The sequence below is a fragment of the Pseudomonas sp. NFACC51 genome (assembly GCF_900103575.1).
Classification (GTDB): Bacteria; Pseudomonadota; Gammaproteobacteria; order Pseudomonadales; family Pseudomonadaceae; genus Aquipseudomonas; species Aquipseudomonas fluorescens_Q.
This window is the reverse complement of record NZ_FMXH01000005.1, coordinates 254,049-311,329: the sequence shown is the minus strand read 5'-3', so window position 1 is coordinate 311,329 and position 57,281 is coordinate 254,049. Positions and strand designations below refer to the sequence as shown.

Here is a 57,281-nt window from a genome sequence, read left to right as displayed (position 1 = left end):
CCGGCGCTCGGGCCGTCCTTGGGCGTGGCGCCTTCCGGTACGTGCAGGTGAACGAAGGCCTCGTCAAAGAACTTCGGATCGCCGCCAAATTGCTTCAGGTGCGAACTGACGTAGCTGTGGGCGATTTCCGCCGACTCCTTCATCACGTCCCCCAGTTGCCCGGTCAGCTTGAAGCCGCGATTGAGGGTGTGGATGCGCGTCGCTTCGATCGGCAAGGTCGCGCCGCCCATGCTGGTCCAGGCCAGGCCGGTGATTACGCCGATGCCGGACAACACCTGCTCGTTGCGGAATACCGGTTTGCCCAGGGAGGCCTCGAGGTCCTTTGGCCCGAGCTTGATCACGGCCTTGGGGTCGTCGATCAGCTTCATCACCGCCTTGCGCACCAGTTTGCCCAGCTGTTTCTCCAACTGTCGCACCCCGGCTTCACGGGCATAGCCATCGATCAGGGCCTTGAGGGCGCTGTCGTTGATACTCAGGCTGCCCTTGGACACGCCAGCCTTGGCCAGTTGCTTGGGCCACAAGTGACGCTTGGCGATGGCGACTTTTTCTTCGGTGATGTAACCCGACAGGCGGATCACTTCCATTCGGTCCAGCAGCGGGCCGGGGATCGAGTCCAGGGTGTTGGCGGTGCAGACGAAGAGTACTTTCGACAGGTCCAGGCGCAGGTCCAGGTAGTGGTCGAGGAATTCGACGTTCTGCTCCGGGTCGAGGGTCTCCAGCAGGGCCGAGGCCGGGTCGCCCTGGTAGCTCTGGCCCATCTTGTCGATTTCGTCGAGCATGATCACCGGGTTCATCACTTCGACATCTTTCAGCGCCTGCACCAGCTTGCCCGGTTGGGCGCCGATGTAGGTGCGCCGATGGCCCTTGATCTCCGCCTCGTCGCGCATGCCGCCGACGCTGAAACGGTAGAACGGCCGCCCCAGGGATTCGGCGATGGATTTGCCGACGCTGGTCTTGCCCACGCCCGGCGGGCCGACCAACAGCACGATGGAGCCGCTGATCTCGCCTTTATAGGCGCCGACGGCGAGGAACTCCAGGATGCGGTCCTTGATGTCGTCCAGGCCGGCGTGGTGCTGGTCGAGCACCTTGCGCGCGTGCTTGAGGTCAAGCTTGTCCTGGCCATACACGCCCCACGGCACCGAGGTCGCCCAATCCAGGTAATTGCGGGTGACGGCATATTCCGGCGAGCCGGTTTCCAGGATCGAGAGTTTGTTCATTTCCTCTTCGATGCGCTTCTGCGCCTGGGCCGGCAGCACCTTGCCTTCGAGCCGCTGCTCGAACTGCTCGATATCGGCGCTGCGGTCGTCCTTGGTCAGCCCCAGCTCCTGCTGGATGACCTTGAGCTGCTCCTTGAGGAAGAACTCGCGCTGATGTTCGCCGATCTTGTTGTTGACCTCGGCGGAGATCTCTTTCTGCAGCCGCGCCACTTCGACTTCCTTGCGCAGCATCGGCAGGACTTTTTCCATGCGCTTGAGCATGGGCACGCAGTCGAGCACTTCCTGCAGCTCATTGCCGGTGGCGGAGGTGAGCGCAGCGGCAAAATCGGTCAGCGGCGAAGGGTCGTTGGGGCTGAAGCGGTTGAGATAGTTCTTCAGCTCTTCGCTGTACAGCGGGTTGAGCGGCAGCAGTTCCTTGATCGCGTTGATCAGCGCCATGCCGTAGGCCTTGACCTCATCGGTCGGCTCGCTCGGCTGGTGCGGGTATTCGACTTCCACCAGGTACGGTGGGCGATGGTGCTTGAGCCAGGTGCGGATACGCACGCGGGTCAGGCCCTGGGCGACGAATTGCAGTTTGCCGCCTTCCCGGCTGGCATGGTGCACCTTCACCAGCGTGCCGTATAGCGGCAGTTTCGAGGTGTCGAAATGGCGCGGGTCTTCCTGGGGCGAGTCCATGAAGAACAGCGCCAGGGAGTGATGGTCGGACTTGGCCACCAGCTCCAGGGTTTCGGCCCACGGTTCTTCGTTGACGATGACCGGCAGCACCTGGGCCGGGAAGAACGGACGATTGTGGATCGGGATGATGTAGACCTTGTCCGGCAAATTCTGGCCAGGCAGCGCCAGGCCGGTGCCGGAGGAGGTGTGTTCGATGTGGTCGGAATCGGCGTAATCGTGAGTGGCTTCGGTAGAGTGCTGGTCGCTCATGGGGCACCTGCGCAATGGGGTATGGGTCTTAGATGGGGCAGGTGGGGGGTGGTTTCAATGGTGGGTGAATGTTAGCGGGTATTTCATTGAGCGTTGTTCAGGCGTCCGACAGGTCTGGAGCCGGGCCTGTTGCCAGGCCCGGCTCCCTGTTCAGGCGACCCTGTTCAAATCGTTGTGGCGTGTCTCTTTCAGGCACAACACGGCGATCACACTGAGCACCGCAGCCCCTGATACGTAACCGCCGACGTAGCTCAGGCCGCCCATCGCCACCAGTTTCTGGGCGAAGAACGGCGCGGCCGAGGCGCCGACGATGCCGCCCAGGTTGTAGGCCGCCGAGGCGCCGGTGTAGCGCACGTGGGTGGGAAACAGTTCCGGCAGCAAGGCGCCCATGGGGGCAAAGGTCACCCCCATCAGGAACAGCTCGATGCACAGGAACAGCGCCACGCCGCTGGTCGAGCCGTGGGTCAGCAAGGGTTCCATGAGGAAACCCGAGGCAATCGCCAATACGCCGCCGCCGATCAGCACCGGCTTGCGCCCGTAGCGGTCGCTGGCCCAGGCCGACAAGGGCGTGGCGGCGGCCATGAACAGCACCGCAAAGCACAGCAGGCCCAGGAAGGTCTCGCGGCTGTAGCCGAGGGTGGATACGCCGTAGCTCAGGGAAAACACCGTCGAGATGTAGAACAGCGCGTAGCACACCACCATCGCCGCCGCGCCCAGCAACGTTGGCGCCCAGTACTGGCTGAACAGCTCGACCAACGGCACCTTTACCCGCTCCTGTCGGGCCATGGCATTGGCGAATACCGGGGTTTCGTGGAGCTTGAGCCGTACATAGAGGCCGACGATCACCAGCACGGCACTGAGCAGGAACGGAATCCGCCAACCCCAGGCGCGGAATTGCTCATCATCCAGGCCCATGGCCAGGGTCAGGAACAGCCCGTTGGCCGCCAGGAAACCGATGGAGGGCCCCAGTTGGGGAAACATGCCGAACCAGGCGCGCTTGCCTTTGGGCGCGTTCTCGGTGGCAAGCAGCGCCGCGCCGCCCCATTCACCGCCCAACCCCAGGCCCTGGCCGAAACGCAGCACGCACAGCAGGATCGGCGCCCAGGCGCCAATACTGGCGTAGCCGGGCAGCACACCGATGAGGGTGGTGCACACACCCATCAACAACAGGGATGCCACCAGCGTGGACTTGCGCCCGATCCGGTCACCGAAGTGGCCGAACAGCGCAGAGCCCAACGGGCGGGCAAGGAAGGCGATGCCGAACGTCAGGAAGGACGACAGCATCTGTGCCGTGCCTGAGGTTTGCGGGAAGAACACCGGCCCGATCACCAGGGCCGCAGCCGTGGCGTAGACGTAGAAATCGTAGAACTCGATGGCGGTGCCGATGAAACTCGCGGTGGCCACGCGGGTGGTCGAGTTTGTCGGCTGGGCAGACACAGCCTCGTTGCAGGTAGCGGTCGTCATGCGGTTATCCCTGACAGTCATGTGCTCCATTGGAGCGAATTATTATGGTCGAACACCCAGGGATGTGGGCGGGTATCCTTTCGCTGTTTCGGGTGGGAACAGTCGAAGGACTGATGCGGATTTTGCCGATGGTCTGGCCGGAACCGGCTGGGTGCGGGGTAGGCACGGGGTTCGGGCGGGGCTGGGTAAGCGGATGGAGTATAGGAAGGAGGCTAACGAATCAACAAGTGAGCCTGCGCACGTTCGTGACGCTTGCGCAGAACTCTGTGGCGAGGGAGCAAGCTCCCTCGCCACAAGGGCTACCCTGCGCCCGGTCCAGGCAGGAGTTTCAGGAAGCGGCAGGCACCAAACTGTTATGCCACGCCAGCACCTGGCTGACACGGTTGTCCACGGTCTCGATGATTTCCAGTCGATAACGGCCGATCTTCAGGCACACCGGGCTTTCGGGGATGGTTTCCAGGGCTTCGGTCACCAGCCCGTTGAGGGTCTTGGGGCCGTCGCAAGGCAGATGCCAGCCCAGGGTCCTGTTCAATTCGCGGATCGACGCCGCGCCATCGATCATCAGGCGACCATCGGGCTGGGGGTGGACGTGGGGGTTGTCGAGGCTGTGCTCGCTTTCGAATTCGCCGACGATTTCTTCCAGGATGTCTTCCAGGGTGACGATGCCCAGCACTTCGCCGTACTCGTCCACCACCATGCCCAAGCGCCGTTGCTGCTTGTGGAAATTCAGCAATTGCAGTTGCAATGGCGTGCTTTCAGGGACGAAGTAAGGCTCGTGGGAGGCGGCCAGCAGCGCTTCTTGGGTCAGGCTCGCATCCGCCAGCAAATGACGGATCTGGCGCGTGTTGAGCACCGCTTCGACCTGGTTGATGTCGCTGTGGAACACCGGCAGGCGGGTGCGACGGTTCAGGCGCAGCTGTTCGATGATCTCGCCGATGGGGTCGTCGAGGTTGATCCCATCGACCTCGCTGCGGGGCACGAGGATATCGTTGACGGTGATGTTGTCCAGGGCGTGGATGCCGGAAATCGGGTGCAGTCGGCTGCTGCCGTGCTCAGGTTCGTGTTCGCTGCGCGGTGGCGCGGGCATCTCGTCGTCGCTCTGCTGCACGATGCTGGCCTTGCGCGCAAAGGGGCGCAGCAACAATTGGCTGGCACTATTCAACAGCCAGGCAAACGGATAGAGGATCTTCAACGGTATGCCAAGCAACGTGTTGCCCAGCGCCAGCACCGCTTCGGGCTGGCGGGTGGCCAAGGCGCGCGGCAGGTAGTCGGCAAGCACCAGCAGGGCGGCGCTGGTGCCGAGCCAGGCGACCCAGGGGCCGTTTTCCAGCCAGGTAAAAATCGCCAGCAAGGTGCCGATGACCACGGCCAGGGTGCGACAGAGGGTATTGCACAGGATCAGGCTGGCCAGTGGGAATGTCAGCGTTGCCAGCGGTTTGTCACTGGCGCGCGAGGCCGTGCGCTGGGCCAACAGATGCTGCTGGGCGGCTTCGATGGCGGTGAACAGGGCCGACCAGAGGATCAGCACCACCAGCACGGCAAACAGCGGCGCCACGGGCAATGTATCCATCAGGGCCGTCCGTCAGACATGCAGGATGTATTCGCGAACCAGCTTGCTGCCGAAGTACGCGAGCATCAGCAGGCAGAAACCGGCCAGGGTCCAGCGAATCGCCTTGTGGCCGCGCCAGCCGAGGCGGTTGCGGCCCCACAGCAGCACGCTGAAGACGATCCACGCCAGGCAGGCCAGCAGGGTCTTGTGCACCAGGTGCTGGGCGAACAGGTTCTCGACGAACAGCCAACCGGAGATCAGCGACAGCGACAGCAGGCTCCAGCCGGCCCAGAGGAAGCCGAACAGCAGGCTTTCCATGGTTTGCAATGGCGGGAAGTTGCGGATCAGCCCGGACGGGTGTTTGTTTTTGAGCTGGTGGTCCTGCACCAGCAGCAGCAAGGCCTGGAACACTGCGATGGTGAACAGGCCGTAGGCGAGGATCGACAGCAGGATGTGGGCAAGGATGCCCGGCTCTTCGTCGATGATCTGCACCGTACCTGACGGCGCGAACTGCGCCAGCAGCACCGTCGCCAGCCCCAGCGGGAACAGCAGCACCAGCAGGTTCTCCACCGGGATGCGCGAGCAGGCGATCAGCGTCAAGGCGATCACAGCCACGGCGATCAGGCTGGCGGCGTTGAAAAAATCCAGGCCCAGGCCGATCGGCGTCATCAAGTGGGTATAAAGGCTGGCCGCGTGGCCGAGCACCGCCAGCACGCCGAGCGTGACCAGCAGGCGTTTGTTCGCCTTGGCGCCGGTGGCCAGGCGGGTGCCTTGATAGAGGGTCGCAGCGGCATAAAGGCAGGCGGCGGCGAGCGTGGCAAGCAAGCTGGGTGACAAGGGGAGCATAAATCCTGTTAGGCAAGCCCGAAAGGCGCTGAGTTTGGCATAGAACCGCCTCCGCACGAAAGACCACAGCAACTGACAGCAAGGTGTACGTTGCCCGCTTCTTCGCTATAATCCGCGACCTGCCCACGCCGCAGGCTCGCCGAGCACATTTTTCACGGTCTGGGCCGCCATTATCCCGGTCTCATCTGGGCCTGAAAGGATCGCGCATGTTTGAAAACCTAACCGACCGTCTCTCGCAGACGCTGCGCCATGTCACCGGCAAGGCGAAACTGACCGAGGACAACATCAAAGACACCCTGCGCGAAGTGCGCATGGCGTTGCTCGAAGCCGACGTCGCCCTGCCGGTGGTCAAGGACTTCGTCAATTCGGTCAAGGAACGCGCCGTCGGCACCGAAGTGTCGCGCAGCCTGACACCGGGCCAGGCGTTCGTGAAGATCGTCCAGGCCGAACTCGAAAGCCTGATGGGCGCCGCCAACGAAGACCTGAACCTGAGTGCCGTACCGCCAGCGGTGGTGCTGATGGCTGGTCTGCAGGGCGCGGGCAAGACCACGACAGCCGGCAAGCTGGCGCGCTTCCTTAAAGAGCGCAAGAAGAAGTCGGTGATGGTGGTGTCGGCGGACATCTACCGTCCGGCGGCGATCAAGCAACTGGAAACCCTGGCCAACGACATCGGCGTGACGTTCTTTCCGTCCGACCTGAGCCAGAAACCGGTGGACATCGCCCAGGCGGCTATTAAAGAAGCCAAGCTGAAATTCATCGACGTGGTCATCGTCGATACCGCCGGTCGCCTGCACATCGATGAAGAGATGATGGGCGAGATCAAAGCGCTGCATGCTGCGATCAACCCGGTGGAAACCCTGTTCGTGGTCGATGCCATGACCGGCCAGGACGCGGCCAACACCGCCAAGGCATTCGGCGATGCGCTGCCGTTGACTGGCGTGATCCTGACCAAGGTCGACGGTGACGCCCGTGGCGGTGCCGCGCTGTCGGTAAGGGCCATTACCGGCAAGCCGATCAAGTTCATCGGTATGGGCGAGAAGAGCGAAGCGCTCGAGCCGTTCCACCCCGAGCGTATCGCTTCGCGCATCCTCGGCATGGGCGACGTGCTCAGCCTGATCGAGCAGGCTGAACAGACCCTCGACAAGGACAAGGCCGACAAACTGGCCAAGAAGCTGAAGAAGGGCAAGGGCTTCGACCTCGAAGACTTCCGCGACCAGCTGCAACAAATGAAGAACATGGGCGGCCTCGGCGGGCTCATGGACAAACTGCCGAACATCGGCGGCGTGAACCTGGCGCAGATGGGCAACGCCCAAGGCGCGGCTGAAAAGCAGTTCAAGCAGATGGAAGCCATCATCAACTCCATGACCCCGGCCGAGCGCCGCGACCCTGAGTTGATCAGCGGTTCGCGCAAACGCCGTATCGCCATGGGTTCCGGCACCCAGGTGCAGGACATCGGTCGCTTGATCAAGCAGCACAAGCAGATGCAGAAGATGATGAAGAAATTCTCCGCCAAGGGCGGAATGGCCAAGATGATGCGCGGCATGGGCGGTATGTTGCCCGGCGGCGGCATGCCGAAAATGTAAAAAATCTGCGCCGGCTGTCATGTCGGCGTTGCCCCGCACGGATGCGGGGATCTCCAGCAAACCCGCGCTACGCGGGAGCTGACTTGCCGTTTTTCATGACGGCTCTATGGCAAATCTTGATCGCATGGCGCCAGGCGCCGGAAAAAGACATTTGCAAAAGGCCGGATATTCCTTAGAATATGCGGCCTTTCGGGCACCTATGCCCGCTGTGCATTTAGATTTGCAGCACCGACTACAGGAACGATGTTCACATGCTAACAATCCGTCTTGCCCTTGGCGGCTCCAAAAAGCGCCCGTTTTACCACCTGACCGTAACCGACAGCCGCAACCCGCGTGACGGTTCCCACAAGGAGCAGGTTGGTTTCTTCAACCCTGTTGCCCGTGGTCAGGAAGTTCGTCTGTCCGTGAACCAAGAGCGCGTAGCCTACTGGCTGAGCGTTGGTGCACAACCTTCTGAGCGCGTTGCTCAGTTGTTGAAGGAATCGGCTAAGGCTGCGGCCTGAGCAATATGAACGCGACGCCAAAAGATGCTGATGATTTGATCGTTGTCGGCAAAATCTACTCTGTACATGGCGTTCGCGGCGAAGTGAAGGTGTATTCCTTTACTGATCCGATCAAGAACCTGTTGGACTACAAAACCTGGACGCTCAAGCGCGAAGGTAGCGTGAAACAGGTGGAGCTGGTCAGCGGACGCGGGAACGACAAGTTCCTGGTCGCAAAGCTCAAGGGTCTCGATGATCGTGAAGAAGCGCGTCTTCTGGCCGGTTATGAGATCTGCGTGCCGCGCAACCTGTTCCCTGAACTGACCGACGGCGAGTACTACTGGTACCAGCTGGTGGGTCTGAAGGTCATCGACCACCTCGGGCAATTGCTCGGGAAAATCGATCACCTGCTCGAGACCGGTTCGAACGATGTCATGGTGGTCAAGCCTTGCGTCGGCAGCCTGGATGATCGCGAACGCCTGTTGCCCTATACCGAGCAATGCGTGTTGGCCGTCGACCTTGCCGCAGGCGAGATGAAGGTGGAATGGGATGCGGATTTCTAAACGTGGCTAACTTGCGCGTTGAAGTCATCACATTGTTTCCCGAGATGTTTTCCGCCATCAGCGAGTACGGCATAACCAGCCGCGCGGTGAAACAGGAGCTGTTACAGCTCACTTGTTGGAATCCGCGGGACTACACCACGGATCGGCATCACACTGTGGACGATCGCCCGTTTGGCGGTGGTCCGGGCATGGTGATGAAGATCAAGCCCCTGGAAGATGCGCTGGTTCAGGCCAGGACGGCAGCCGGGGAGGGTGCGAAGGTAATTTACCTGTCGCCCCAAGGCCGCCAGCTGACTCAGTCGGCGGTACGCGAGCTGGCGAATTCGGATGCATTGATCCTGATTGCCGGCCGTTATGAAGGCATTGACGAGCGTTTCATTGAAGCTCATGTCGATGAAGAGTGGTCGATTGGCGACTATGTACTGTCTGGCGGCGAGCTGCCGGCGATGGTCCTGATCGATGCGGTTACACGACTGCTGCCTGGAGCTTTAGGGCATGCAGATTCCGCTGAGGAAGATTCCTTTACGGATGGTCTGCTGGATTGCCCGCACTACACCCGACCGGAGGTGTATGCGGATCAGCGTGTTCCCGACGTGTTGCTAAGTGGCAACCACGCGCACATCCGGCGTTGGCGTTTACAGCAGTCCCTTGGTCGGACCTATGAACGACGCGCCGATCTTCTGGAAAGCCGCTCGCTTTCTGGAGAAGAGAAGAAGCTGCTCGAGGAATACATCCGCGAGCGGGACGATAGTTAACAACGTATCGATGGTGAGTCCGACGACTTGCCTTAGGAGCACAGCATGACTAACAAAATCATCCTTGCACTCGAAGCAGAGCAGATGACCAAAGAAATCCCTACCTTTGCCCCAGGCGACACCATTGTCGTTCAGGTGAAAGTGAAGGAAGGCGACCGTTCCCGTCTGCAAGCGTTCGAAGGCGTCGTTATCGCCAAGCGTAACCGCGGCGTGAACAGTGCATTCACCGTTCGTAAAATCTCCAACGGTGTTGGCGTAGAGCGTACTTTCCAGACCTACAGCCCGCAAATCGACAGCATGGCTGTCAAGCGTCGCGGTGACGTACGTAAAGCCAAGCTGTACTACCTGCGTGACCTGTCGGGTAAAGCAGCTCGCATCAAGGAAAAACTGGCTTAAGTCCAGCTTCCGATGCAAAAAAAGCAGCCTGCGGGCTGCTTTTTTGTTGCCTGCGATTTGCGCTTTGAGCACCCTGCATAGCTTCATTTGCCATTTTGATGCTGTGTGTGCCCGCATCCTTCAAGAGTTCTTATGCCCGCCATCGATCATCCGCTGATAGACCAGTTTCTCGACGCCCTGTGGCTGGAAAAGGGGTTGTCCGATAACACCCGTGATGCTTATCGCAGTGACCTGGCGCTGTTCAATGGTTGGTTGCAGGAAAACCACCTGGAACTGATCAATGCCGGTCGGGAATTAATCCTCGATCACTTGGCGTGGCGCCTGGAGCAGAACTACAAACCACGCTCGACGGCGCGGTTTCTCTCTGGCTTGCGTGGTTTTTATCGCTATTTGCTGCGGGAAAAATTGATTGCGGTGGACCCGACCTTGCGCGTGGAGATGCCGCAATTGGGGCGTCCATTGCCCAAGTCCCTCTCGGAAGCCGATGTGGAAGCGCTGCTGGCGGCCCCCGACCTCAGCGAAGCCATTGGTCAGCGCGACCGGGCCATGCTGGAGGTCTTGTACGCCTGCGGCCTGCGGGTCACCGAGTTGATCAGCTTGACGCTGGAGCAGGTCAACCTGCGCCAGGGCGTGCTGCGGGTGATGGGCAAAGGCAGCAAGGAACGCCTGGTGCCGATGGGTGAGGAAGCGATCGTCTGGGTCGAGCGCTACATGCGCGATGCCCGCCACGAACTGCTGGCCGGGCGCCCCAGCGACGTGCTGTTCCCCAGCCTGCGCGGCGAGCAGATGACCCGCCAGACGTTCTGGCACCGCATCAAGCACCAGGCCAAGGTGGCCGGGATCAATAAATCCCTCTCGCCCCACACCTTGCGCCATGCCTTCGCCACGCACCTGCTCAACCACGGCGCCGACCTGCGGGTGGTGCAGATGCTGCTCGGCCACAGCGACCTGTCCACCACCCAGATCTACACCCACGTCGCCCGGGCGCGGTTGCAGGACTTGCATGCCAAGCATCACCCGCGCGGCTAGGCGGCGTATTGCTGTTGTGGCGAGGGAGCTTGCTCCCGCTGGGGCGCGCAGCGGCCCTGAATCCACACACCAGGAACTGTCAGGAAAAACGGGTGCGTCATTAGCGACTGCTGCGCAGTCGAGCGGGAGCAAGCTCCCTCGCCACAAAGTTACTGATGCTCGTGCATTGCATGTTGTCTTGCGACAGGTGCATTCGGTCACGCGGGCCTTATGTGGTAGGCTTTCCCGGTTTGCACAGTGGGCGGTTGGAACCCGAATCTGCGGGTCGGCGTTTCCCGTCTCATTTGTTCGCCTCAGGAGTCCCCATGCGTTTGATCCAGATATTCACCGCCGCCGCCATTGCGCTGGCCAGTACCTTTGCCATTGCCGACGACGCGGCCGACAAGGCTATCCGCAAGAGCCTGGAAAACCTTCAGCTCGAAGTGCCGATCGAAACCATCTCGGCCAGTCCCATGGCAGGCCTGTATGAGGTCAAGCTCAAGGGCAGCCGCGTGCTTTACGCCAGCGCCGACGGTCAGTACATCGTCCAGGGCAACCTGTTCGAGCTCAAGGACGGCAAGCCGGTCAATCTCACCGAGATGACCGAGCGCCAGGGCATTTCCAAGTTGATCAATGGCATTCCAGTTGCTGAAACCGTGGTCTATCCGGCCATTGGCGAAACCAAGTCCCACATCACCGTGTTCACCGACACCACTTGCCCGTATTGCCACAAGCTGCACGCCGAAGTGCCGGAGCTGAACAAGCGTGGCATCGAAGTGCGCTATGTTGCATTCCCGCGCCAGGGCCTGGGCTCGCCGGGCGATGAGCAGTTGCAGGCGGTCTGGTGCTCCAAGGACAAGAAAGCGGCCATGGACAAGATGGTCGATGGCAAGGAAATCAAGGCCGCCAAGTGCGAGAACCCGGTTTCCAAGCAGTTCGCCCTTGGCCAGTCCATTGGTGTGAACGGCACGCCGGCCATCGTTTTGGCCGACGGCCAGGTGATTCCGGGCTACCAGCCGGCGCCACAAGTCGCCAAACTGGCCCTGGGCGCGAAATGATCATGGGCGATCCGCTTCTGAAGATCACGGCTCGGCGAAAACCTTCGTCGGGCCGTTAAACACAAAGTCGCGTTGCTGCGCGGCTGTATTTCACGGCCGACCTTGTGTCGGCCGTTTCATGGGGAGTCAAGAGTGAATCCGGTCAAAGTAGGCATCTGTGGGTTAGGTACCGTCGGTGGCGGCACCTTCAACGTACTTCAGCGCAACGCCGAGGAAATTGCTCGTCGTGCCGGGCGTGGGATCGAAGTGGCACAAATTGCCATGCGCACGCCAAAGCCTCAGTTCCAGACGACCGGTATTGCGATTACCAACGATGTCTTCGAAGTGGCCACGAACCCTGAGATCGACATCGTCATAGAGCTGGTCGGCGGCTACACCGTTGCCCGTGAGCTGGTACTCAAGGCCATCGAGAATGGCAAGCATGTGGTCACCGCGAACAAGGCGCTTATCGCTGTTCACGGTAATGAGATTTTCGCCAAGGCCCGCGAGAAGGGCGTGATCGTGGCTTTCGAAGCCGCCGTGGCTGGTGGTATCCCGGTGATCAAGGCGATCCGCGAAGGCCTGTCCGCCAACCGTATCAACTGGGTCGCGGGGATCATCAACGGCACCGGCAACTTCATCCTCACCGAGATGCGCGAGAAGGGTCGTACCTTCGAAGACGTGCTCGCCGAAGCCCAGGCCCTGGGCTACGCAGAGGCTGATCCGACGTTCGACGTGGAAGGCATCGACGCAGCGCACAAGCTGACGATCCTGGCCTCCATTGCGTTCGGCATCCCGTTGCAGTTCGACAAGGCCTACACCGAAGGCATCACCAAGCTGACCACCGCTGACGTGAACTACGCCGAAGCCTTGGGCTATCGCATCAAGCACCTGGGCGTGGCGCGCAGCACCGCCAATGGCATCGAGCTGCGTGTGCACCCGACCTTGATCCCGGCCGATCGCCTGATCGCCAACGTCAACGGTGTGATGAACGCGGTGATGGTCAACGGCGACGCCTCCGGCTCGACGCTGTTCTACGGTGCTGGTGCGGGCATGGAACCGACGGCCTCTTCGGTGATCGCCGACCTGGTGGACGTGGTTCGCGCCATGACCTCGGACCCGGAAAACCGTGTGCCGCACCTGGCCTTCCAGCCAGACTCGCTGTCGGCTCACCCGATTCTTCCGATCGAGGCATGCGAAAGCTCCTACTACCTGCGTATCCAGGCCAAGGACCATCCGGGTGTGCTGGCCCAAGTGGCGAGCATTCTCTCGGAACGCGGTATCAACATCGAGTCGATCATGCAGAAGGAAGTCGAGGAACACGACGGCCTGGTGCCGATGATCCTGCTGACCCACCGTGTGGTCGAGCAGCGCATCAACGACGCGATTGCGGCGTTGGAAGCGCTCCAGGGTGTCGTTGGCCCGGTGGTCCGTATCCGCGTTGAACATTTGAATTAATCAGCGGCAAGCTCCGAGCCGCAAGCGACAAGTAAAAGCCGATTCGCTTTCAACTTGTCGCTTGCAGCTTGAAGCTCGAAGCTCAAACCAAAGGTTTGCCCCCATGCGCTATATCAGCACCCGCGGCCAGGCACCGGCCCTGAATTTCGAAGATGTCCTCCTGGCCGGCCTGGCCACGGACGGCGGTCTCTATGTGCCGGAAAACCTGCCGCGCTTCACCCAGGAAGAAATCGCTTCCTGGGCCGGCCTGCCGTATCACGAGCTGGCGTTCCGGGTCATGCGCCCGTTCGTCACCGGCAGCATCCCGGACGCCGATTTCAAGAAAATCCTGGAAGAGACCTATGGCGTCTTTTCCCACAACGCCATCGCACCGCTGCGTCAGCTCAACGGTAACGAATGGGTCATGGAGCTGTTCCACGGCCCCACCCTGGCGTTCAAGGACTTCGCCCTGCAATTGCTCGGTCGCCTGCTGGACTACGTGCTGCAAAAGCGTGGCGAGCGTGTGGTGATCGTCGGTGCCACTTCTGGCGACACCGGTTCGGCGGCCATCGAAGGCTGCAAGCATTGCGAGAACGTCGACATTTTCATCCTGCACCCGCACAACCGGGTCTCGGAAGTACAACGTCGGCAGATGACGACGATTTTTGGCGATAACATCCACAACATCGCCATCGAAGGCAACTTCGATGACTGCCAGGAAATGGTCAAGGCCAGTTTCGCCGACCAGAGCTTCCTCAAGGGCACGCGGCTGGTGGCGGTGAACTCGATCAACTGGGCGCGGATCATGGCCCAGATCGTTTATTACTTCCACGCGGCCCTGCAATTGGGCGGCCCGGCCCGCTCCGTGTCGTTCTCGGTGCCGACCGGCAACTTCGGCGATATTTTCGCCGGTTACCTGGCGCGCAACATGGGCCTGCCGATCAATCAATTGATCGTCGCCACCAACCGCAACGACATCCTGCACCGCTTCATGAGCGGCAACCAGTACGTCAAGGAAACCCTGCACGCCACGCTGTCGCCTTCGATGGACATCATGGTGTCGTCGAACTTCGAACGCTTGCTGTTCGACCTGCACGGTCGCAATGGTGCGGCGATTGCCGGCCTGATGGACAGCTTCCGCCAGGGCGGCGGTTTCAGCGTCGAGCCTGAGCGCTGGACCGAAGCCCGCAAGTTGTTCGACTCCCTGGCCGTGGACGATGAGCAGACTTGCGAAACCATCGCCGAGGTGTTCGCGCAGAGCGGTGAGTTGCTCGATCCGCACACGGCCATTGGCGTCAGGGCCGCTCGTGAGTGCCGTCGTAGCCTGGACATCCCGATGGTGATTCTCGGCACGGCGCATCCGGTCAAGTTCCCGGAAGCCGTGGAGAAAGCCGGTGTAGGAAAAGCGCTTGAACTACCTGCACATCTTTCTGATTTGTTTGAGCGAGATGAGCGTTGCACCGTGTTGCCCAACGACTTGAAGGCTGTGCAGGCCTTTGTCAGCCAGCATGGCAACCGCGGCAAGCCGCTCTGATAGCCTAGACCTGTCACATTTTGAAGCCCGTCTCCTGACGGGCTTTCTTGTTTCTGCATGCCAAACTGACCAGGTTTTCGCCCTTGGAGGGACGGGCGAGTCATCTCGAAGGAAATGCAGATGTCGTTTTTTAGCAAATGCAAGCCAGCCCGGGGCTGGGTAATGGGTCTGGCCCTGATGCACTGGGTGCAAGGGGGCAATGCGACGCAGTTGGTGGCTTTCGAAACGCCGCCGTTCAATCCTGGCGAGCGGCTGGTATTGGATGCACAGGAATTGAAGTGGATCAAGGAGAACCCCCGCGTCATTGTGGCCACGATGCAGTTTCCGCTGTACCTGTTCAAGAATGAACTGGGGCAGTGGAACGGTCTGAACCACGACATTCTCCAGCGCATCTCGCAAATGACTGGCCTTGAGTTCGTGCATCGGGAGTCGTTCTCCCCCGGCGAGTTGCTGACGATGCTGGAGAACAGCGAAGCCGACATGACGACCCTCTTGGCGATGAATGACGAACGCAGGGATTTCCTGAGCTTCAGCCATGCATTTGGTGGCTCGGGCTGGGTATTTGTTGGCCGTGACGGAGAGTCGATCCTCCATTCGCTGGAACAGCTGGAAGGGAAGGTCCTGGCGTTGCCGGCGCGGCATGCCCTGGAAGCGGAGATCAGGCGCGACTACCCGGCCATCAAATTGCGCACGACCAAGACCTATGGCGAGGCGCGGGCATTGGTCGAGAGTCGGGAGGCCTATGCCACCATCGAAAATGAAACCGGGGTGCATCTCTATCCGGCGGGGCAATTGCAGGTAGGAAGGGGGCTTGAGGGCAAGTGGGAACCTGACTACCTCGCGGTACGCCAGGACCTGGCCGTGCTGCTGAGCATCTTGAACAAAGCCCTGGAAGCCTTCCCGGCCAAGGACATGCGCGCGCTGCGTTCCAAATGGATGGCCGGCAGCACACCCGCGCCGGCGCCATCGATCTGGGAGCGATTTTCCCGCTGGGGGTACTGGTGCGTGACCGTGGTCGTGGTGTTCGGCCTCCTGTCCCTGCTATGGAACCGCCGTCTGCAGATACAAATCGACCAGCGCCTCAAGGCTGAGGCGATCCTCAAGGACCAATTGATGCTCCAACGCGCCTTGATGGACGCCATTCCCGACCCGATTTTCATCCGGGACCTGGAAGGGCGCCTGGTCATGTGCAACAAAAGCTACGAGGACCAGTTAGCGACCCGCTTCGAAAAGCTGCGGGGCACGCGGCTGACGGATTCGGCGGCATTTCCACCGGCCACCGCCGAGTTGCTCCATGGGGAGGTGATGGAGCAATTGCGCACCGGCCAGTCTCGGTTCTTCGACCGGCAATTGATGTTCAGCAGCGGCTTGCGGGAAATCTATCATTGGTCGGTGCCCTTCTATGGGGCTGATGGGCAGTTGCGCGGCATTCTGGGGGGCTGGACCGATGCCGGGCGTCGGCGGCGCCGTTGCGACAAGTTGATGGCCTGACGCCGACCGTCACCACGCCAAGGCCTCAAGAGAAGGCTGTTGTTTGCCTGTCATATTGGGCGCGCATGCTCGGTTGAACAGGTTGGAGGCGTGCCGGTCCGGTGCGCTGACGAACTTTCTGCTGCGGCCCACGGTCACTTACTGTGAACATGCAGTTGTTTTCGGACTATTGAAGGGTGAGCGAATGGAAAGTATCAGCCTATTGCTGAGTGAGGCTTTGAGCCCGTATCTGGTCACGCTGACTCCCTCCGGCGCCAAGGGCGAATGCCTGGTGACGCTGAAGAATGCCTCCGGGGCCATCATGGTCGAGCGAGTGTTCAATCAGGCCCAATTGACCGACAAGCGTCAGTTGACGGATGTGGTCGATGGCCTGCATCGCGATGTATTGATTGCCGAGGGCCGCCTGGAGCCCTGTGTGATTGCGGCGCTGCGCAATCTGGCGCGCGACAAGGTCATGGTCGGGGCGAATTGACTGGGGGTTTGTGGGAACCTTCCTACGTCCTGACGAGTCAGACTCTTTACCAACAAGAGCAAGCATTGTGCTCCGGTGCTTGTCGCTTGTTGTACGGACCATGAATGGTCACGTTTAACCCCGAGTCGTCTCCCCACTTCTCGGGGTTTCTTTTTGCCTGGCTTTTACGTTTTTAGCGCGTTCTGTCAGGCGCTCCCACAGGTCTGATCTTCTGTGACGGCCTGCTGCGGTGTGTCAAATGGCACCCTCGGTGCGCAGCTTGGCGATCTGTTGTGCATCGTAGCCAAGCTCGCCGAGCACTTGTGCGTTGTGTTCACCCAGCGCCGGCCCGACCCATTCGGAGGTGCCCGGGGTGTCGGAGAGTTTCGGTACGATCCCCGGCATCTTGAACGCCTTGCCGTCCGGCAACTTGGCCTGCAGGAACATTTCACGGGCCAGAAACTGTGGGTCGCTGAACATATCCTCGGCGCTGAAGATCCGACTGGCCGGCACTCCGGCCTGGTTCAATTGGTGGATAACGCTATCGAGCGGCAGCGCGTTGACCCAGCGATCGATGACGCCGTACAGCTCGTCGCGGCGGCTGTCACGGCCATCGTTGCTGGCCAGTTGCGGGTCATTGGCCAGGTCGTCGCGGCCAATGATCTGCATGAAGCGCTTGAAGATTGCGTCGCCGTTGGCGCCAATCTGCACGTGCTTTCCGTCAGAGCTGGTGTGGATGGACGAGGGGGTGATGCCGGGCATGATGTTGCCGGTGCGCTCACGGATGAAGCCGAACACATCGAACTCCGGCACCATGCTTTCCATCATGGCGAAAATCGCCTCGTACAGCGCCACGTCCACCACTTGCCCGGTGCCGCCGTTGATCTCGCGGTGACGCAGGGCCATCAAGGCGCCGATCACGCCCCAGAGGGCGGCGATGGAGTCGCCGATGGAAATCCCGGTACGCACTGGCGGGCGGTCCTCGAAGCCGGTGATGTAGCGCAGGCCGCCCATGGATTCGCCCACCGCGCCAAACCCCGGCTGATCTTTCATCGGCCCGGTCTGGCCGAAGCCCGAAAGCCGCACCATCACCAGTTTCGGGTTCAGTGCGTGCAGGACATCCCAGCCCAGGCCGAGCTTTTCCAGGACGCCGGGGCGAAAATTCTCGATCAGGATATCGGCTTCGCCGAGCAGTTTTTTCAGGATCGCCAGGCCTTCAGGGTGCTTGAGGTTCAAGGTCAGGGACTTCTTGTTGCGTGCCTGGACGAACCACCACAGCGAGGTGCCTTCGTATAGCTTGCGCCACTTGCGCAGGGGGTCACCGCCGTCGGGCGATTCGACCTTGATGACTTCGGCACCGAATTCGCCGCAGATGCGCGAGGCGAAAGGCCCGGCGATCAAGGTGCCGAGTTCGATGACTTTGACGCCGGCAAGGGGTTTGGCAGTAAGCGACATGACAGATCCTGTAGGACAAAGGCAGAACGAATAGAGCGTTTTATCATAGGCCAGCGTCAGTCGCCGTAGGTTGATGGTCGGCAATTCGTGGATTGCCCGCGTCATCGGTTAGACTTGCCGCCTTTCCTCGTATCAAGAAGCCCGTTCATGGCCCAGCCGTCCACGACTTACAAGTTTGAACTGAACCTCACCGATCTCGACCGCAATGTGTATGAGAATGTGAAGCAGACCATCGCCCGCCACCCTTCGGAAACCGAAGAGCGCATGACCGTGCGTCTGCTGGCCTACGCGTTCTGGTACAACGAGCTGCTGGCGTTTGGTCGGGGCCTGTCAGACGTCGACGAGCCTGCGCTGTGGGAAAAAAGCCTGGATGACCGTGTGCTGCACTGGATCGAAGTCGGCCAGCCGGATGCCGATCGCCTGACCTGGTGCTCGCGCCGGACCGAGCGTACCAGCCTGCTGGCTTACGGCAGCCTGCGGGTGTGGGAAGGCAAGGTGATCCCGGCGGTCAAGAACCTGAAGAACGTCAACATCGCCGCTGTGCCCCAGGAAGTGCTCGAAACCCTGGCCCAGGACATGCCCCGGGTGATCAAGTGGGATGTGATGATCAGTGAGGGCACGATTTTCGTGACCGACGACCGTGGCCAGCATGAAGTCCAGCTGCAATGGTTGCTGGGCGAGCGTGGTTGAGCCGTTGACCCGGTATTGAGTGAACTCATTGTGGCGAGGGAGCTTGCTCCCGCTTGGGTGCGCAGCACCCACAAAAAGGGGCCGCTTCGCAGCCCAGCGGGAGCAAGCTCCCTCGCCACAGTCCAGGATCCAAAAAATAGAGAAATGTCCGTCACCCCATGCGCATAGAACCCCGCCAACTGCCCGACACCCTGCCATTTCTCGGTGACCTGCCGCCCCTGTTGACCCGCCTGTACGCTGCGCGTGGTGTGCAGTCCGAGGCTGAACTGGACAAGAGCCTGGCGCGCTTGATTCCCTTTCAGCAGCTCAAGGGGATCGACGCCGCGGTGGATCTGCTGGTGACGGCGCTGGAGCAACGCCAACGCATCCTGATCGTGGGTGACTTCGATGCTGATGGCGCGACCGCCAGCACCGTGGGCATGCTCGGGTTGCGCCTGCTCGGTGCGGCCCATGTCGACTACCTGGTGCCCAATCGCTTCGAATATGGCTACGGGCTGACCCCGGAAATCGTCGAAGTCGCCTTGGCCCGCGAACCACAGTTGCTGATCACCGTGGATAACGGTATTTCCAGTGTGGAAGGCGTGGCGGCGGCGAAAGCGGCGGGGCTCAAGGTGCTGGTCACCGACCACCACTTGCCCGGCCTCGAACTGCCGGCAGCCGATGCCATCGTCAATCCGAATCAGCCGGGCTGCGAGTTCCCGAGCAAGGCCCTGGCGGGTGTCGGGGTGATTTTCTATGTGCTGATGGCCCTGCGGGCGCGTCTGCGCAGCCTGGGGTGGTATGCCAGTACACCTCAGCCGAACATCGGCGAATTGCTCGACCTGGTGGCCCTGGGCAGCGTGGCCGACGTGGTGCCCCTGGACGCGAATAACCGGATCCTGGTGCACCAGGGCCTGGAACGGATTCGCGCCGGGCGTGCCCGGCCCGGCATCAAGGCAATCCTGGAAGTGGCCAAGCGCGACGCTTCGCGTATCACCTCCACCGACCTCGGCTTTATCCTCGGGCCGCGTCTGAATGCGGCAGGGCGCCTGGACGACATGAGCCTGGGCATCGAGTGCCTGCTCACCGACGATCCGGCCCTGGCGCGGGAGATGGCGGCGCAACTGGACGGCATGAACCAGGACCGCAAGTCCATCGAGCAGGGCATGCAGCGCGAAGCCCTGGCCCAGCTCAAGGACCTGCCGGTGGAGTCGATGCCGTTCGGCTTGTGCCTGTTCGATCCGCAGTGGCACCAAGGGGTCATCGGCATTCTCGCCTCGCGGATGAAAGAGCGCTATTTCCGTCCGACCATTGCTTTTGCCGATGCCGGGGACGGCTTGCTCAAGGGCTCGGGGCGCTCGGTGCCGGGCTTTCACATTCGTGATGCGCTGAGTGTGGTGGCGGCGCAGCATCCCACCTTGATCAGCAAGTACGGCGGTCACGCCATGGCTGCGGGGCTGACGCTGCCGGAAGCGAATTTTCCGTTGTTCGCCGAGGCGTTCGATGCGGAAGTGCGCCGGCAGTTGCGCGAAGAAGACCTGACCGGCCGGCTGTTGTCCGATGGCACCCTGGCAGTGGAGGAGTTCCACCTCGAACTGGCCCGGGCGCTGCGCCATGCCGGTCCCTGGGGCCAGCATTTCCCGGAGCCGATGTTCCATGGCGTGTTCCAGTTGGTCGAACAACGCGTGGTGGGCGAACGGCACCTTAAGGTCGTCCTCAAGAGCGAGTGCGGCTCAGTGAAGCTCGACGGCATTGCCTTCGGCATCGACCGCGAGATCTGGCCCAACCCTACCGTGCGCTGGGTGGAACTGGCCTACAAGCTCGACCTCAACGAGTTCCGCGGCCAGGAAACGGTGCAGTTGATGATTGCCCATATCGAACCGCGCTAGCCGACAGGCCTTTGTGGCGAGGGAGCTTGCTCCCGCTGGGGCGCGCAGCGGCCCTGGAGCCCGGCGACGCGGTGGATCAGGTTGATTGAGTGAGCTTGAGAGGGGGCTGCTGCGCAGCCCAGCGGGAGCAAGCTCCCTTGCCACAAAAGCCCAAAAGCCCAAAAGCTCAAAAGCTCAAAAGCTCAAAAGCTCAAAAGCTCAAAAGCTCAAAAGCTCAAAAGCATTCCGGTCGACCAACCGATTTGCTCTTGAAGCTGACACCGATTCGAGGCATTCCCTTAACCCACGCCGTGCCCAATTCCCGTGGCGAGGGAGCTTGCGTCACACCGTCGGTTTTTAAGTTCTGAACCCTCCGTCCCTGCGGGTTGTCGACTAGGCTCTAAGCACTGCTTGATAGCCCTTGTGACGTCTTGTCGAATTTTTTGCCCGCGGGGGCGGGTGTTGCACCTTTTGTCACACGTCGACTTTTCAAACAGAACCCTGGAGCCTGCCCACTGATTCGAGAGGTGCCCCATGAGTCTGCTGCTGGAACCCTATACCCTTCGCCAATTGACCCTGCCCAATCGCATCGCGGTATCGCCGATGTGCCAGTATTCGAGCACCGATGGCCTGGCCAACGATTGGCACCTGGTGCACTTGGGCAGCCGTGCCGTGGGCGGTGCCGGCCTGGTGTTCACCGAAGCCACCGCCGTCACCGCCGACGGTCGCATCACTGCCCAGGACCTGGGGCTGTGGAATGATGAACAGATCGAACCCTTGCAACGCATCACCCGGTTCATTACCGCCCAAGGGGCCGTGCCGGGCATACAACTGGCCCATGCCGGACGCAAGGCCAGCACCTGGCGACCCTGGCTGGGCAAGCATGGCAGCGTAAAACCGGCGGACGGCGGTTGGGTGCCGGTTGGCCCATCGCCGATTGCCTTCGACCCGCAGCACACCCAGCCGGTCCAACTGGACGAAGAGCAGATCGCCGGGGTGATCCAGGCCTTCGTGGACTCGGCCAAGCGTGCTCTCACGGCCGGCTTCAAGGTGGTTGAGGTCCACGCGGCCCATGGTTATCTGTTGCATCAGTTCCTCTCGCCCTTGAGCAATCAGCGGCGCGATCAATATGGCGGCTCGTTCGAGAATCGCATCCGCCTGGTGCTGCAAGTCACCGAAGCGGTGCGGGCCGTATGGCCTGAAGAACTGCCGGTGTTCGTTCGCGTTTCTGCCACCGATTGGGTCGAGGACGGGTGGAACCCGGACGAAACCGTGGAGCTGGCACGGCGGTTCAGGGCCCTGGGAGTGGATTTGATCGATGTGTCATCGGGTGGCACGGCCGCCAATGCGGAAATTCCCACCGGCCCGGGTTACCAGACGCGCTTTGCCGAGCGGGTGCGCAAGGAGTCGGAAATCGCCACCGGCACCGTCGGCATGATCACCGAACCGGCCCAGGCCGAACACATCCTGCGCACCTGCCAGGCCGATATCATCTTCCTGGCCCGCGAATTGTTGCGCGATCCGTACTGGGCCCTGCATGCCGACGATGACCTGGGCGGACGCAAGGCCACGTGGCCCGCGCAGTACCAGCGGGCCACGCATCGGGACCAGCCGATTCATGAGTCGGATTTGCGTGATTGAGTGAGGGATAAAAAAGCCCCGGTCTTGTTGGCCGGGGCTTTTGCTTATCTGGCGGAAATATTCGGTGTCTATAGCTGTCTCATCGCGAGCAGCAGGGCTCAGGGGTACTTGCGCTTATCCGGCGCCGGCGGGAAGTACTGGTACAACCAGGTCTCGCTCAAGGTGCGGTCCTGGGTGCGAATGAACAGGCGCATCTGCACCGGCTCCACACTGTCGTCGGTCGGGTGCCAGTCGAAGGTAATGCGGTAGCCCTTGATCGCATCCAGCACCAGCACATTGAAGTCCTTCACTTCGCCGTGGGAGCAGGTCACCACCGGTTCGATGCCGGTGCCCGGCGGCAGTTGGTCGAGGCCGCCGCCGCTGAAGTCCACGGCAAAGCGACGGGCCCAGACGGTCGGGTAATGCTCGCCCGGTGCCCAGCCTTCGATGAAACCGCCCATGCCTGAGCGGGTGGCGTCGACGCGGGCCAGGTCCGTGCTGACCGGCGGCAGCGCGCTCCAGTAGAGCTTGTAGCCATAGTTCAGCGAGTCACCGGCGGCCACCGGTTTTTTCGGTGTCCAGAACGCGACAATGTTGTCCAGGGTTTCGCCGGTGGTAGGAATCTCCAGCAAGTCGACCGAGCCTTCGCCCCAGGCCGTCGTCGGTTCGACCCACACGCTTGGGCGCTTGCTGTACCAGTCCACAGTGTCCTGGTAGCTGGCAAAGTCGTGGTCGGTCTGCACCAGGCCGAAACCTTTCGGGTCCTTGTCGGCGAAGGCGTTGAATTGCAAGGTGGCGGGGTTGTTCAACGGACGGCACACCCACTCGCCGTTGCCGCGCCACATGGCCAGCCGGTCGGAATCGTGGATTTGCGGGTGAATGGTGTCGCACATGCGCCGTTCGACGGTGCCACAGCTGAACATGCTGGTCATGGGCGCGATACCCAGTTGCTCGATGGCGGTACGGGCATTGATGTGCGCGTCGATCTCCATCACTACCCGGGTTGGCTGGCAATCGATGTCAAACCGATAGGCTCCGGTGGCGCTGGGGGAGTCGAGCAGGGCATAGACCACGAACCGGGTGCTGTTCTTTTCCGGGGTTTCGAACCAGAACTTGGTGAAGTCCGGGAATTCTTCGCGTTGCTTGGCGTAGGTGTCGATGGCCAAGCCGCGGGCCGACAGCCCGTACTGGCCGCTGGCATCCACGGCGCGGAAGTAGCTGGCCCCCAGAAACGAAACGATGTCGTGCCGGTCCAGTTCCGGCGCCTTGAAGACGCGAAAGCCGGCGAAGCCCAGGTCACCCTTCAATTGCGCGGTGTTGACCGTGGTTTTCTGATAGTTGAACAGTTCCGGACGGAAGTGCACCTCACGGGCCATACGCGTCTTCGGATCGACGCTGTACATGCGCACCGGTTGCTTGAAGCCCATGCCGACGTGGAAGAACTGCGCATCCAGTTGCCGCCCGTCCAGGTCATTCCACAGCGAGTGGTTGACGTCGTACTGGATGGCGTTGAACTGCAGCGGAGACATCAGGGCCAGGGTTTCTGGCAGGACTTGCTTGGTGTCGACATAGCGGCTCTCGGCCAGCCGTCGGGCTTGATCTTTCAAACCGTTGAAGTCGAAAGGACGGGCTTCGCCGTCGGCAGTCTGATCGGCGGCCCAGGCGCGTGCGGCCATGAGCCCGGAGGCTGAAAGCCCGGTGTAGGCGGCGAAGGCCATGGAGGCCTTGAGCAGATTCCTGCGGTGCATAAATACAACCTTTCTCGAAACAATCCCGAGCCGTTCCTGGCAACAAAGACTGATAAGGGAGTTCGGACATGCCTTTGGCCAAACGCGACGAACGTTAGAACAGATGCCTGAGAGCTGGATCGGTTCACCGAGGCGCAAAATCATAGGGGAAATACGGGCTTTGAGAGCAAGGAAAGCGTGGCTTGGTCAAATTTTCTTACAGTTATTTCTTTTTTTATATCGATTTCGACTTTTTTTGACTAATTACTCTAAAACTCCCTTTTCACGCTTTGAATCCTCCCTATTCTTTAGCGTGATAGACGATCTAATCCGGGTTCAGACGGGGCTATCAGGTCAACCTCGACGTAAAGAAGGACAACTCATGACAAAAATACAGGGCATTACCGAAATGCTGGGGATCTTTCCTGGCCTGACCAACCCGCGCAGGCCACGCCGGCTCAGCCTTGAAGAATTGAGACTGGTGGAGCGTTATCGGGAGTTGTCGGAAAACGACCGCATCGCCATGCGCTACCTGGTGGATGCGATGAGGAGTGTTTCGCGGTTTTGAAGCGTGGCGCAGGTGAGCGGTCGGGGCAGGCGCGCCGGCCGACATCACTCCACCGACCAGTCCTGGGGACGTTCGGTGCGCTGGTGCAGTATCCGCAGGACTTGTAGTTGTCCCTGCTCGAGCCGGTACGGGGCAACGAACGGGTAGCGTGTCAACACCAGCTCTCGAATATCGGGAACGACCGAAGGACGGCCCGAGCCGGGAAAGCGTTGCAGTTGGCGCAATGTCTCCAGGATGGCGAGGATGACCTCATCGGCGCCTTCTGCGCCGATAGCGCTTTGGTAATGTTCGTGGATCGAGTCGAGGTCACTCTGTGCTTTGTCGGTCAGTACGATGCTCGGCACGCTTTGCCCACTTAGCCTTCACGGCGTCCAGATCGGTCAGATTTCCAGCGTCGGCATCGGCCATGCCTTCGCTGATGGCTTGCAGATGCCAGGATTCGGCTTCCACATATCGAACCAGTGCACGCTTGAGGTGATATTGGCGGTCGCGGTCGGTGGCGGCAGCCAGCAAGTCCAGCTGTTGGGCCAGACCTTCTTCCACACGAAAGGACAAAACGGGCGAGGCCATGGCTGATCTCCAAGGTGTATACGTTGTAGACACCCTAGGTGCTGCCAGGATTTCCGTCAACCGGCGGGCGTGCACCGATCGACGAAAACCTTAGCAGGACGAACGCCGGGCAGGCGCGAGCATGTGTTGCCAACGTTGTCTTGTCGTCAATGCTTGAACATCACATGTCGCACCACCGTGTAATCCTCCAGCCCATACATGGACATGTCCTTGCCATAGCCGGAACGTTTCTGACCGCCATGGGGCATTTCGCTGACGAGCATGAAGTGCGTGTTCACCCAAGTGCAGCCGTATTGCAGGCGTGCCGACAGGCGATGGGCACGGCCAATGTCGGCGGTCCACACCGATGAGGCCAGGCCGTAGTCCGAATCGTTGGCCCAGGCCAGTACTTGTGCTTCGTCGAGGAACGGGGTGACGGACACCACTGGCCCGAAGACTTCCCGGCGGACGATTTCGTCATCCTGCTGGGCGTCGGCCAGCACCGTCGGTTCGAAGAAAAAACCGTTGCCGTCCACCGCTTTGCCGCCGGTGACCAGGCGGATATGAGGCTGGGCGATGGCCCGCTCGACGAAAGCGGCCACGCGGTCGCGGTGCTGGGCGGTGATCAGCGGGCCCATTTCGGTGTCCGGCGCAGTTTGCAGGCCGTACTTGATGCTGCCCACCGCGGCACCGAGTTTCTCGACGAACTGCTCGTAGATGCCTTGCTGGGCATAGATGCGGCAGGCGGCGGTGCAGTCCTGGCCGGCATTGTAGAAACCGAAAGTGCGAATGCCTTCCACCGCCGCGTCAATATCGGCGTCGTCGAAAATGATCACCGGGGCCTTGCCGCCCAGTTCCATGTGCATGCGCTTGACGCTGTCGGACGTGCTGGAAATGATGTTCGAGCCGGTGGCGATGGAGCCGGTCAGCGACACCATGCGCACTTTCGGGTGGGTGACCAGCGGATTGCCGACGGTCTGCCCACGGCCAAAGATCACGTTGAGCACGCCGGCCGGGAAAATTTCCGACGCCAGTTCCGCCAGGCGCAACGCTGTCAGTGGGGTTTGCTCCGACGGCTTGAGCACCACGGTATTGCCGGCCGCCAGGGCCGGGGCGATTTTCCAGGCGACCATCATCAGCGGGTAGTTCCACGGCGCGATGGAGGCGATGACGCCCACCGGATCGCGACGGATCATCGAAGTGTGCCCCGGCAGGTACTCGCCGCCCGCCGAACCGCTCATGCAGCGGCTGGCGCCAGCAAAGAAGCGGAACACGTCGGCAATCGCCGGGATCTCGTCGTTCAGCGCGGCGCTCAAGGGTTTGCCGCAGTTGTCCGACTCCAGCTTCGCCAGTTCTTCGCCGTGGGCTTCGATGGCATTGGCCAGCTTGAGCAGCAACAGGGAGCGGTCCTTGGGCGGTACTTGCGACCAGGCTTCGAAGGCGGCATCGGCGGCGCGCACGGCGGCATCGACCTGGGCCTCGCTGGCCTCGTTGATTTCCACCAGTACTCGCCCCAGCGACGGGTTGAACACTGCCTGGCCGGGGCCTTCGCCGTTCACCAGGTGGCCGTTGATCAGCAGTTTGGTTTGCATGTCCAAGTCCTCTTCAATCTTGTTTGTGACTCCTGTGGGAGCGAGCAAGCCCGCTCCCACAAGGGATCCGGTTCCACCGTGACTATTTCCCGCCGCTACCGGCCACGCTCTCACCGCCACGGGTCAGGTAATACGCGCCCAATATCGGCAACATCGTGACCATCATCACCAGCATCGCCACCACGTTGGTCACCGGCACATCGCGAGGGCGGCTAAGCTGGTTGAGCAGCCACAGCGGCAAGGTGCGTTCGTGGCCGGCGGTGAAGGTGGTGACGATGATCTCGTCGAACGACAGCGCGAACGCCAGCATCCCGCCGGCCAGCAGTGCCGACCCCAGGTTAGGCAGGATGATGTAGCGAAAGGTCTGCCAGCCGTCGGCGCCCAGGTCCATCGAAGCCTCGATCAGACTGTGGGAGGTGCGGCGCAGGCGGGCGATCACGTTGTTGTAGACGATCACCACGCAGAAGGTTGCATGGCCGACGACGATGGTGAACATCCCGGGTTCGATGCCCAAGGTCTTGAAGGTCGCCAGCAGCGCGATACCGGTGATGATGCCCGGCAAGGCAATCGGCAGGATCAGCATCAGCGAAATGCCCTGTTTGCCGAAGAAATCCCGGCGGTACAGCGCCGCCGAGGCCAGGGTGCCAAGCACCATGGCGATCAGTGTGGCGATGGCTGCGACCTGCAACGACAGCTTGATCGCTTCCAGCACATCCGGGCGCGAGAAGGCGACGCTGAACCACTTCAAGGTCAGGCCCTTGGGCGGGAAGCTGAACGCCGCGTCCTCGGTATTGAAGGCGTAGAGGAAGATGATCAGGATTGGGAAGTGCAGGAACACCAGCCCGCCCCACGCCGCGATCCGCAAGCCCCACGAGGCCCGGTCTTGAGAGTCAGAGTGCATCGAAAGCTCCCAGTCGCTTGACGATGGATAAATACAGCGCGATCAGCACGATGGGCACCAGGGTGAACGCCGCGGCCATGGGCATGTTGCCGATGGCGCCTTGCTGGGCGTAGACCATGCTGCCGACGAAGTAGCCCGGCGGGCCCACCAGTTGCGGCACGATGAAATCTCCCAGGGTCAGCGAGAAGGTGAAGATCGAGCCGGCGGCGATGCCGGGGATCGACAGCGGCAGGATCACCTGCATGAACGTCTGGTGTGGCCTGGCGCCCAGGTCGGCCGAGGCTTGCAGCAGCGATGGCGGCAGGCGCTCCAGGGACGCCTGGATCGGCAGGATCATGAACGGCAGCCAGATGTAGACGAACACCAAAAAACGCCCCAGGTGTGAGGTGGACAAGGTGCTGCCGCCCACGCCGGGGATCCCCAGCACGAACTGCAACACCGGCCCCAGGCCCAGGTGCTGGACGAACCATTGCGCCACGCCGCCCTTGGCCAGCAGCAGTGTCCAGGCATAGGCCTTGACGATATAGCTGGCCCACATCGGCAGCATCACCGCGATGTAGAAAAACGCCTTGGTCTTGCCACTGGTGTAGCGCGCCATGTAATAGGCAATCGGGAACGCGACGATGGCGCTGGCGATGGACACCGCTATCGCCATGCTCAGGGTGCGCAAAATGATGTCGAAGTTCGACGGTTGGAACAGCGCCGCGAAATTCGCCAGGGTCAGGTCCGGCGTGACCGCCATGGTGAAGTCGTCGAAGGTGTAGAAACCTTGCCACAGCAAGGTCAGCAGCGAGCCCAGGTAGATTGCGCCGAACCAGATCAGTGGCGGCACCAGCAACATCGACAGGTACAGGTTGGGGCGCCGGTACAGCAGGTTGGAAAAGCGCCGCAACGGTGAGCCGGGCGCGGGCGTTTGAGCGATGGCCAGGGTGTTCATCTCACACCTCGCCACTGACGGTGTCGTGCAGCGCGACCATCGCCTCCCGTGCCCAGCGTACGCTCAGATGCTGGCCGGTCTGGTGCTGCGCCGTGTTGTCGAGCCACTGGGTGTTGGCCTGGCTGAGGTTCAGGGTCTGGCCGTTGGCAAGTTTCAACTCGTAGCGCGTGGCGCTGCCCTGATATTGGATGTCGTGCAGCAGGCCGTGGACTTCGATCTCACCACTGGCCAACGGACCCTCGGCGAAACGCACGTGTTCCGGGCGAATCGAGAACGGCTGTGGATAACCGCTCAGTTCCCGGGCCAACTCGCCGCGGATCACGTTGGAGGTGCCGACGAATTCGGCGACGAAGGTGGTCGCCGGTTTCATGTACAGGTTGCGTGGGGTGTCGACCTGTTCGATGCGGCCCTTGTTGAACACCGCCACGCGGTCGGACATCGACAGTGCTTCGGTCTGGTCGTGGGTGACGAAAATGAAGGTGATGCCCAGCTGGCGTTGCAGCTTCTTCAACTCGCCCTGCATCTGTTCACGCAACTTCAAGTCGAGGGCGCCCAAGGGTTCATCGAGCAGCAACACCCGTGGGCGATTGACCAACGCGCGGGCCAAGGCCACGCGTTGGCGCTGGCCGCCGGAGAGCTGCACCGGCTTGCGTTCGCTGTAGCCGCCCAGGGCAACCATCTCCAGCGCTTCGTCGGCGCGCTTGATGCGCTCGGCCTTGGCGACGCCTTTGACTTTCAGGCCGTAGGCCACGTTGTCGCGCACGTTCATATGGGGGAAGAGGGCGTAATCCTGGAAAACCGTATTGACGTCCCGCTGGTACGGCGCGAGCCCGGTGGCCTCTTCGCCATGGATGCGGATCGAGCCGGCACTGGGTTGTTCGAACCCGGCGATCAGCCGCAGGCAGGTGGTCTTGCCCGAACCGGATGGGCCCAGCATGGAAAAGAACTCGCCGTCCTGGATGTCGATGCAAACCCGGTCAACGGCTTTCACCTCGCCGAACTGACGGGATACCTGGGTGAATTGGACTGCAAGCGTCATGGTGCGGGGCTCCAAAAAGCGGGGCGGGTATGAAATTTCAGGGATTGGAATGCGATCCCGTGGCGAGGGAGCTTGCTCCCGCTGGGTGGCGCAGCCACCCCAAAACCAGCCGATGCGGTGGGTCAGGTCATACCGCGTTGGTCTGTTTTGGGCGTGCTGCGCACGCCAGCGGGAGCAAGCTCCCTCGCCACAGGGTTAACCAGGTCCCCCCAAACAGGCTAATGCGCTTTAGCGTCCGCCCATGATCGCAATGTAGTCCTGGGTCCAGCGACTGTACGGCACGAACTTGCCGCCCTCGGCCTGTGGGGTTTTCCAGAAGGCGATCTTGTCGAACTGATCGAAACCGTTGGTCTTGCAGCCCTCGGCGCCCAGCAGCTCGCTGCCCTTGCACGCCGCCGGCACCGCCGGCAAGGAGCCGAACCAGGCGGCGACGTCCCCCTGGACTTTCGGTTGCAGCGACCAGTCCATCCACTTGTACGCGCAGTTGGGGTGCTTGGCCTCGGCGTGCAACATCGTGGTGTCGGCCCAACCAGTGGCACCTTCTTTGGGAATGGTCGAGGCGATCGGTTGCTTCTCGTTCATCAGCCCGTTGACCTGATACGGCCAGGCGCCGGACGCCACCACGCCTTCGTTCTTGAAATCGCTCATCTGCACGGTGGTGTCGTGCCAGTAGCGGTGGATCAGCGGTTGCTGGGCCCGCAGCAATTCCAGCACGGCCTTGTACTGCGCCTCGTCGAGTTGATACGGGTCCTTGATGCCCAACTCAGGCTTGGCGGTCTTGAGGTACAGCGCCGCGTCGGCGATGTAGATCGGACCATCGTAGGCTTGCACGCGGCCTTTGTTCGGCTTGCCGTCGGGCAGGTTCTGGGCGCTGAACAGCACGCTCCAACTGGTGGGCGCCTGCTTGAACACGTCGGTGTTGTACATCAGCACGTTCGGGCCCCACTGGTACGGGGTGCCGTAGGTTTGCTGGTTGACCACGTACCACGGTGCATCCTTGAGGCGCGGATCGAGGTTTTTCCAGTTGGAGATCAGCGCGGTGTTGATCGGCTGCACACGCTTGCCGGCAATCAGCCGCAACGAGGCGTCGCCCGAGGCGGTGACCAGGTCGTAGCCACCCTTGGTCATCAGGCTGACCATTTCGTCGGAGGTGGCGGCGGTTTTCACATTGACCTTGCAACCGGTTTCCTTCTCGAAACCGGTGACCCAATCGTAAGCCTTGTCGCTTTCGCCGCGTTCGATGTAACCCGGCCAGGCGACGATATCCAGTTGGCCCTCGCCGGCGCCGACGACCTTGAGCGGTTCGGCGGCCTGGAGGCTGACGCTGGTCAGCAGCGCCGTGGTGATTGCACTGAGCAATACGGTCTTGTGCGCGTACATGGAAATCCCTCTTGCTTTAATTATGGTCGGGGCAGTGTTTCAACGGGGTGAAGCGCCATTGAAGGTCTGTTATTAGAGTAGTGCTGTTATCTACAGATGCTGGCCGTGGCGGGCCATGATGTGGCGCACCACGCTGTAGTCCTGGAGCGAATCGCTGGACAGGTCTTTCCCGTAACCCGAACGTTTCAGGCCGCCGTGGGGCATTTCGCTGACCAGCATGAAATGGCTGTTGATCCAGGTGCAGCCGTATTGCAGGCGCGCCGCGACCTGCATGGCCTTGTCCAGGTTCTGCGTCCATACCGAGGACGCCAGGCCGTATTCGGAGTCGTTGGCCCAGTCCACTGCCTGGCTGAGTTCGTCGAAGCGGGTCACGGTGACCACCGGGCCAAACACTTCGCGCTGGACGATTTCATCGCTTTGCTTGCAGCCGGCCAGCAGCGTGGGCTGGTAGTAGAAACCGGCGCCGGAATGCACCGCCGCGCCGGTGATGCGTTCGATGTGCGGCTGGCCGAGGGCGCGCTCGACGAAACTGGCGACGCGGTCGCGCTGGCGGGTGCTGATCAGCGGGCCGATCTCGTTGTCGGCGTCGCGCTTGCCGGCAAAGCGCAGGCTGCTGACCGCCGCACCGAGTTCGGCCACCAGGCGATCGTGAATCGCGCCTTGGGCGTAGATCCGGCACGCCGCGGTGCAATCCTGCCCGGCGTTGTAATAACCGTAGGTGCGCACGCCTTCGACCACGGCCTGGATGTCGGCGTCGTTGCACACGATCACCGGTGCCTTGCCGCCCAGCTCCAAGTGCGTGCGCTTGAGGTTTTTCGCTGCTGCCTGAAGGATCTTCTGCCCGGTGACGATATCGCCGGTCAGCGAGACCATGCGCACCTTGGGATGGCTGACCAGATGGCTGCCCACACCTTCGCCGCCCCCGCAGAGGATATTGATGACGCCTCGAGGCAGGATCTGGGCCAGTGTCGGCGCCAGGGCCAGGATCGACAGCGGTGTGTGTTCCGACGGCTTGAACACCAGCGTATTGCCGGCCGCCAGGGCCGGGGCGATTTTCCACGCGGCCATCATGATCGGATAGTTCCACGGTGCGATGGACGCCACCACGCCAATCGGGTCGCGGCGCACCATGCTGGTGTAGCCGGGCAGGTATTCGCCACTGAGCTGGCCGGTCTGGCAGCGCACGGCGCCAGCGAAGAAACGGAATACATCCACCGTCGCATTGAGGTCGTCCTGGCGCGCCAGGTGCAGCGGCTTGCCGCAGTTCAGGGATTCGAGGCGGGCCAGCTCATCGGCGTTCTTTTCGATGGCGCTGGCGATGTCCAGCAGCAGGTTCGAGCGTTGTTGCGGCGTGGTGCGCGACCAACCGTCGAAGGCCTGATGGGCGGCGAGGATCGCGGCTTCGACTTGCTCGGTACTGGCCTCGGCGATATGAGCCACCACTTCGCCGGTAGCTGGGTTGAGAATCGGCTCGACAATGCCTGCACCGGGAACGAGTTCCCCGTCGATCAGCAACGCGGTGCACAACGGGGTTTGCATACCAGCCATGTCCGATTTCTCTTTTTATGTCGGTTGAAACACCGAACCTGTGGGGGCGAGCTTGCTCGCTCCCACAATGGAATGTGGTGATGCAGCAAGACTAGTGCTCAGCCTCAAGGCCGACAAATTCGAAATACTCAAGGCTGCGTTCGATTAAATAGATGGCTTGCGCCCGCCATGAGGCTGTTCCCGGGCGACGGCCAGGAACGGGTCGACCGACGCCGGTCGCGCCGTGCCCCGGCGCCAGGCCAGGCCGACGTCGAGGGTCTGGTTGAGGTCGGCAATCGGTCGTGCTTCGATGATGTCACCCTCCAGCGACCAAGGCCGGTAGGTCATGTCCGGCTGGATCGACACGCCCAACCCCGCCGCCACCAGGCTGCGCACCGCTTCGGTCGATGCCGTACGCAGGGTGATCTTCGGTTGCAGGCCGGCACCGCGCCACAGGCGTTGGGCGTTACGGTCCATTTCATCGACGTTCAGCTGGATCAGCGGTTCGCGGGCCACGTCGGCCAGGTTGATGCTGTCGTGTTCCAGCAATGGGTGCTGCGCCGGCAGCCACAAGCGGTGTGGTGAATGCGTCAGCACTTCGGTCTGCAAGGCATGGCGGTCTTCCAGGTTGGACAGGATCAACACCCCGACGTCGATTTCGCCGCTGACCAGTAAATGCTCGATGTAGGGCCGCTCGTCCTCCATCACCCGGATTTCCACGTTGGGATAGGCGCGCTGGAAACGGGTCAGCAGGTCAGCCAGGTAATAGCCGGCGACCAGGCTGGTGACGCCGATGGTGACTTGGCCGGCGACCTGGTCGGTGCTCTGTTGCAGGCTGCGCTTGGCATTGTCGACCGTAGCCAGGATCAAATGGGCCTGGCGCAGGAATTGATGACCCTGATGGGTCAGGGTCATGCCTTTGGCGTGGCGGTTGAACAGGCTGACGCCGATTTCCTGCTCCAGTTGCTGGATGGCCAGGGTCAAGGTCGACTGGGAAATGAACGCCGTTTGCGCAGCGGCGGAGATCGAGCCGGTTTCGGCCACAGCGATGAAATGGCGGATCTGGCGCAGGGTCATCATGGTCGAATACCCGGTGGGCGATTTTTATCAATGTGCTGGAGTGTATATCGTTTTTTTAGAAGGGTAGGTAAGTGTGTCTTTGAATGAGCCAGGCAACATCTGGAAGCAATCTCGCCAACGGCGCCGGGGCACTTTCGATCTACGCTGGTGGCCTTAAGTTGACCCGAATAGGTGGAGACAACAAATGAACACCCGTGGATTGCTCGATCAGCTTCTCAAGTCCGGCCAGGAAATGTTGCAGAACAAGGCTGGCGGGTCCCAAGGCAAGTCATCCGGCGGTCTGGGTGGATTGCTCGGCGGCTCCGGCAACCTGGGCGGGATGCTTTCCGGCGCGGGCGGCGGGGCACTGGCCGCCGGCGCCATGGGCCTTTTGCTGGGCAACAAGAAAGCCCGCAGCTTCGGCGGCAAGGCCTTGGCTTATGGCGGCCTCGCAGCCTTGGGCGTGATCGCCTACAAGGCCTACGGCAACTGGCAGGCCCAGCAAGGCACCGCGCCGAAATCCGAACCGCAGACCCTCGACCGTGTACCTCCGGCGCAGGTCGAGCAGCACAGCCAAGCGATCCTCAAGGCGCTGGTGGCGGCGGCCAAAGCCGACGGCCATGTGGACGAGCGCGAGCGGCAGTTGATCGAAGGCGAGTTCACCAAGCTCGACAACGACCAGGAACTGCAACACTGGCTGCACGCCGAACTCAACAAGCCCCTGGACCCCACCGACGTCGCCCGCGCCGCCAGCACCCCGGAGATGGCGGCAGAAATGTACATCGCCAGCGTGATGCTGGTGGACGAGGAAAACTTCATGGAGAAGTCCTACCTCGATGAACTGGCGCGCCAACTCAAATTGGAGCCGGGGTTGAAAGTGGAACTGGAAAAACAGGTGCGCCAGGCGACCGCCTAGAACAGCCCCAGCGCTATTCCCTGATCCACCGCCATCGCGAGCAGGCTCCCACAGAAGGGCGCAACCCCTGTGGCGAGGGAGCTTGCTCCCGCTGGGTGGCGCAGCCGCCCCAAACCAGCCGATGCGGTGGGTCAGCTCATACCGCGTCGGTCCGTTTGGACGTGCTCCACACGCCAGCGGGAGCAAGCTCCCTCACCACAGGGCTCTCATCAGGCCCTGGGCGATTAATGAACCTTGCCTTCGCCCCACGCCGCCCTTAAGTCACCACGCAACCCTCGGCTATACTCCCCAGCATTTTCAAGTGCCCGAGGTTTTACTGTGAAGAATTGGACATTGCGCCAACGCATCCTGGCGAGTTTTGCGGTGATCATCGCCATCATGCTGTTGATGGTGGTTGTCTCGTATTCACGGTTGTTGAAGATCGAGGACAGTGAAGAAAACGTCCGGGTCGATGCGGTGCCTGGGGTGTATTACAGCTCCATGATTCGCGGTGGCTGGGTGGACAGCTACGTCTTGACCCAGCAAATCGTCGGCCTTTCGGGCAACCGGGAAATCACCGCCGAGGACAAGGCCCGCTACCAGGGCTTCGAGCAGCACCTGCGCGAAGAAATACAGAACTATCAGAAACTGATCCAGGACCCGGCCGACCAAGTCTCTTTCGACGAGTTCGAAGTCAATCACCAGGATTTCAACAAGGCCTTGGCGAAGGTCCTGGACCTGTATCAGCGCAAGGATTACGAAGGGGCGCGACTGGCGTTGAACACGGAGCTGACCAAGGCGTGGCTCGACGGCCGCGGGCACTTGAACCAGATCATCGAGCGCAATCGCGAACTGGCGCAAAGTGCCACCCAGACCATTGGCGACGCGGTAACGGCGGCCAAGATCGCCATGGGCCTGTCGTTACTGGTCGCGCTGGTCGTCGCCGTACTCTGTGGCCTGTTACTGATGCGGGCGATCATGGGGCCGATGAACCGCATCGTCGAGATCCTCGAGGTCATGCGCAGCGGCGACCTGAGCGGGCGCCTGAACCTGGCGCGCAAAGACGAATTCGGTGCCGTGGAAACCGGCTTCAACGACATGATGGCCGAGCTGACCTCACTGGTGTCCCAGGCCCAGCGCTCTTCCGTGCAGGTCACCACCTCGGTCACCGAGATCGCTGCGACCTCGCGCCAGCAACAGGCCACGGCCACCGAAACCGCCGCCACCACCACTGAGATCGGCGCGACCTCCCGGGAAATCGCCGCCACCTCCCGAGACCTGGTGCGCACCATGACTGAAGTGTCCACCGCCGCCGACCAGGCCTCGGTGGCCGCTGGCTCTGGCCAGCAAGGCCTGGCGCGCATGGAGGAAACCATGCATTCGGTGATGGGTGCCGCCGATCTGGTGAACGCCAAGCTGGCGATCCTCAACGAGAAGGCCGGCAATATCAACCAAGTGGTGGTGACCATCGTCAAAGTGGCCGACCAGACCAACCTGTTGTCCCTCAATGCGGCCATCGAGGCCGAAAAGGCCGGTGAGTATGGTCGTGGTTTCGCCGTGGTCGCCACTGAAGTACGACGCCTGGCCGACCAGACCGCCGTGGCGACCTATGACATCGAGCAGATGGTGCGCGAGATCCAGTCCGCGGTATCGGCCGGCGTGATGGGCATGGACAAGTTCTCCGAAGAAGTGCGCCGAGGCATGGCCGAAGTGCAACAGGTGGGTGAGCAGCTGTCGCAGATCATCCATCAGGTCCAGGCCCTGGCACCGCGGGTGTTGATGGTCAACGAAGGCATGCAGGCCCAGGCCACCGGTGCCGAGCAGATCAACCACGCCCTGGTGCAACTGGGCGATGCCAGCAGCCAGACCGTGGAGTCCCTGCGCCAGGCCAGTTCCGCCATCGACGAACTGAGCCAGGTAGCCGTAGGGCTGCGCAGCGGCGTCTCGCGTTTCAAAGTCTGATGGGCGAACTCGAGACCCGGCGTGGCGCCGCACCGACGGCCCGCCAGTCGTTGTTCCTGGTGTTCTGCATCGGCAACGAACGTTACGCCCTGCAGGCCATCGATGTGGTGGAGGTGCTGCCGCGCCTGCCCCTCAAACCGATCGCCCGGGCGCCGTCCTGGGTGGCGGGGGTGTTTGCCTGGCGTGGCACGGTGGTGCCGGTGATCGACCTGTGCGCCCTGACCTTTGGCCAGAGCGCCGAGGCCCGGACCAGTACGCGACTGGTGCTGGTGCGCTATCAGGGCGACGCGCAACAAACGGGACAGGTGCTGGGCCTGATCCTTGAGCAGGCGACCGACACCATGCGCTGTGACCCGGCCGATTTCAAACCCTATGGCCTGGACAACCGGCAGGCGCCGTACCTCGGCCCGGTACGCGAAGATGCCCAGGGGTTGCTGCAATGGGTGCGGGTCAATGACCTGCTCGATGAGTCGGTTCGGGCGCTGCTGTTTCCTGCGCCGCCGCTGAACCTCGACGACCTCGAGGCAACGCCATGAACAACGACCAGCGTTTTTTCGATTTTCTCAAGGAGCGCATCGGCCTGGATGTGACCTCCGTCGGCACCGCGATCATTGAGCGAGCCGTGCGTCAGCGCATCGGTGCCGTGCCCGGGCGAACCGCCGATGAATATTGGCAGGGCCTGCAGTATTCGGCCCAGGAGCAGCAAGCGCTGATCGAAGCGGTAATCGTCCCGGAGACCTGGTTCTTTCGCTACCCTGAATCCTTCGCCACCCTCGCCAGGCTGGCCGTCAAGCGCCTGGCCGAGATCAAGCACCTGCGCGCGCTGCGCATCCTCAGCTTGCCGTGTTCCACCGGCGAAGAACCTTATTCGATTGCCATGGCCTTGCTCGACGCAGGCCTGGGACCGCATCAGTTCAAGGTGGACGGCCTGGATGTCAGCCCGCTGTCGGTGGCGCGGGCCAAGGAAGCGCGTTACGGCAGGAATTCCTTCCGTGGTGCGGAGCTGGGTTTTCGCGAGCGGTACTTCGACGCCGAAGACGAGGGCTACCGCCTCAGCGAGCGGGTGCGCGAACAGGTGCGTTTGCAAGTGGGCAACCTGCTGGATCCGGCCTTGTTGGTGAACGAGGCACCTTACGACTTTGTGTTCTGTCGCAACCTGCTGATCTATTTCGACCAACCGACCCAGCAGCAGGTGTTCGAGGTGCTCAAGCGCCTGACCCATCAGGACGGTGTGCTGTTTATCGGCCCCGCCGAGGGCAGCTTGCTGGGCCGATTGGGCATGCGCTCGATCGGGATCGCCCAATCGTTCGCCTTCAGCCGCCAGGGGGCACCCGAGCCGCAACCGTTGCCGGCCTTGATGCCGACCCCGCTGCCGGTTCGTCAGCCACCGCCCCGCGTTGTCCCGCCGGTGATTCGGCCGCGGCCGTTTGCGGCAAGCGTGACGCCGATTGCCGAACCCAAAAGCAGTGACGCTGCGGCCTTGCTGGCCAATATTGCTGCCCTGGCCAACGGTGGCAAAAGCGCCGAGGCCCGCGTGGCTTGCGAGGCCTACTTGCGCAGCCACGCGCCAAACGCCCAGGTGTTCTATTGGTTGGGCCTGCTCAGCGACATGGCTGGCAGCGCCCTTGAAGCCCAGGGTTTTTATCGCAAGGCGCTTTATCTTGAACCGCAACACGCCGAGGCCCTGGTGCATCTGGCGGCGCTGCTGGCTTCCCAGGGAGACGCGGCCGGAGCCCGTCGATTGCAGGAACGCGCCGCCCGTAGCGGGCGCGCGGCAGACAGTGAGCACAAACGATGAGCGGTTCGGCTTCTTACACCGTTACCCATGACGATGCCCTGGCTATCGACGATTGCTGGAATCGCATCGGCGTGCATGGCGACAAATCCTGCCCGTTGTTGGTCGAGCATATTCACTGCCGCAATTGCTCGGTGTATTCGGCGGCCGCCACCCGGTTGCTCGACCGTTATGCCTTGCCGCAGGATCAGCGGGATCTGTCTCTTGCCCCTGCGGACACCGATGTGGTCACGCGCTCGCTGTTGATGTTCCGCCTCGGCGAGGAATGGCTGGGCCTGACGACGCGCAGCCTGGTGGAAGTGGCGCCGTTGCAGCCGATCCATTCCTTGCCTCACCAGCGCTCGCGGGCCTTGTTGGGGGTGGCCAATGTACGCGGGGCGCTGGTGGCCTGTCTGTCGCTGGTGGAGCTGTTGGACCTGGAACCCGGCGCGGCGGTGGTTTCCGGCGCGCGGGTGATGCCGCGCATGTTGATTGTCGCGGCCAAGGGCGGGCCGGTGGTGGTGCCGGTGGATGAGGTCGACGGCATCCACGCCATCGATGAACGCGTCCTGGCGAGCGCTTCGCAATCGACGGGCAAGTACACCCGTGGTGTGCTGCCCTTCAAGGGCCGTAGCCTGCGCTGGCTGGATGAAGAACAACTGCTGTCCGCCGTGGCTCGGAGCCTGTCATGACCCCTGACCAGATGCGCGACGCCTCGTTGCTGGAGCTGTTCAGCCTGGAAGCCGAAGCCCAGGTCCAGGTACTGAGTGCCGGCCTGCTGGCCCTGGAGCGCGATCCGACCCAGGCCGATTACCTGGAGTCGTGCATGCGCGCGGCGCATTCCCTCAAGGGCGCGGCACGTATTGTCGGGGTGGACGCTGGGGTCAGCGTGGCCCATGTGATGGAAGATTGCCTGGTCAGCGCCCAGGAGCAGCGCCTGGTGCTGGGCGCTGAACACATCGATGCCTTGCTGCAAGGTACTGACCTGCTGATGCGCATCGCCACCCCGGGCAACAGCGTCGGTGCCCCGGATATCGACGCCTATGTGGCGTTGATGGGGCGGCTGCTTGATCCCAACGCGCCACAGGCCCCGGCAGTGGTCGTACCAAGCGTCGAGACAGCGGTCGAGCCGCTACGCATCGAGCTGCCGGACGTGGAACCGCCTCCGGCAATGGAGCCGGCCCCCAAGCGCAAACGGGTCACCGAAGGCGGCGAGCGGGTCTTGCGGGTCACGGCCGAACGCCTCAACAGCTTGCTCGATCTGTCGAGCAAGTCCCTGGTGGAGACCCAGCGCCTCAAGCCTTGGCTGGCGACGATGCAGCGGCTCAAGCGCCAGCAAAGCACCGGTTTGCGCGCCCTTGAAGAGCTGAATGTACACCTCAAGGACCATGCCCTGAGCCTGCAAGCCCAGGAAGCCCTTGGCGATGCCCGCCGTTTGCTCGCCGAAACCCAGCAATTGCTGGCGCAGAAAACCGCCGAGCTGGATGAGTTCGCCTGGCAAGCCAGTCAGCGGGCGCAGGTGCTGTACGACACGGCGCTGGCCTGCCGCATGCGCCCGTTCGCCGATGTGCTTTCGGGTCAGGCTCGCATGGTCCGTGACCTGGGCCGCAGCCTGGGCAAACAGGTGCGCCTGGAGATTGAAGGCGAGAAAACCCAGGTCGACCGCGATGTGCTGGAAAAGCTTGAAGCGCCACTGACCCACTTGCTGCGCAACGCCGTGGACCACGGCATCGAACCCCCGGAACAACGGATACTGGCCGGCAAGCCTGCCGAAGGCGTGATTCGCCTGCGCGCCTCCCATCAGGCTGGCCTGCTGGTCCTGGAATTGGCGGACGATGGTGCCGGGGTAGACCTGGAACGGGTGCGCCGCAGCATCGTCGAGCGCGGCCTTTCCCCTGAGCAAACCGCCGCCAGCCTGAGCGAAGAGGAACTGCTGACTTTCCTGTTCCTGCCCGGCTTCAGCTTGCGCGACAAGGTCACCGAAGTGTCCGGGCGCGGCGTCGGCCTGGACGCGGTCCAGCACATGGTCCGGCAACTGCGCGGCGCGGTGGTACTGGAGCAGACGGCGGGCGAGGGCAGTCGTTTCCATCTTGAGGTGCCGCTGACGCTGTCGGTGGTGCGCAGCCTGGTGGTGGAAGTCGGCGATGAAGCGTACGCCTTTCCCCTGGCCCACATCGAACGCATGTGCGACCTGGCGCCGGAAGACATCGTTCAGGTCGAAGGCCGCCAGCATTTCTGGCACGAAGGCCGGCATATCGGCTTGGTCGCCGCCAGCCAGTTGCTCAATCGCCCGGCGACGCAAGGCAGCAGCCAAACCCTCAAGGTCGTGGTGATCCGCGAGCGCGAGACGATCTATGGCGTGGCGGTGGAGCGCTTCATCGGCGAGCGAACCCTGGTGGTCCTGCCCCTGGACGAACGCCTGGGCAAGGTCCAGGACATTTCCGCCGGAGCCTTGCTCGACGACGGCTCAGTGGTGTTGATTGTCGATGTCGAAGACCTGCTGCGTTCGGTGGACAAGTTGCTCGATACCGGACGCCTGGAGCGCATCGCCCGGCAGAACCAGGCCCAGGCCCCGCGCAAGCGGATCCTGGTGGTGGACGATTCCCTGACCGTGCGCGAGCTGCAACGCAAGTTGTTGCTCAATCGCGGCTATGACGTGGCGGTGGCGGTGGATGGCATGGATGGCTGGAATGCATTGCGCTCGGAGGATTTCGACTTGCTGATCACAGACATCGACATGCCGCGCATGGACGGCATTGAGCTGGTGTCGCTGTTGCGGCGTGACAACCGGCTGCAATCGCTGCCGGTGATGGTGGTGTCCTACAAGGATCGTGAAGAAGATCGCCGCCGTGGCCTCGACGCCGGCGCCGACTATTATTTGGCCAAGGCGAGTTTCCATGACGACGCCTTGCTTGATGCCGTGGTCGAATTGATCGGAGGGGCGCGCGCTTGAAGATCGCCATCGTCAATGACATGCCCCTGGCGGTCGAGGCCCTGCGCCGGGCCCTGGCGTTCGAGCCGGCGCACCAACTGGTCTGGGTGGCCGCCAACGGGGCCGAGGCGGTGCAGCGTTGCGCCGAGTACACCCCGGACCTGATCCTGATGGATTTGCTCATGCCGATCATGGATGGTGTGGAGGCCACTCGGCGGATCATGGCCGACAGCCCCTGCGCGATCGTGATCGTCACCGGGGACAGCCAGCAGAACGTCCACCGAGTGTTCGAGGCCATGGGCCATGGCGCGCTGGATGTGGTCGATACCCCGGCCCTGGGTGTCGGTAATCCGGCGGACGCGGCGGCACCGCTGTTGCGCAAGATCACCAACATCGGCTGGCTGATCGGTGAGCGCAACAAGCATGAGCGCCCCGCGCCGGCGGCGCAGCGTGCGGCAGTGTCGCGCAAGAGCCTGGTGGCCATCGGGTCGTCGGCGGGCGGGCCGGCGGCGCTGGAAGTGCTGCTCAAGGCGCTGCCGCGTCACTTTGCCCCGGCCATCGTGCTGGTCCAGCATGTGGACGAGGTGTTCGCTGCAGGCATGGCCGAGTGGCTGGGCAGCGTGTCGGGCCACACGGTGCGCCTGGCCCGGCACGGCGAGACGCCGCAAAGTGGTACGGTGTTGCTGGCCGGGACCAACCATCATCTGCGTTTGTTGAAGGACGGCACCCTGGCCTATACCGCCGAGCCGGTGAACGAGATCTACCGGCCCTCCATCGACGTGTTTTTTGAAAGTGTTGCCCAGTACTGGAGCGGTGACGCGGTGGGCGTATTGCTCACCGGCATGGGCCGCGACGGTGCACAAGGGCTTAAACTCATGCGCCAGCAGGGCTATGTGACCGTCGCCCAGGACCAGCGCAGCAGCGCGGTGTACGGGATGCCCAAAGCGGCGGCCGCCATCGACGCCGCCGTCCATATTCTCGCCCTGGACGCTATCGCGCCACGGTTGTTGGAGATTTTTACCCCATGAAGAATTCCGCCCGCGTTGCCTCAGGCCGTACTCAGGTAAGCCACCATGAATGATCTGCAGCTCGACGAATTCAAGCGCGAAGAGAACGCCGCCATGGTCTTGCTCGTTGACGACCAGGCGATGATTGGCGAGGCGGTGCGGCGCGGGCTGTCGAATGAAGACAACATCGACTTCCACTTCTGCTCCGACCCTCACCAGGCCATCGCCCATGCGGTTCGCATCAAGCCGACGGTGATTCTCCAGGACCTGGTGATGCCCGGCCTGGATGGCCTGAGCCTGGTGCGCGAGTACCGTAACCATCCGGCCACCCGTGATATCCCGATCATTGTCCTGTCCACCAAGGAGGACCCGCTGGTCAAGAGCGCGGCGTTCGCCGCCGGGGCCAACGACTACCTGGTCAAGTTGCCGGACAACATCGAACTGGTGGCGCGCATCCGCTATCACTCGCGTTCCTACATGATGCTGTTGCAACGCGACGCGGCCTATCGGGCACTGCGGGTCAGCCAGCAGCAACTGCTCGACACCAACCTGGTGCTGCAACGCTTGATGAACTCCGACGGCCTGACCGGCCTGTCCAATCGCCGGCACTTCGACGAATACCTGGAACTGGAATGGCGCAGGGCGATGCGCGACCAGAGCCAACTGTCGCTGCTGATGATCGATGTGGACTACTTCAAGGCCTACAACGACAACTTCGGCCACTTGGAGGGCGACGAAGCGCTGCGCAAGGTCGCCACGGCGATCCGCGAGGCGTGCAGCCGTCCCTCCGACTTGCCAGCCCGTTACGGCGGCGAGGAGTTCGCCCTGGTCCTGCCCGGGACCTCGCCGGGCGGCGCCCGGCTAATGGCCGAGAAACTGCGCCAGGGCGTCGTCGCCCTGAAAATCCCCCATACCACGCCTGACGGCGGCGAGAACCTGACCATCAGCATTGGCGTCTCGACCGTCACGCCGCAGCAAGGTGGCGATTGCCGGCAACTGATCTCGGCGGCGGACAAGGGGTTGTACCTGGCCAAGCACAATGGGCGGAATCGGGTGGGTTTCGAATAACCCCTAGCCTGGCGAGATTGCTTTTGTGGCGAGGGAGCTTGCTCCCGCTGGGCTGCGCAGCAGACCTGAAACCAGGCGGCTCGGTGTATCAGATGAGTTTTGTGGCGAGGGAGCTTGCTCCCGTTGGGCTGCGCAGCAGACCTGAAACCAGGCGGCTCGGTGCATCAGATGAGTTGAGTCGCTCCTTTTGGGGCTGCTGCGCAGCCCAGCGGGAGCAAGCTCCCTCGCCACAGGTCCGTGTTGACCCACCCCCGAGTATCATTGCCCCTAAAGCCGCCAGGCGGGCTGCCGCTGGCGCTTGATTACGTTATACTCGCCGGCTTTCAAAAGTTCGCCAACGAGTGCTGCCCGCCATGGAAATCAACCCGATCCTTAACACCATCAAGGACCTGTCCGAGCGCTCCGAAACTATTCGGGGGTATCTTTGACTACGATCAAAAGCATGAGCGTCTGACCGAAGTCAATCGCGAGCTTGAAGATCCGAATGTCTGGAACAACCCTTCGTACGCCCAGGAGCTGGGCCGCGAGCGTTCTGCGCTGGCGCAGATCGTCGAGACCCTGGACGAGTTGTCCAGCGGCCTGGCCGATTGCCGCGACCTGCTGGACATGGCTGTCGAAGAGAACGATGAAGGCGCGGTCGGCGATGTCGTCGCCGAGCTGACACGCCTCGACGAGAACCTCGCCAAGCTGGAATTCCGTCGCATGTTCAGCGGCGAGATGGACATGAACAACGCCTACCTGGACATCCAGGCCGGTTCCGGCGGCACCGAAGCCCAGGACTGGGCCAACATCCTGCTGCGCATGTACCTGCGCTGGGCTGACAAACGCGGTTTCGACGCCACCATCATGGAACTGTCGGCCGGTGAAGTCGCCGGGATCAAGGGCGCTACCGTGCACATCAAGGGTGAATACGCCTTTGGCTGGCTGCGGACCGAGATCGGCGTGCACCGCCTGGTGCGTAAAAGCCCGTTCGACTCCGGCAACCGTCGCCACACCTCGTTCTCGGCCGTCTTCGTTTCGCCGGAAATCGATGACAACATCGAGATCGAGATCAACCCGGCGGACTTGCGCATCGACACCTACCGTTCCTCCGGGGCCGGTGGCCAGCACGTCAACACCACCGACTCGGCCGTACGGATTACCCACGTACCGACCAACACCGTGGTCAGTTGCCAGAACGAGCGTTCCCAGCACGCCAACAAAGACACCGCGATGAAGATGCTCCGGGCTCGCCTTTACGAGCAGGAAGTGCAGAAGCGCAACGCGGCGTCCCAGGCACTGGAAGACACCAAGTCGGACATCGGCTGGGGTCACCAGATCCGTTCGTACGTGCTCGATGCCTCGCGGATCAAGGATCTGCGGACCAGCATCGAACGCAGCGATTGCGACAAGGTGCTCGATGGCGATATCGATGAATACCTGATCGCCAGCCTCAAACAAGGGCTGTAACGCGACACCCATGCGGCGGGCAGGCACGCTTCCATCAAGGAGCAGGCTGGCCCGCAAACTCCGGCCCGGGGCCGGGGGCAACGAACCTGTGATGGAATCCTTAAAGACATGAGCGACCTAGAACTCGACCCGCAAGCCCTGCAACAGGAAGAAAACTCCCTGATCGCCCTGCGCAAGGAAAAGCTTGCTGCCGAGCGCGCCAAGGGCCAGGCCTTCCCCAACGACTTCCGCCGCGACGCCTACTGCGACGTCTTGCAGAAGCAGTATGTGGACAAGACCAAGGAAGAGCTGGCCGAGGCGGCGATTCCAGTCAAGGTGGCCGGTCGTATCATGCTCGACCGTGGTTCGTTCATGGTGATCCAGGACATGACCGGTCGCATCCAGGTCTACGTCAACCGCAAGACCCTGCCGGAAGAAACCCTGGCCGCCGTCAAGACCTGGGACCTGGGCGACATCATTGCCGCCGAAGGCACCCTGGCCCGTTCCGGCAAGGGTGACCTGTATGTCGAAATGACCAGCGTGCGCCTGCTGACCAAGTCCCTGCGCCCGCTGCCGGACAAGCACCACGGCCTGACCGACACCGAGCAGCGTTATCGCCAGCGCTACGTCGACCTGATCGTCAACGAAGACGTGCGCCAGACGTTCCGCGTGCGCTCGCAAGTCATCGCTCACATCCGCAGCTTCCTGATGAAGCGTGACTTCCTGGAAGTCGAGACGCCGATGCTGCAGACCATCCCCGGCGGTGCGGCGGCCAAGCCGTTCGAAACCCACCACAACGCCCTGGACATGGAAATGTTCCTGCGCATCGCGCCGGAGCTGTACCTCAAGCGGCTGGTGGTTGGTGGCTTCGAGAAAGTCTTCGAGATCAACCGCAATTTCCGTAACGAAGGCGTTTCGACCCGGCACAACCCTGAGTTCACCATGCTCGAGTTCTACCAGGCCTACGCCGACTACGAAGACAACATGGACCTGACCGAGGAGCTGTTCCGCGAGCTGGCGCAGCTTGTTCTCGGGACCACCGACGTGCCGTACGGCGACAAGGTGTTCCACTTCGGCGAGCCGTTCGTGCGCCTGTCGGTGTTCGACTCGATCCTCAAGTACAACCCTGAACTGACTGCCGATGACCTGAACGACATCGAAAAGGCTCGCGCCATCGCCAAGAAGGCCGGTGCCAAGGTGCTTGGCTTCGAAGGCCTGGGCAAGCTGCAAGTGATGATTTTCGAAGAGCTGGTCGAGCACAAGCTGGAACAGCCGCACTTCATCACCCAGTACCCGTTCGAAGTGTCGCCGCTGGCCCGTCGCAACGACGAGAACCCAAGCGTGACCGACCGTTTCGAGCTGTTCATCGGTGGTCGTGAAATCGCCAACGCCTATTCCGAGCTCAACGATGCAGAAGACCAGGCCGAGCGTTTCATGGCCCAGGTGGCTGACAAGGACGCCGGCGACGACGAAGCCATGCACTACGATGCCGACTTCGTGCGTGCCCTGGAGTACGGCATGCCGCCGACCGCAGGCGAAGGCATCGGCATCGATCGCCTGGTGATGTTGTTGACCAACTCGCCGTCGATCCGGGACGTGATTCTCTTCCCGCACATGCGGCCTCAAGCGTAAGTGCTTCAACTAAAAAGCCGCCTCGATGGGCGGCTTTTTATTGCCTGTCTGGTACAAACGTATCAATTGGTTAGTTTTTCAAAGAGCGAGGAAGACCTGTCGTGAATCGTGCAATGGCTTCAGAAGGTGCCGCGGGCGTCGCCACGGCTGTCGCTGAAAGTGTTCAGTACCAGGGCCGCAAGGCCAGCCGACAGGGCAGTGAGCAGCGTCGCCAGGAGATTCTCGACGCGGCCATGCGCATTGTGGTGCGCGATGGCGTGCGGGCGGTGCGGCACCGCGCCGTAGCTGCCGAAGCGGGCGTGCCGTTGTCGGCCACCACGTATTACTTCAAGGACATCGACGACCTGCTCACCGATACCTTCGCCCAGTATGTGGAGCGCAGCGCGGCGTTCATGGCCAAGCTGTGGACCAACAAGGAAGGTCTGCTGCGGGAAATGGTCGCCTACGGGGACGGCAGCGCCGGAGCCCGCTCGCAACTGGCGGACGATATGGCACGCCTGGCCGCCGACTATGTGCAACATCAGTTGCACACCCGCCGCGAATACCTGATGGCCGAACAGGCCTTTCGCCAGGAAGCGCTGCTCAACCCTCGACTGGCTGAACTGGTGCGTTCCCATCAGCAGATCCTGCTGCAAGGTACCTGTCAGATTTTCCAGGTATTGGGCTCGCGTGATCCGCAACAGGATGCCAAAGTGTTGACGGCGATTATCGGACGGATGGAATATCAGGGCTTGCTCAATGGCGCCGAGCCGGTCGCGGCAGAAGAAATGCTCGGCATCCTGACCCGCTACATGCACCTGGTACTGGCGTCGGTGTAGTTGAAGCACCGCAGTTTATGTGGCGAGGGAGCTTGCTCCCGCAGGGCTGCGCAGCAGCCCCTTTTTTGGTGAGCGCTGCGCGCTCAAGCGGGAGCAAGCTCCCTCGCCACAAAGGCAAGGCGCCACCTACCATAGGGAGTTCAAATGAAAGCCTGGCGTGCCGTTGTCCTGGCCGTGTCGTTGCTGTTGCTCAGTGGCTGCCTGGTGTCCTTCAAGGCACCGTTGCCGCAAAGCGAAGCCGCGCCAGAGGGCCTGCTCGGTCACTGGACCAGCACCAATGCCTGGGGCGAACCGTTGAACCTGGAGCTGACGAAGGTCGGCAAGCACCGCTACCAGGCCATCAGCTACTTCAGGGCCAGGCCCCATGAGCGTGAAGCCATCCCGTTGACTGTTTCCCGTCATGGCAGCCGCTGGTACGTGTCGGCCAAGGTGCCGGCCCGGTTTGGCGGCCACTATTTGATCGCCGGTTTCGAGTTGACCGACAAGCAAGAGTTGGTGGTCTACAACCTGGACGTGGATCAGATCAACCAGGCCATCGGCCAGAAACGCCTCAGCGGCCAGCCGAACCAGAGCGAGGAAGGTGATGGGGTGCTGGTGGACAGCGACATGAACAAGGTGTTCAGTTACCTCGACGACCCGGCCAATTCCGATGTGTTCTCGGAGGCCGTGCGCTACCAGCGGCTGGTCAAACCCCAATAACAGCGACAAGCGGACGTTTTTTCACAGGAGTTCCGGGTGGACGATTACCAGCAGACGATACGCACCTTGTCCGATCGCATTGTGCTGGCGCAAACGCCGATTCGCATCCTCGACGCGGTGAAGTGGGACGAGAACATCCGCAAGGGCTTTCTCAAGGCCAAGGGCAAGGAAATGCCTGCGGTGGATCGCGACTATTACCTCAACCGGCCACTGTCCTTCGATTCGAGCAAGGTGAAGCTGGAGTTCCAGAACATCGAGCGCGACATCACCCGCCAGCTTGGGCAGTTCAACCCGGTTGGCCAGATCATGCGCCGCATGTGCAAGGAATACCGCATGGTGGTGCGCATGCTAGAGGCCCGTGGCACCGAGGATTTCGGGCTGATCTCCCAGGAGCTCTATGGCGCCGCCTCCGATGCCTTCCACGCCGGCGACCCGACCCTGGCCGACCTGGGCCTGATGCTCTCCGATTACCTGAACAACATCGATGGCCGTGGCGACCTCAAGGACGAGCCGAAAGTCCTCAGCGCCAAGGAAGCCGTCAGCCTGCTGCAACACCGCCTCAACCGGGTGTTTGGCGAAGCCGAGGAAACCATCCGGGTATTCGAGTCCGATGGTATCGTGGCCGACGCAGCGGCGGGCGCGGACTACATCAAGATCCGCACCGATGCGATGTTCAACGAGCGCGACGTGCGTGCGTTGGAAGTTCACGAAGGGCTGGTGCACGTCGGCACGACGCTCAATGGCCTCAACCAGCCAATCTGCACCTTCCTGTCCAAGGGCCCACCCTCGTCCACGGTGACCCAGGAAGGTCTGGCGATCCTGATGGAAATCATCACCTTCGCCTCCTACCCGAGCCGCCTGCGCAAACTGACCAACCGTACCCGGGCCATTCATATGGTGGAGGAGGGCGCCGATTTCCTGCAGATCTTCGAGTTCTTCCGCGAGCAGGGTTTTGAAATGGCCGAAAGCTACGGCAACGCCAGCCGGGTGTTCCGTGGCTCGGTGCCGACGGGGCTGCCATTTACCAAAGACTTGTCCTACCTCAAGGGCTTCATCATGGTTTACAACTACATTCAGTTGGCCGTGCGCAAGGGCAAGCTGGAACAGGTGCCGCTGCTGTTCTGCGGCAAGACCACCCTCGAGGACATGCGTACGTTGCGGCAACTGGTGGACGAAGGCCTGGTCGTACCGCCCAAGTACCTGCCCGAGCAGTTCCGCGACATGAACGCCTTGTCGGCCTGGATGTGTTTCTCCAACTTCCTGAACCACCTGAGCCTGGACCGGATCGAAGCGGATTATTCCAATATCCTTTGAGCATCACACTGTCCAATTGTGGGAGCGGGCTTGCTCCCGCAGGGGACCGTGTTCCAATTCTGTTTTTTTGCGAGGCTTCACCGGATGCGAACCCTCGGCATCATTTGCCTATTGTTGGCCCTGAGCGGTTGCAGTTCCCTGCTGTTCTACCCCGAGCACGGCCTGCCGTTCACCCCGGAGCGGGCCAGGCTCGAGTACCGCGACGTCACCCTGACCACCGCCGACGGTCTCAAGCTTCACGGCTGGTGGCTGCCCGTCAAACCGGGTGTGGAGGTCAAGGGCACGGTCCTGCATTTGCACGGCAACGGCGGCAACCTGGCCTGGCACCTGGGCGGGAGCTGGTGGTTGCCGGAGCAGGGCTACCAGGTGTTGATGGTCGACTACCGGGGTTATGGCCTGTCCGAAGGCGAGCCGAGCCTGCCGGCGATTTACCAGGACATTGACGCCGCGTTCCAATGGCTCGACCAGGCGCCCGAGGTGCAGGGCAAGCCGCTGGTGCTGCTCGGCCAGAGCCTGGGCGGTGCGCTGGCGGTGCATTACCTGGTCGAGCATCCGCAGCGCCAGCGACAGCTCAAGGCGCTGGTGCTCGATGGCGTGCCCGCCAGCTATCGCGACGTCGGCCGTTTTGCCCTGAGTACGTCCTGGCTGACCTGGCCGTTCCAGGTGCCGTTGTCCTGGCTGGTACCGGACGGTGACAGCGCGATCAGTTCCGTGGCGCAATTGAATGGCGTGCCGAAATTGATCTACCACAGCCTGGACGATCCCATCGTTCCCCTTTCCAATGGCATCCGCCTGTATCAAGCTGCGCCGCCGCCGCGGGTCCTGCAATTGACACGCGGCGGCCATGTGCAGACGTTCGCCGACCCAACCTGGCGCACTGTGATGCTGCGCTACCTCGACGATCCCCAGCACTTCGACGGCCTGCGCCGCCTGGGCGAGGTCCCGAATTACCCGAAATCACCCGTTGAATCACCAGAGAGCCCGCAATGAGCGAAGAACGTAACGCCATCCCCCTGATCATCACCGGTATCTGCAGCATCCTCGGCACCGTTGCGACGCTGTGGTACTACGGCTACCTGCACTTCGCCAAGCCTGAGGATGCGTTGCTGCTCAACCAATTCACCATGCTCAAGACCGTACCGGGCGAGGACTATAAGGTTTCCCTGGAGCCGGCCCCCCAGGTCGCCCAGTGCATCGATGGTGTGCTGGTGTTGTTCGACACCGAGCAGAAAGGCCTGACCGGCGTGCTGATCAACGAGAAGAAACGCGCGGTGCGCTGCATGGGGCAGGAGACGCCGCAGAAACTGCAGCCGTAACAATTCTCTGTGGGAGCGAGCTTGCTCGCGATAGCGGTGGATCAGTCAACACCTATGTCGACTGACCTGCCGCCATCGCGAGCAAGCTCGCTCCCACAGGGGATACGACCCGCTCAACAAAATGTGCAGCCATTAAAAAGCCCCGCCTGATTGAAGTCAGGCGGGGCTTTTTGTTGCCCTCAGTCGATCAGTTGGCGCTCATGGTCGAGCGCGGGGCCACTGGCTGGTTGTCGTTGGAGATGGTCACTTCCACGCGACGGTTCATGGCACGGCCCGAGACGCTGGTGTTGTCAGCCACGGGGAATTCCTTGCCATAGCCTTGGGTCACGATACGGCCCATATCCACGCCCATTTTCACCAGAGCCATACGCACCGAGTTGGCGCGGCGCTCGGACAGCGACTGGTTGTAGGAGTCCGAACCGGTGCTGTCGGTATAGCCTTCGATGATCACCTTGCGGTCCGGGTTTTCCTGGAGGAACTGCGCCAGTTTGTTCACATTCGTCATGCCGCTGGCGCGCAGGTCGGACTTGTTGGTGGCGAACAGCACGTCGCCGAAGGTCACCAGCGTACCGCGTTCGGTCTGCTTGGCGTTGAGGCTGTCCTGCAGTTGCTTGATCTGCGCGTTACGCGCATCGAGCAAGGCACGCGCACGTTCGTCACCGGCGTTTTTCAGCTCGGCTTCGGCGTTGCGCAGGGCGATGGTCTGCTTGGCCACTTCGACGCGCTGGTTGGTCAGGTAGGCCAACTGGTCGACCTTGGCTTCGTCTTCCTTGTCCATATAGGCCTTGTCAGCCTTGGCCAGGAAGTCGGCGGCGTCCTTGGTTTCCAGTGCGGCCACTTTGGTCGCCGCTGGATCAGCCTGCAGGCCGTTGTAATTGGTGCGGGCCTGTTCCAGGTTCGCGTTCGGGTCGTGGGAGCAAGCGGCCAGGGCTACGCAGGCAGCGAGCAGGGCGGGCATCATCAAGTGTTTGTGCATCATAGTCTGTCGTCCTTTTATCAATGAGAAGTACGTCGTGGCGTGAACGGCTTACTGAACCTTGTTCATGCCTTCCTGACGCAGTTCCTGAACCCCTTTCTGAGAATCCTTGAGTGCTTGTTCGGCCTTGGCGGCCTGAGCCTTGCGCTCGGCGACGCGGGCGTCCCACTCGGCCTGTTCGGCCAGACGCTTGGCTTCGTCGTACTTCTTGTCATGCATGGCGATTTCCGCCTGCTTGAGTTTGTCCTGGGCCGACTTCATTTCCACAGCAGCGAATTCGGTACCGCCGGCGCTGACGGCGCTGTTGACCGCCGATTGGGTCACCGCGTACTGCTCCGAAGGTGGATTACCGGCGCAACCGGCGAGAATGAAGCTGCTACCGATCGCCAGGGCAGCCAACTTCAAGCCGCGCAGGCCAGTGGATGAGGGTTTGGCAGTGCAGGTATTCATAGGCTTCAACTCCATTGGAAAACTCCTGAAAAAACGACAAATCCATGCTGGGACCGAAGCCGTGACGTCTGATTTGGCGCTGGCGCCAAGGCGCGTTTATTTAAACAACCGTTCCAGTATGGTTACTCGGTGTGACCCGAGGCGTTTTTCAAAAGTTCAGCGAAGATGGCCATTCGCCAAAAGAATTACTGACTGATCGGTCAGCGGCAAAAAAGCTGAACTTTCAAGGCGCGCAGCGGTATTGCGGCGCGGGTGGAAAGCCACCGCGCCGGAAAGTCGCAACCAGGAATGAAAGCCGTCAGTGTTTGGATTTGTCGTTCTGCGAAGAAAGGTCGTGCAGATGCCGCCGGGACAAGGCGAGGAATCGTGGGGTCGGACCCACGTCTTCGTACAGCGGGTCGCCTTCTTCATCGGTGGCGACGACTTGCGAGCCCTTGATGTAGGGGAAGCTGGCTTCCAGCTCTTCCAGTGCCGCTCCGATCAGCTCGCCGAGCAGCTCCTCGGGCTGGCGCTTGGGGTACATGTCGCAGATTGCTGCCAGCCGGGCGGCGGCTTCCACGTCCAGGTGAATCGTGTAGCCAGTCTCGGTCAGACGGCCCTTGGCGTTTTCTTCCCAATGCTGGGCAAGCTCACGAATTTTCATGATGACCTCAATAAGCCTGCTCGTGGCAGGCGCGGTGAGTGACAAGCCGTTGTGTGGCTTAATCATGAGACTAGCTTTGTCCTGCAAGGTTTAAAGTCCCTTCGTCGCTTGTCAGAAACGGTGGGCATCGGCACTCTCTAATCCAAGAGCTGTCCGGATTTTTTGCTGGAGAAATGCTGATGACCGATATCGATGCACGCTTGCGCGAAGACGTTCACCTGCTGGGTGAGTTATTGGGCAACACCATCCGCGAACAATACGGGGATGCGTTTCTCGACAAGATCGAGCAGATCCGCAAGGGCGCCAAGGCTGACCGACGCGGTTCCGTGGACGCCGAACTCAGCGCCAGCCTCAACCAGTTGAGCGAGGACGAACTGCTGCCGGTGGCGCGGGCATTCAACCAGTTTCTCAACCTGGCCAATATCGCCGAGCAATATCAACTTATCCACCGCCGCGAAGAATCGCAGCCGGAACCCTTCGAGGCGCGGGTGTTGCCCGAGCTGCTCGCCCGGTTGCGGGCCGAAGGCCATGGCGCCGAGGCCCTGGCCCGGCAATTGGGGCGGCTGGAGATCGAATTGGTCCTCACGGCACACCCCACGGAAGTGGCTCGCCGTACACTGATCCAGAAATATGACGCCATCGCCGCGCAACTGGCGGCCCAGGATCACCGCGACCTGACCAGCGCCGAGCGCGCGCAGATTCACGAACGCCTGCAACGCTTGATCGCCGAAGCCTGGCACACCGAAGAAATCCGCCGCACCCGGCCGACCCCGGTGGATGAGGCCAAGTGGGGGTTCGCGGTGATCGAGCACTCGTTGTGGCAGGCCATTCCCAATTACCTGCGCAAGGCCGACCAGGCCCTGCATGCCGCGACCGGCTTGCGCCTGCCGCTGGAGGCCGCGCCAATCCGTTTTGCCTCGTGGATGGGCGGCGACCGTGACGGCAACCCGAATGTCACCGCTGCCGTGACCCGCGAGGTGCTGTTGCTGGCGCGGTGGATGGCGGCGGACCTGTACCTGCGTGATGTCGATCAACTGGCGGCCGAGCTGTCCATGCAACACGCCAGCGAGGCCTTGCGTGCCCAGGCCGGCGACAGCGCCGAACCTTATCGCGCCGTGCTCAAGCAATTGCGTGAACGCCTGCGCGCCACCCGCAACTGGGCCCACGCCTCCTTGAGCGCCGCCACGCCGCCAAGCGCCGACGTGTTACAGCACAACCGTGAGCTGCTGGACCCCCTGGAGCTGTGCTACCACTCGTTGCACGAATGCGGCATGGGTGTGATTGCCGACGGGCCGCTGCTCGATTGCCTGCGCCGGGCGGTGACGTTCGGTCTGTTCCTGGTGCGCCTCGATGTGCGCCAGGACTCGACGCGCCATACCGCCGCCATGACGGAAATAACCGACTACTTGGGGCTGGGGCGCTATGAGGATTGGAACGAGGAGCAGCGCATCAGCTTCTTGCTGGCGGAACTGAGCAACCGGCGTCCGCTGCTGCCGGCCCATTTCAAGCCATCGGCCGATACGGCGGAAGTCTTGGCGACGTGCCGAGAAGTGGCCGCGGCGCCAGCGGCGTCCCTGGGGTCCTACGTGATCTCCATGGCCGGTGCGGCTTCCGATGTCCTCGCGGTGCAGCTGTTGTTGAAGGACGCCGGCGTGTTGCGGCCAATGCGCGTGGTACCGCTGTTCGAGACCCTGGCCGACCTGGACAACGCCGGGCCGGTGATCGAGCGGCTGTTGCTGCTGCCCGGTTATCGCTCGCGGCTGCAAGGTCCTCAGGAAGTGATGATCGGCTATTCCGATTCGGCCAAGGATGCCGGGACCACTGCGGCGGCCTGGGCGCAGTATCGGGCCCAGGAGCGGCTGGTGGACATCTGCCGCGAGCAGCAAGTCGAACTGCTGTTGTTCCATGGTCGCGGCGGCACCGTGGGCCGTGGTGGTGGTCCGGCGCACGCGGCGATCCTGTCCCAGCCACCGGGTTCGGTGGCCGGGCGTTTCCGCACCACCGAGCAGGGCGAAATGATTCGTTTCAAATTCGGCCTGCCGGACATCGCCGAACAGAACCTCAACCTTTATCTCGCCGCCGTGCTTGAAGCGACGCTGCTGCCACCGCCGCCGCCCACGCCGCAGTGGCGGGACCTGATGGACGAGCTGGCGGCCGATGGCGTCCGTGCCTACCGCGCCGTGGTGCGGGAAAACCCGCAATTTGTCGAGTACTTCCGCCAGTCCACCCCCGAGCAGGAACTGGGGCGCCTGCCCCTGGGCAGCCGTCCGGCCAAGCGTCGGGCCGGTGGCATCGAAAGCCTGCGGGCGATCCCGTGGATCTTCGGTTGGACCCAGACCCGCTTGATGCTGCCGGCCTGGCTCGGCTGGGAAACCGCACTGAGCAAGGCACTGGAGCGTGGCGAAGGCGAGCTGTTGGGGCAAATGCGCGAACAGTGGCCGTTCTTCCGGACCCGCATCGATATGCTGGAAATGGTGCTGGCCAAGGCCGACGCCGACATTGCCCGCTCCTACGACGAGCGTTTGGTGGAACCTGGGCTGCTGCCTTTGGGTGCGCATTTACGCGACCTATTGTCGCAGGCGTGCTCGGTGGTCCTTGGGTTGACCGGTCAGTCGCAGCTACTGGCACATAGCCCAGCCACGCTGGAATTCATTCGCCTGCGCAACACTTACCTCGACCCACTGCACCTGCTGCAGGCCGAACTGTTGGCGCGCTCGCGGCGGCAGGATGTGGCCCAGGGCAGCCCCGTGGAACAGGCGTTGCTGGTGTCTGTGGCGGGGATTGCCGCCGGTTTGCGCAATACCGGCTAAGATCAGGCAGCGCACCGAAACGGCTCGCCCGGCGTTCCCGGGCGTTGTCCGTGGGGGGAGGGTAAGGGTTGGCCAGGCGACAGTTTGTTGCCCGGTTGCGACTCTCGCCACCTCCTCCGAAGGTCGTATCGGGTGCGGGTTCCTCCGACTTTCGGCGGCTTGTGTGGGTCGGGCCTGCTGTGTATCTTGATCAGCCTTTGGCCGTTTGGGCGGTCACGATCCTGTTTTTCGAAGATTGGCCCCACGAGGCGAATCCGAGCGTTTTACATAAAAAAATTGAGGAGCACATCGATGCGCGTCATTCTGCTGGGAGCTCCCGGGGCCGGTAAAGGTACTCAGGCAAAGTTCATCACCGAAAAATTCGGTATCCCGCAAATTTCCACTGGCGACATGCTGCGTGCCGCAGTCAAGGCGGGCACCGAGCTGGGCGTCAAGGCCAAGAGCATCATGGATGCCGGTGGCCTGGTGTCGGATGACCTGATCATCGCCCTGGTCAAGGACCGTATCGCTCAAGCCGATTGCGCCAACGGCTTCCTGTTCGACGGCTTCCCGCGCACCATTCCCCAGGCCGAAGCCCTAGTGACTGCCGGTGTTGAGCTCGATCACGTGGTCGAAATCGCGGTCGACGACGAAGAGATCGTCCAGCGCATTGCCGGTCGTCGCGTCCACGAGCCATCTGGCCGTGTCTACCACACCGTCTACAACCCGCCGAAAGTCGCGGGCAAGGACGACGTTACCGGTGAAGAGCTGGTGCAGCGCAAGGACGACACCGAAGAAACCGTGCGTCATCGCCTGTCGGTCTACCATTCCCAGACCAAGCCGCTGGTGGCGTTCTACCAGAACCTGTCGGCTGCCCAGGGCAAGCCGAAGTACAGCCACATCCCGGGCGTTGGCTCGGTCGATGCGATCACCGGCAAGGTGCTCGAAGCGCTGAGCTGAAAAGTCTGATCAGTTGCATCAACTACGGCCCGCTTGCGGGCCGTAGTTGTTTATACTGGCGCACTTTTTTCCACCTGATTTACGGACACACCGATGAGCACCTTGCTGGCCCTGGACACCGCGACTGAAGCTTGCTCCGTTGCCTTGCTGCACGACGGCAAGGTCACGAGCCATTACGAGGTGATCCCGCGCCTGCATGCGCAGAAACTATTGCCGATGATCCAGAAACTGCTGAGCGATGCCGGGACGACCTTGCAGGCAGTGGATGCGATTGCCTTCGGTCGCGGGCCGGGGGCTTTTACCGGCGTGCGCATCGCCATCGGCGTGGTGCAAGGGTTGGCGTTTGCCCTGGAGCGGCCGGTGTTGCCGGTGTCGAACCTGGCGGTGCTGGCCCAGCGCGCCTTGCGTGAACAGGGCGCCCGCCAAGTCGCAGCGGCCATCGATGCGCGCATGGACGAGGTGTACTGGGGCTGCTATCGCGAAACCGACGGCGAGATGCGCCTGGTCGGTGCTGAGGCGGTATTGCCACCCGAGGCCGCGGCGTTGCCAAGCGGGGCCGACGGTGCATGGTTCGGTGCCGGTACCGGTTGGGGCTACGGCGAGCGCATCGCCGTCAGCCTGACCGGCCAGGACGCCACCCTGCTGCCTCACGCCGAAGACCTGCTGGCCCTGGCGCGCTTCGCCTGGGAACGCGGCGAGGCCATTCCCGCCGATGATGCGCAGCCGGTGTACCTGCGGGACAAGGTGGCAACGCCCAAGTCCGAGCGGTAAAAAGCATCACGCCACTCTCAAGCGGGCAGCGTTGTGGCGAGGGAGCTTGCTCCCGCTGGGTGGCGCAGCCGCCCCCGTTTTCCCCAAACCACTGAAGATGTTCCAGCCCGGCGACAGTGGCGTCTGCTGCGCAGCCGAGCGGGAGCAAGCTCCCTCGCCACAGAAGCTCGCTAGCCCATGACATTGGCGAACGCCCATGCATTGGATGCCTGCACAAGG

51 protein-coding genes (1 of these 51 only partly in view) are annotated in these 57,281 nt (G+C 62.0%); 33 read left to right on the top strand and 18 right to left on the bottom strand.

The genetic code is table 11. The features are described from left to right. The 4 genes from lon to BLT00_RS13125 all read right to left on the bottom strand — a co-directional run. Positions 1-2,141, bottom strand: partial view of an endopeptidase La gene (gene lon / locus BLT00_RS13145; RefSeq protein WP_092143911.1) — the 5' portion only. The gene continues 274 nt to the left of window position 1, outside the view; 2,141 of the gene's 2,415 nt are visible here — the first part of the coding sequence; its start codon is at positions 2,139-2,141; the stop codon falls past the left edge of the window. Positions 2,142-2,291: 150 nt separating this feature from the next. Next, entirely contained in the window at positions 2,292-3,605 is a 1,314-nt protein-coding gene (locus BLT00_RS13140; RefSeq protein ID WP_063322829.1) for an MFS transporter, read from the bottom strand. Positions 3,606-3,933: 328 nt separating this feature from the next. Further along, entirely contained in the window at positions 3,934-5,175 is a 1,242-nt protein-coding gene (locus BLT00_RS13130; RefSeq protein WP_092143917.1) for a transporter associated domain-containing protein, read from the bottom strand. A gap of 12 nt (positions 5,176-5,187) precedes the next feature. Beyond that, complete coding sequence (locus BLT00_RS13125) at positions 5,188-6,000, bottom strand: cytochrome C assembly family protein (protein ID WP_092143920.1); 813 nt, start codon at positions 5,998-6,000, stop codon at positions 5,188-5,190. A gap of 206 nt (positions 6,001-6,206) precedes the next feature. Here BLT00_RS13125 and ffh point away from each other — a divergent pair, with 206 nt between their 5' ends. The 11 genes from ffh to BLT00_RS13070 all read left to right on the top strand — a co-directional run bounded on the left by ffh (position 6,207) and on the right by BLT00_RS13070 (position 16,758). Further along, a complete protein-coding gene (gene ffh, locus BLT00_RS13120) occupies positions 6,207-7,583 on the top strand; it encodes a signal recognition particle protein (RefSeq protein ID WP_003198085.1) in 1,377 nt (458 codons plus the stop codon). Positions 7,584-7,834: 251 nt separating this feature from the next. Continuing rightward, entirely contained in the window at positions 7,835-8,086 is a 252-nt protein-coding gene (gene rpsP, locus BLT00_RS13115) for a 30S ribosomal protein S16 (RefSeq protein ID WP_003198088.1), read from the top strand. Positions 8,087-8,091: 5 nt separating this feature from the next. After that, the gene (gene rimM / locus BLT00_RS13110; RefSeq protein ID WP_058544503.1) at positions 8,092-8,628 is read left to right on the top strand and encodes a ribosome maturation factor RimM; all 537 of its coding nucleotides are present in this window, start codon (positions 8,092-8,094) and stop codon (positions 8,626-8,628) included. Continuing rightward, a complete protein-coding gene (trmD, locus tag BLT00_RS13105) occupies positions 8,610-9,383 on the top strand; it encodes a tRNA (guanosine(37)-N1)-methyltransferase TrmD (RefSeq protein ID WP_170845966.1) in 774 nt (257 codons plus the stop codon). Before rimM ends, trmD begins: the two co-directional genes overlap by 19 nt. Positions 9,384-9,428: 45 nt before the next feature. Further along, the gene (gene rplS, locus BLT00_RS13100) at positions 9,429-9,779 is read left to right on the top strand and encodes a 50S ribosomal protein L19 (RefSeq protein ID WP_003175895.1); all 351 of its coding nucleotides are present in this window, start codon (positions 9,429-9,431) and stop codon (positions 9,777-9,779) included. Positions 9,780-9,911: 132 nt separating this feature from the next. Then, entirely contained in the window at positions 9,912-10,808 is an 897-nt protein-coding gene (gene xerD, locus BLT00_RS13095; protein WP_092143923.1) for a site-specific tyrosine recombinase XerD, read from the top strand. Between the two features lie 305 nt (positions 10,809-11,113). Then, a complete protein-coding gene (locus BLT00_RS13090) occupies positions 11,114-11,845 on the top strand; it encodes a DsbC family protein (protein ID WP_092143926.1) in 732 nt (243 codons plus the stop codon). A gap of 132 nt (positions 11,846-11,977) precedes the next feature. After that, positions 11,978-13,282, top strand: a complete 1,305-nt coding sequence (locus tag BLT00_RS13085) for a homoserine dehydrogenase (RefSeq protein WP_003198098.1) — start codon at positions 11,978-11,980, stop codon at positions 13,280-13,282. 103 nt (positions 13,283-13,385) lie between these two features. Next, on the top strand, positions 13,386-14,795 hold the full coding sequence (gene thrC / locus BLT00_RS13080) for a threonine synthase (RefSeq protein WP_063322824.1): 1,410 nt from the start codon (positions 13,386-13,388) through the stop codon (positions 14,793-14,795). A gap of 120 nt (positions 14,796-14,915) precedes the next feature. Then, a complete protein-coding gene (locus BLT00_RS13075) occupies positions 14,916-16,286 on the top strand; it encodes a transporter substrate-binding domain-containing protein (protein WP_092143929.1) in 1,371 nt (456 codons plus the stop codon). A 184-nt stretch (positions 16,287-16,470) separates the two neighbouring features. After that, positions 16,471-16,758: a DUF3509 domain-containing protein gene (locus BLT00_RS13070; protein WP_063322822.1), complete on the top strand. Its 288-nt coding sequence runs from the start codon at positions 16,471-16,473 to the stop codon at positions 16,756-16,758. Positions 16,759-16,992: 234 nt separating this feature from the next. Here the strand turns inward: BLT00_RS13070 and BLT00_RS13065 are convergent, their stop codons facing one another. Beyond that, positions 16,993-18,192, bottom strand: a complete 1,200-nt coding sequence (locus BLT00_RS13065; protein WP_092143932.1) for a CaiB/BaiF CoA transferase family protein — start codon at positions 18,190-18,192, stop codon at positions 16,993-16,995. A gap of 147 nt (positions 18,193-18,339) precedes the next feature. Between BLT00_RS13065 and BLT00_RS13060 the strand changes: the two genes are divergently transcribed. The 3 genes from BLT00_RS13060 to BLT00_RS13050 all read left to right on the top strand — a co-directional run bounded on the left by BLT00_RS13060 (position 18,340) and on the right by BLT00_RS13050 (position 22,370). Beyond that, positions 18,340-18,882, top strand: a complete 543-nt coding sequence (locus tag BLT00_RS13060; RefSeq protein WP_003198109.1) for a YaeQ family protein — start codon at positions 18,340-18,342, stop codon at positions 18,880-18,882. A gap of 158 nt (positions 18,883-19,040) precedes the next feature. After that, entirely contained in the window at positions 19,041-20,750 is a 1,710-nt protein-coding gene (gene recJ, locus BLT00_RS13055; protein WP_092143935.1) for a single-stranded-DNA-specific exonuclease RecJ, read from the top strand. 513 nt (positions 20,751-21,263) lie between these two features. Further along, positions 21,264-22,370 carry an NADH:flavin oxidoreductase/NADH oxidase gene (locus tag BLT00_RS13050; RefSeq protein WP_092143939.1) on the top strand — a complete coding sequence of 369 codons (1,107 nt, stop codon included), beginning with the start codon at positions 21,264-21,266 and terminating at the stop codon, positions 22,368-22,370. A 98-nt stretch (positions 22,371-22,468) separates the two neighbouring features. Here the strand turns inward: BLT00_RS13050 and BLT00_RS13045 are convergent, their stop codons facing one another. Then, on the bottom strand, positions 22,469-24,097 hold the full coding sequence (locus BLT00_RS13045; RefSeq protein ID WP_092143942.1) for a glucan biosynthesis protein D: 1,629 nt from the start codon (positions 24,095-24,097) through the stop codon (positions 22,469-22,471). 361 nt (positions 24,098-24,458) lie between these two features. Here BLT00_RS13045 and BLT00_RS13040 point away from each other — a divergent pair, with 361 nt between their 5' ends. Beyond that, complete coding sequence (locus tag BLT00_RS13040) at positions 24,459-24,644, top strand: hypothetical protein (protein ID WP_092143945.1); 186 nt, start codon at positions 24,459-24,461, stop codon at positions 24,642-24,644. A gap of 44 nt (positions 24,645-24,688) precedes the next feature. On the opposite strand, the gene BLT00_RS13035 is transcribed toward BLT00_RS13040, so the two are convergent. From BLT00_RS13035 to BLT00_RS12995, 9 genes are all read right to left on the bottom strand, one after another. After that, positions 24,689-24,988: a type II toxin-antitoxin system RelE/ParE family toxin gene (locus tag BLT00_RS13035; RefSeq protein WP_063322817.1), complete on the bottom strand. Its 300-nt coding sequence runs from the start codon at positions 24,986-24,988 to the stop codon at positions 24,689-24,691. Continuing rightward, positions 24,951-25,214: a CopG family ribbon-helix-helix protein gene (locus BLT00_RS13030; protein WP_063322816.1), complete on the bottom strand. Its 264-nt coding sequence runs from the start codon at positions 25,212-25,214 to the stop codon at positions 24,951-24,953. Before BLT00_RS13030 ends, BLT00_RS13035 begins: the two co-directional genes overlap by 38 nt. A gap of 146 nt (positions 25,215-25,360) precedes the next feature. Then, complete coding sequence (locus tag BLT00_RS13025) at positions 25,361-26,785, bottom strand: gamma-aminobutyraldehyde dehydrogenase (RefSeq protein WP_092143948.1); 1,425 nt, start codon at positions 26,783-26,785, stop codon at positions 25,361-25,363. Between the two features lie 82 nt (positions 26,786-26,867). After that, complete coding sequence (locus tag BLT00_RS13020; protein WP_057448389.1) at positions 26,868-27,686, bottom strand: ABC transporter permease; 819 nt, start codon at positions 27,684-27,686, stop codon at positions 26,868-26,870. Further along, on the bottom strand, positions 27,676-28,623 hold the full coding sequence (locus tag BLT00_RS13015) for an ABC transporter permease (protein WP_092143951.1): 948 nt from the start codon (positions 28,621-28,623) through the stop codon (positions 27,676-27,678). The genes BLT00_RS13020 and BLT00_RS13015 overlap by 11 nt, the downstream gene beginning before the upstream one ends. Position 28,624: 1 nt before the next feature. Beyond that, on the bottom strand, positions 28,625-29,662 hold the full coding sequence (locus BLT00_RS13010) for an ABC transporter ATP-binding protein (RefSeq protein WP_092143954.1): 1,038 nt from the start codon (positions 29,660-29,662) through the stop codon (positions 28,625-28,627). 228 nt (positions 29,663-29,890) lie between these two features. Beyond that, a complete protein-coding gene (gene ydcS, locus BLT00_RS13005; protein ID WP_092143957.1) occupies positions 29,891-31,042 on the bottom strand; it encodes a putative ABC transporter substrate-binding protein YdcS in 1,152 nt (383 codons plus the stop codon). 90 nt (positions 31,043-31,132) lie between these two features. Further along, positions 31,133-32,590 carry a gamma-aminobutyraldehyde dehydrogenase gene (locus tag BLT00_RS13000; RefSeq protein WP_092143960.1) on the bottom strand — a complete coding sequence of 486 codons (1,458 nt, stop codon included), beginning with the start codon at positions 32,588-32,590 and terminating at the stop codon, positions 31,133-31,135. Positions 32,591-32,734: 144 nt separating this feature from the next. Next, positions 32,735-33,649 carry a LysR family transcriptional regulator gene (locus BLT00_RS12995; RefSeq protein ID WP_018611075.1) on the bottom strand — a complete coding sequence of 305 codons (915 nt, stop codon included), beginning with the start codon at positions 33,647-33,649 and terminating at the stop codon, positions 32,735-32,737. A gap of 184 nt (positions 33,650-33,833) precedes the next feature. Between BLT00_RS12995 and BLT00_RS12990 the strand changes: the two genes are divergently transcribed. From BLT00_RS12990 to BLT00_RS12920, 15 genes are all read left to right on the top strand, one after another. Beyond that, positions 33,834-34,544, top strand: coding sequence for a tellurite resistance TerB family protein (locus BLT00_RS12990; protein ID WP_092143963.1), 711 nt, complete (start codon positions 33,834-33,836; stop codon positions 34,542-34,544). A 318-nt stretch (positions 34,545-34,862) separates the two neighbouring features. After that, positions 34,863-36,485, top strand: coding sequence for a methyl-accepting chemotaxis protein (locus tag BLT00_RS12985; RefSeq protein ID WP_092143966.1), 1,623 nt, complete (start codon positions 34,863-34,865; stop codon positions 36,483-36,485). Then, positions 36,485-37,021 (top strand): chemotaxis protein CheW, encoded by a 537-nt coding sequence (locus tag BLT00_RS12980; RefSeq protein ID WP_092143969.1) that lies wholly within the window; start codon positions 36,485-36,487, stop codon positions 37,019-37,021. The genes BLT00_RS12985 and BLT00_RS12980 overlap by 1 nt, the downstream gene beginning before the upstream one ends. Beyond that, positions 37,018-38,283, top strand: a complete 1,266-nt coding sequence (locus BLT00_RS12975; protein ID WP_092143971.1) for a CheR family methyltransferase — start codon at positions 37,018-37,020, stop codon at positions 38,281-38,283. Before BLT00_RS12980 ends, BLT00_RS12975 begins: the two co-directional genes overlap by 4 nt. Continuing rightward, positions 38,280-38,951 (top strand): chemotaxis protein CheW, encoded by a 672-nt coding sequence (locus tag BLT00_RS12970; RefSeq protein ID WP_092143974.1) that lies wholly within the window; start codon positions 38,280-38,282, stop codon positions 38,949-38,951. The genes BLT00_RS12975 and BLT00_RS12970 overlap by 4 nt, the downstream gene beginning before the upstream one ends. Further along, a complete protein-coding gene (locus BLT00_RS12965) occupies positions 38,948-41,212 on the top strand; it encodes a hybrid sensor histidine kinase/response regulator (protein ID WP_092143977.1) in 2,265 nt (754 codons plus the stop codon). Before BLT00_RS12970 ends, BLT00_RS12965 begins: the two co-directional genes overlap by 4 nt. Next, positions 41,209-42,219, top strand: coding sequence for a chemotaxis response regulator protein-glutamate methylesterase (locus BLT00_RS12960; protein ID WP_092152525.1), 1,011 nt, complete (start codon positions 41,209-41,211; stop codon positions 42,217-42,219). Before BLT00_RS12965 ends, BLT00_RS12960 begins: the two co-directional genes overlap by 4 nt. 45 nt (positions 42,220-42,264) lie before the next feature. After that, a complete protein-coding gene (locus BLT00_RS12955) occupies positions 42,265-43,266 on the top strand; it encodes a response regulator (protein ID WP_092143983.1) in 1,002 nt (333 codons plus the stop codon). A gap of 353 nt (positions 43,267-43,619) precedes the next feature. After that, a protein-coding gene (prfB, locus tag BLT00_RS12950; RefSeq protein WP_095963568.1) for a peptide chain release factor 2 occupies positions 43,620-44,715 on the top strand; the annotation gives its coding sequence in 2 pieces (ribosomal slippage) (positions 43,620-43,691 and positions 43,693-44,715; 1,095 coding nt in all). A 108-nt stretch (positions 44,716-44,823) separates the two neighbouring features. Next, positions 44,824-46,326 (top strand): lysine--tRNA ligase, encoded by a 1,503-nt coding sequence (gene lysS, locus BLT00_RS12945; RefSeq protein ID WP_092143986.1) that lies wholly within the window; start codon positions 44,824-44,826, stop codon positions 46,324-46,326. Between the two features lie 101 nt (positions 46,327-46,427). Then, the gene (locus BLT00_RS12940) at positions 46,428-47,144 is read left to right on the top strand and encodes a TetR/AcrR family transcriptional regulator (protein ID WP_092143989.1); all 717 of its coding nucleotides are present in this window, start codon (positions 46,428-46,430) and stop codon (positions 47,142-47,144) included. A gap of 144 nt (positions 47,145-47,288) precedes the next feature. Then, positions 47,289-47,843, top strand: coding sequence for a hypothetical protein (locus BLT00_RS12935; protein ID WP_063322802.1), 555 nt, complete (start codon positions 47,289-47,291; stop codon positions 47,841-47,843). A 36-nt stretch (positions 47,844-47,879) separates the two neighbouring features. After that, on the top strand, positions 47,880-49,157 hold the full coding sequence (locus BLT00_RS12930) for a flavohemoglobin expression-modulating QEGLA motif protein (protein WP_063322801.1): 1,278 nt from the start codon (positions 47,880-47,882) through the stop codon (positions 49,155-49,157). A gap of 84 nt (positions 49,158-49,241) precedes the next feature. Beyond that, a complete protein-coding gene (locus tag BLT00_RS12925) occupies positions 49,242-50,147 on the top strand; it encodes an alpha/beta hydrolase (RefSeq protein WP_003198158.1) in 906 nt (301 codons plus the stop codon). Beyond that, a complete protein-coding gene (locus BLT00_RS12920) occupies positions 50,144-50,473 on the top strand; it encodes a PA3694 family proteiin (RefSeq protein ID WP_003198160.1) in 330 nt (109 codons plus the stop codon). The genes BLT00_RS12925 and BLT00_RS12920 overlap by 4 nt, the downstream gene beginning before the upstream one ends. 187 nt (positions 50,474-50,660) lie before the next feature. Here the strand turns inward: BLT00_RS12920 and BLT00_RS12915 are convergent, their stop codons facing one another. From BLT00_RS12915 to BLT00_RS12905, 3 genes are all read right to left on the bottom strand, one after another. After that, complete coding sequence (locus tag BLT00_RS12915; protein WP_092144304.1) at positions 50,661-51,449, bottom strand: lipotoxin F family OmpA-related lipoprotein LptF; 789 nt, start codon at positions 51,447-51,449, stop codon at positions 50,661-50,663. Between the two features lie 51 nt (positions 51,450-51,500). After that, a complete protein-coding gene (locus BLT00_RS12910; RefSeq protein WP_003198164.1) occupies positions 51,501-51,914 on the bottom strand; it encodes a DUF4398 domain-containing protein in 414 nt (137 codons plus the stop codon). A gap of 283 nt (positions 51,915-52,197) precedes the next feature. Further along, complete coding sequence (locus tag BLT00_RS12905) at positions 52,198-52,542, bottom strand: pilin assembly protein (RefSeq protein WP_072343512.1); 345 nt, start codon at positions 52,540-52,542, stop codon at positions 52,198-52,200. Positions 52,543-52,721: 179 nt separating this feature from the next. On the opposite strand from BLT00_RS12905, the gene ppc reads away from it, so the two are divergent. The 3 genes from ppc (at position 52,722) to tsaB (ending at position 57,062) form a co-directional block, all read left to right on the top strand. After that, a complete protein-coding gene (gene ppc, locus BLT00_RS12900) occupies positions 52,722-55,352 on the top strand; it encodes a phosphoenolpyruvate carboxylase (protein ID WP_092143992.1) in 2,631 nt (876 codons plus the stop codon). A gap of 291 nt (positions 55,353-55,643) precedes the next feature. Beyond that, positions 55,644-56,291, top strand: coding sequence for an adenylate kinase (gene adk / locus BLT00_RS12895; RefSeq protein WP_072343510.1), 648 nt, complete (start codon positions 55,644-55,646; stop codon positions 56,289-56,291). A 93-nt stretch (positions 56,292-56,384) separates the two neighbouring features. After that, a complete protein-coding gene (gene tsaB / locus BLT00_RS12890) occupies positions 56,385-57,062 on the top strand; it encodes a tRNA (adenosine(37)-N6)-threonylcarbamoyltransferase complex dimerization subunit type 1 TsaB (protein WP_092143996.1) in 678 nt (225 codons plus the stop codon). Positions 57,063-57,281: the final 219 nt, after the last annotated feature.

Excerpts from the sequence above, each read along its gene's own strand:
- BLT00_RS12955 (WP_092143983.1), top strand. The coding sequence starts at position 42,265 with ATGAATGATCTGCAGCTCGACGAATTCAAGCGCGAAGAGAACGCCGCC.
- BLT00_RS12975 (WP_092143971.1), top strand. The coding sequence starts at position 37,018 with ATGAACAACGACCAGCGTTTTTTCGATTTTCTCAAGGAGCGCATCGGC.
- xerD (WP_092143923.1), top strand. The coding sequence starts at position 9,912 with ATGCCCGCCATCGATCATCCGCTGATAGACCAGTTTCTCGACGCCCTG.
- BLT00_RS13010 (WP_092143954.1), bottom strand. The coding sequence starts at position 29,662 with ATGACGCTTGCAGTCCAATTCACCCAGGTATCCCGTCAGTTCGGCGAG.
- BLT00_RS13130 (WP_092143917.1), bottom strand. The coding sequence starts at position 5,175 with ATGGATACATTGCCCGTGGCGCCGCTGTTTGCCGTGCTGGTGGTGCTG.
- BLT00_RS13045 (WP_092143942.1), bottom strand. The coding sequence starts at position 24,097 with ATGCACCGCAGGAATCTGCTCAAGGCCTCCATGGCCTTCGCCGCCTAC.
- BLT00_RS13070 (WP_063322822.1), top strand. The coding sequence starts at position 16,471 with ATGGAAAGTATCAGCCTATTGCTGAGTGAGGCTTTGAGCCCGTATCTG.
- recJ (WP_092143935.1), top strand. The coding sequence starts at position 19,041 with ATGCGCATAGAACCCCGCCAACTGCCCGACACCCTGCCATTTCTCGGT.
- thrC (WP_063322824.1), top strand. The coding sequence starts at position 13,386 with ATGCGCTATATCAGCACCCGCGGCCAGGCACCGGCCCTGAATTTCGAA.
- BLT00_RS13020 (WP_057448389.1), bottom strand. The coding sequence starts at position 27,686 with ATGCACTCTGACTCTCAAGACCGGGCCTCGTGGGGCTTGCGGATCGCG.
- BLT00_RS13025 (WP_092143948.1), bottom strand. The coding sequence starts at position 26,785 with ATGCAAACCAAACTGCTGATCAACGGCCACCTGGTGAACGGCGAAGGC.
- lysS (WP_092143986.1), top strand. The coding sequence starts at position 44,824 with ATGAGCGACCTAGAACTCGACCCGCAAGCCCTGCAACAGGAAGAAAAC.
- trmD (WP_170845966.1), top strand. The coding sequence starts at position 8,610 with ATGGGATGCGGATTTCTAAACGTGGCTAACTTGCGCGTTGAAGTCATC.
- BLT00_RS12935 (WP_063322802.1), top strand. The coding sequence starts at position 47,289 with ATGAAAGCCTGGCGTGCCGTTGTCCTGGCCGTGTCGTTGCTGTTGCTC.
- BLT00_RS13065 (WP_092143932.1), bottom strand. The coding sequence starts at position 18,192 with ATGTCGCTTACTGCCAAACCCCTTGCCGGCGTCAAAGTCATCGAACTC.
- BLT00_RS13030 (WP_063322816.1), bottom strand. The coding sequence starts at position 25,214 with ATGGCCTCGCCCGTTTTGTCCTTTCGTGTGGAAGAAGGTCTGGCCCAA.
- BLT00_RS12980 (WP_092143969.1), top strand. The coding sequence starts at position 36,485 with ATGGGCGAACTCGAGACCCGGCGTGGCGCCGCACCGACGGCCCGCCAG.
- BLT00_RS13090 (WP_092143926.1), top strand. The coding sequence starts at position 11,114 with ATGCGTTTGATCCAGATATTCACCGCCGCCGCCATTGCGCTGGCCAGT.
- ydcS (WP_092143957.1), bottom strand. The coding sequence starts at position 31,042 with ATGTACGCGCACAAGACCGTATTGCTCAGTGCAATCACCACGGCGCTG.
- BLT00_RS12920 (WP_003198160.1), top strand. The coding sequence starts at position 50,144 with ATGAGCGAAGAACGTAACGCCATCCCCCTGATCATCACCGGTATCTGC.
- BLT00_RS12965 (WP_092143977.1), top strand. The coding sequence starts at position 38,948 with ATGACCCCTGACCAGATGCGCGACGCCTCGTTGCTGGAGCTGTTCAGC.
- ffh (WP_003198085.1), top strand. The coding sequence starts at position 6,207 with ATGTTTGAAAACCTAACCGACCGTCTCTCGCAGACGCTGCGCCATGTC.
- BLT00_RS12990 (WP_092143963.1), top strand. The coding sequence starts at position 33,834 with ATGAACACCCGTGGATTGCTCGATCAGCTTCTCAAGTCCGGCCAGGAA.
- rpsP (WP_003198088.1), top strand. The coding sequence starts at position 7,835 with ATGCTAACAATCCGTCTTGCCCTTGGCGGCTCCAAAAAGCGCCCGTTT.
- BLT00_RS13060 (WP_003198109.1), top strand. The coding sequence starts at position 18,340 with ATGGCCCAGCCGTCCACGACTTACAAGTTTGAACTGAACCTCACCGAT.
- BLT00_RS13140 (WP_063322829.1), bottom strand. The coding sequence starts at position 3,605 with ATGACGACCGCTACCTGCAACGAGGCTGTGTCTGCCCAGCCGACAAAC.
- BLT00_RS13015 (WP_092143951.1), bottom strand. The coding sequence starts at position 28,623 with ATGAACACCCTGGCCATCGCTCAAACGCCCGCGCCCGGCTCACCGTTG.
- BLT00_RS12915 (WP_092144304.1), bottom strand. The coding sequence starts at position 51,449 with ATGCACAAACACTTGATGATGCCCGCCCTGCTCGCTGCCTGCGTAGCC.
- BLT00_RS12995 (WP_018611075.1), bottom strand. The coding sequence starts at position 33,649 with ATGATGACCCTGCGCCAGATCCGCCATTTCATCGCTGTGGCCGAAACC.
- BLT00_RS12925 (WP_003198158.1), top strand. The coding sequence starts at position 49,242 with ATGCGAACCCTCGGCATCATTTGCCTATTGTTGGCCCTGAGCGGTTGC.
- rimM (WP_058544503.1), top strand. The coding sequence starts at position 8,092 with ATGAACGCGACGCCAAAAGATGCTGATGATTTGATCGTTGTCGGCAAA.
- BLT00_RS13000 (WP_092143960.1), bottom strand. The coding sequence starts at position 32,590 with ATGGCTGGTATGCAAACCCCGTTGTGCACCGCGTTGCTGATCGACGGG.
- BLT00_RS13125 (WP_092143920.1), bottom strand. The coding sequence starts at position 6,000 with ATGCTCCCCTTGTCACCCAGCTTGCTTGCCACGCTCGCCGCCGCCTGC.
- BLT00_RS13040 (WP_092143945.1), top strand. The coding sequence starts at position 24,459 with ATGACAAAAATACAGGGCATTACCGAAATGCTGGGGATCTTTCCTGGC.
- tsaB (WP_092143996.1), top strand. The coding sequence starts at position 56,385 with ATGAGCACCTTGCTGGCCCTGGACACCGCGACTGAAGCTTGCTCCGTT.
- BLT00_RS13075 (WP_092143929.1), top strand. The coding sequence starts at position 14,916 with ATGTCGTTTTTTAGCAAATGCAAGCCAGCCCGGGGCTGGGTAATGGGT.
- ppc (WP_092143992.1), top strand. The coding sequence starts at position 52,722 with ATGACCGATATCGATGCACGCTTGCGCGAAGACGTTCACCTGCTGGGT.
- BLT00_RS12910 (WP_003198164.1), bottom strand. The coding sequence starts at position 51,914 with ATGGAGTTGAAGCCTATGAATACCTGCACTGCCAAACCCTCATCCACT.
- adk (WP_072343510.1), top strand. The coding sequence starts at position 55,644 with ATGCGCGTCATTCTGCTGGGAGCTCCCGGGGCCGGTAAAGGTACTCAG.
- BLT00_RS13050 (WP_092143939.1), top strand. The coding sequence starts at position 21,264 with ATGAGTCTGCTGCTGGAACCCTATACCCTTCGCCAATTGACCCTGCCC.
- BLT00_RS12905 (WP_072343512.1), bottom strand. The coding sequence starts at position 52,542 with ATGAAAATTCGTGAGCTTGCCCAGCATTGGGAAGAAAACGCCAAGGGC.
- BLT00_RS12970 (WP_092143974.1), top strand. The coding sequence starts at position 38,280 with ATGAGCGGTTCGGCTTCTTACACCGTTACCCATGACGATGCCCTGGCT.
- rplS (WP_003175895.1), top strand. The coding sequence starts at position 9,429 with ATGACTAACAAAATCATCCTTGCACTCGAAGCAGAGCAGATGACCAAA.